The 56,696-nt window shown below is 68.9% G+C and carries 53 protein-coding genes (2 of these 53 only partly in view); 35 read left to right on the top strand and 18 right to left on the bottom strand.

Annotated elements, in window-relative coordinates; translation table 11 throughout:
- A protein-coding gene (locus tag ACFWUU_RS16635; protein WP_380176495.1) for an ABC transporter ATP-binding protein crosses the window boundary here: on the bottom strand, positions 1-535 show its 5' portion. The gene continues 185 nt to the left of window position 1, outside the view; the window shows 535 of its 720 coding nt (coding positions 1-535); it begins with the start codon at positions 533-535; its stop codon lies off the left edge, out of view.
- 128 nt (positions 536-663) lie between these two features.
- Here ACFWUU_RS16635 and ACFWUU_RS16630 point away from each other — a divergent pair, with 128 nt between their 5' ends.
- Genes ACFWUU_RS16630 through ACFWUU_RS16590 form a run of 9 tightly spaced genes read left to right on the top strand, consistent with a single transcriptional unit; the run spans position 664 to position 7,832 of the window.
- Positions 664-1,395, top strand: a complete 732-nt coding sequence (locus ACFWUU_RS16630) for a metalloregulator ArsR/SmtB family transcription factor (RefSeq protein ID WP_137254931.1) — start codon at positions 664-666, stop codon at positions 1,393-1,395.
- Positions 1,392-2,804 (top strand): Fe-S cluster assembly protein SufB, encoded by a 1,413-nt coding sequence (sufB, locus tag ACFWUU_RS16625; RefSeq protein WP_363874746.1) that lies wholly within the window; start codon positions 1,392-1,394, stop codon positions 2,802-2,804. Before ACFWUU_RS16630 ends, sufB begins: the two co-directional genes overlap by 4 nt.
- Entirely contained in the window at positions 2,804-4,006 is a 1,203-nt protein-coding gene (gene sufD / locus ACFWUU_RS16620; RefSeq protein ID WP_137254933.1) for a Fe-S cluster assembly protein SufD, read from the top strand. The genes sufB and sufD overlap by 1 nt, the downstream gene beginning before the upstream one ends.
- The gene (locus tag ACFWUU_RS16615; protein WP_130438612.1) at positions 4,003-4,341 is read left to right on the top strand and encodes a non-heme iron oxygenase ferredoxin subunit; all 339 of its coding nucleotides are present in this window, start codon (positions 4,003-4,005) and stop codon (positions 4,339-4,341) included. Before sufD ends, ACFWUU_RS16615 begins: the two co-directional genes overlap by 4 nt.
- A 23-nt stretch (positions 4,342-4,364) precedes the next feature.
- Entirely contained in the window at positions 4,365-5,126 is a 762-nt protein-coding gene (gene sufC, locus ACFWUU_RS16610; RefSeq protein ID WP_137254934.1) for a Fe-S cluster assembly ATPase SufC, read from the top strand.
- On the top strand, positions 5,123-6,379 hold the full coding sequence (locus ACFWUU_RS16605; protein WP_380176492.1) for a cysteine desulfurase: 1,257 nt from the start codon (positions 5,123-5,125) through the stop codon (positions 6,377-6,379). The genes sufC and ACFWUU_RS16605 overlap by 4 nt, the downstream gene beginning before the upstream one ends.
- A gap of 1 nt (position 6,380) precedes the next feature.
- Entirely contained in the window at positions 6,381-6,839 is a 459-nt protein-coding gene (gene sufU, locus ACFWUU_RS16600) for a Fe-S cluster assembly sulfur transfer protein SufU (RefSeq protein WP_137254936.1), read from the top strand.
- Entirely contained in the window at positions 6,832-7,218 is a 387-nt protein-coding gene (locus ACFWUU_RS16595) for a metal-sulfur cluster assembly factor (protein WP_137254937.1), read from the top strand. Before sufU ends, ACFWUU_RS16595 begins: the two co-directional genes overlap by 8 nt.
- Positions 7,215-7,832: an acVLRF1 family peptidyl-tRNA hydrolase gene (locus ACFWUU_RS16590; RefSeq protein ID WP_380176490.1), complete on the top strand. Its 618-nt coding sequence runs from the start codon at positions 7,215-7,217 to the stop codon at positions 7,830-7,832. The genes ACFWUU_RS16595 and ACFWUU_RS16590 overlap by 4 nt, the downstream gene beginning before the upstream one ends.
- Positions 7,833-7,839: 7 nt before the next feature.
- Here the strand turns inward: ACFWUU_RS16590 and ACFWUU_RS16585 are convergent, their stop codons facing one another.
- From ACFWUU_RS16585 to ACFWUU_RS16570, 4 genes are all read right to left on the bottom strand, one after another.
- Positions 7,840-14,334 carry a hypothetical protein gene (locus ACFWUU_RS16585; protein ID WP_380176488.1) on the bottom strand — a complete coding sequence of 2,165 codons (6,495 nt, stop codon included), beginning with the start codon at positions 14,332-14,334 and terminating at the stop codon, positions 7,840-7,842.
- A 129-nt stretch (positions 14,335-14,463) separates the two neighbouring features.
- Positions 14,464-15,021, bottom strand: coding sequence for a hypothetical protein (locus ACFWUU_RS16580; protein ID WP_380176486.1), 558 nt, complete (start codon positions 15,019-15,021; stop codon positions 14,464-14,466).
- 3 nt (positions 15,022-15,024) lie between these two features.
- Positions 15,025-15,555: a hypothetical protein gene (locus ACFWUU_RS16575; RefSeq protein WP_380176484.1), complete on the bottom strand. Its 531-nt coding sequence runs from the start codon at positions 15,553-15,555 to the stop codon at positions 15,025-15,027.
- Between the two features lie 33 nt (positions 15,556-15,588).
- Positions 15,589-22,716 carry a hypothetical protein gene (locus ACFWUU_RS16570; RefSeq protein WP_380176482.1) on the bottom strand — a complete coding sequence of 2,376 codons (7,128 nt, stop codon included), beginning with the start codon at positions 22,714-22,716 and terminating at the stop codon, positions 15,589-15,591.
- 148 nt (positions 22,717-22,864) lie between these two features.
- Here ACFWUU_RS16570 and ACFWUU_RS16565 point away from each other — a divergent pair, with 148 nt between their 5' ends.
- The 13 genes from ACFWUU_RS16565 (at position 22,865) to ACFWUU_RS16505 (ending at position 34,763) form a co-directional block, all read left to right on the top strand.
- On the top strand, positions 22,865-23,326 hold the full coding sequence (locus tag ACFWUU_RS16565; protein WP_137254942.1) for a hypothetical protein: 462 nt from the start codon (positions 22,865-22,867) through the stop codon (positions 23,324-23,326).
- Between the two features lie 52 nt (positions 23,327-23,378).
- Entirely contained in the window at positions 23,379-24,119 is a 741-nt protein-coding gene (locus ACFWUU_RS16560; protein WP_380176480.1) for a hypothetical protein, read from the top strand.
- Complete coding sequence (locus ACFWUU_RS16555; protein WP_380176478.1) at positions 24,119-24,919, top strand: hypothetical protein; 801 nt, start codon at positions 24,119-24,121, stop codon at positions 24,917-24,919. Before ACFWUU_RS16560 ends, ACFWUU_RS16555 begins: the two co-directional genes overlap by 1 nt.
- Positions 24,916-26,226: a CpaF family protein gene (locus tag ACFWUU_RS16550; protein ID WP_380176476.1), complete on the top strand. Its 1,311-nt coding sequence runs from the start codon at positions 24,916-24,918 to the stop codon at positions 26,224-26,226. The genes ACFWUU_RS16555 and ACFWUU_RS16550 overlap by 4 nt, the downstream gene beginning before the upstream one ends.
- A gap of 4 nt (positions 26,227-26,230) precedes the next feature.
- A complete protein-coding gene (locus tag ACFWUU_RS16545) occupies positions 26,231-27,136 on the top strand; it encodes a type II secretion system F family protein (protein ID WP_137254946.1) in 906 nt (301 codons plus the stop codon).
- Positions 27,133-28,053: a type II secretion system F family protein gene (locus tag ACFWUU_RS16540; RefSeq protein WP_137254947.1), complete on the top strand. Its 921-nt coding sequence runs from the start codon at positions 27,133-27,135 to the stop codon at positions 28,051-28,053. The genes ACFWUU_RS16545 and ACFWUU_RS16540 overlap by 4 nt, the downstream gene beginning before the upstream one ends.
- Positions 28,054-28,153: 100 nt before the next feature.
- On the top strand, positions 28,154-28,375 hold the full coding sequence (locus tag ACFWUU_RS16535; protein WP_137254948.1) for a hypothetical protein: 222 nt from the start codon (positions 28,154-28,156) through the stop codon (positions 28,373-28,375).
- Between the two features lie 25 nt (positions 28,376-28,400).
- Entirely contained in the window at positions 28,401-28,814 is a 414-nt protein-coding gene (locus ACFWUU_RS16530; RefSeq protein WP_137254949.1) for a TadE/TadG family type IV pilus assembly protein, read from the top strand.
- 8 nt (positions 28,815-28,822) lie between these two features.
- Complete coding sequence (locus ACFWUU_RS16525; protein WP_137254950.1) at positions 28,823-29,260, top strand: TadE/TadG family type IV pilus assembly protein; 438 nt, start codon at positions 28,823-28,825, stop codon at positions 29,258-29,260.
- Positions 29,247-30,014 (top strand): TadE/TadG family type IV pilus assembly protein, encoded by a 768-nt coding sequence (locus tag ACFWUU_RS16520; protein WP_202877700.1) that lies wholly within the window; start codon positions 29,247-29,249, stop codon positions 30,012-30,014. Before ACFWUU_RS16525 ends, ACFWUU_RS16520 begins: the two co-directional genes overlap by 14 nt.
- Before the next feature lie 20 nt (positions 30,015-30,034).
- Positions 30,035-30,679, top strand: coding sequence for a hypothetical protein (locus ACFWUU_RS16515; RefSeq protein ID WP_380176474.1), 645 nt, complete (start codon positions 30,035-30,037; stop codon positions 30,677-30,679).
- Positions 30,680-30,791: 112 nt separating this feature from the next.
- On the top strand, positions 30,792-31,742 hold the full coding sequence (locus ACFWUU_RS16510) for a hypothetical protein (RefSeq protein ID WP_380176472.1): 951 nt from the start codon (positions 30,792-30,794) through the stop codon (positions 31,740-31,742).
- Between the two features lie 21 nt (positions 31,743-31,763).
- Complete coding sequence (locus ACFWUU_RS16505) at positions 31,764-34,763, top strand: hypothetical protein (protein ID WP_380176470.1); 3,000 nt, start codon at positions 31,764-31,766, stop codon at positions 34,761-34,763.
- 57 nt (positions 34,764-34,820) lie between these two features.
- Here the strand turns inward: ACFWUU_RS16505 and ACFWUU_RS16500 are convergent, their stop codons facing one another.
- Complete coding sequence (locus ACFWUU_RS16500; protein ID WP_380176468.1) at positions 34,821-35,726, bottom strand: neutral zinc metallopeptidase; 906 nt, start codon at positions 35,724-35,726, stop codon at positions 34,821-34,823.
- Between the two features lie 63 nt (positions 35,727-35,789).
- Here ACFWUU_RS16500 and ACFWUU_RS16495 point away from each other — a divergent pair, with 63 nt between their 5' ends.
- Both ACFWUU_RS16495 and ACFWUU_RS16490 read left to right on the top strand, forming a co-directional pair.
- Positions 35,790-37,388 (top strand): ABC-F family ATP-binding cassette domain-containing protein, encoded by a 1,599-nt coding sequence (locus ACFWUU_RS16495; RefSeq protein ID WP_137254954.1) that lies wholly within the window; start codon positions 35,790-35,792, stop codon positions 37,386-37,388.
- A gap of 25 nt (positions 37,389-37,413) precedes the next feature.
- Positions 37,414-38,184 carry an enoyl-CoA hydratase/isomerase family protein gene (locus tag ACFWUU_RS16490; RefSeq protein WP_380176466.1) on the top strand — a complete coding sequence of 257 codons (771 nt, stop codon included), beginning with the start codon at positions 37,414-37,416 and terminating at the stop codon, positions 38,182-38,184.
- On the opposite strand, the gene ACFWUU_RS16485 is transcribed toward ACFWUU_RS16490, so the two are convergent.
- From ACFWUU_RS16485 to ACFWUU_RS16475, 3 genes are read right to left on the bottom strand one after another with little or no spacing between them, the layout of a single operon-like run.
- Positions 38,181-38,624, bottom strand: a complete 444-nt coding sequence (locus ACFWUU_RS16485; RefSeq protein ID WP_137254956.1) for an SRPBCC domain-containing protein — start codon at positions 38,622-38,624, stop codon at positions 38,181-38,183. The two genes, ACFWUU_RS16490 and ACFWUU_RS16485, sit on opposite strands and share 4 nt — an antisense overlap.
- Positions 38,625-38,629: 5 nt before the next feature.
- Positions 38,630-38,962 (bottom strand): ArsR/SmtB family transcription factor, encoded by a 333-nt coding sequence (locus ACFWUU_RS16480; RefSeq protein WP_380176464.1) that lies wholly within the window; start codon positions 38,960-38,962, stop codon positions 38,630-38,632.
- Entirely contained in the window at positions 38,959-39,399 is a 441-nt protein-coding gene (locus ACFWUU_RS16475; protein ID WP_380176462.1) for an SRPBCC domain-containing protein, read from the bottom strand. The genes ACFWUU_RS16480 and ACFWUU_RS16475 overlap by 4 nt, the downstream gene beginning before the upstream one ends.
- A gap of 133 nt (positions 39,400-39,532) precedes the next feature.
- On the opposite strand from ACFWUU_RS16475, the gene ACFWUU_RS16470 reads away from it, so the two are divergent.
- Complete coding sequence (locus tag ACFWUU_RS16470; protein WP_380176460.1) at positions 39,533-41,422, top strand: ABC transporter ATP-binding protein; 1,890 nt, start codon at positions 39,533-39,535, stop codon at positions 41,420-41,422.
- The gene (locus ACFWUU_RS16465) at positions 41,422-41,598 is read left to right on the top strand and encodes a hypothetical protein (protein ID WP_380176458.1); all 177 of its coding nucleotides are present in this window, start codon (positions 41,422-41,424) and stop codon (positions 41,596-41,598) included. Before ACFWUU_RS16470 ends, ACFWUU_RS16465 begins: the two co-directional genes overlap by 1 nt.
- Here the strand turns inward: ACFWUU_RS16465 and ACFWUU_RS16460 are convergent.
- From ACFWUU_RS16460 to ACFWUU_RS16450, 3 genes are all read right to left on the bottom strand, one after another.
- Positions 41,542-42,093, bottom strand: a complete 552-nt coding sequence (locus tag ACFWUU_RS16460; protein ID WP_137254959.1) for a hypothetical protein — start codon at positions 42,091-42,093, stop codon at positions 41,542-41,544. The genes ACFWUU_RS16465 and ACFWUU_RS16460 overlap by 57 nt on opposite strands.
- A 66-nt stretch (positions 42,094-42,159) precedes the next feature.
- A complete protein-coding gene (gene uppS / locus ACFWUU_RS16455) occupies positions 42,160-42,921 on the bottom strand; it encodes a polyprenyl diphosphate synthase (protein ID WP_380176456.1) in 762 nt (253 codons plus the stop codon).
- Positions 42,918-43,994 (bottom strand): ATP-dependent DNA ligase, encoded by a 1,077-nt coding sequence (locus tag ACFWUU_RS16450; RefSeq protein ID WP_380176454.1) that lies wholly within the window; start codon positions 43,992-43,994, stop codon positions 42,918-42,920. The genes uppS and ACFWUU_RS16450 overlap by 4 nt, the downstream gene beginning before the upstream one ends.
- Positions 43,995-44,079: 85 nt before the next feature.
- Between ACFWUU_RS16450 and ACFWUU_RS16445 the strand changes: the two genes are divergently transcribed.
- The 7 genes from ACFWUU_RS16445 to ACFWUU_RS16415 all read left to right on the top strand — a co-directional run bounded on the left by ACFWUU_RS16445 (position 44,080) and on the right by ACFWUU_RS16415 (position 47,577).
- Positions 44,080-44,844 carry an FHA domain-containing protein gene (locus ACFWUU_RS16445; protein WP_380176452.1) on the top strand — a complete coding sequence of 255 codons (765 nt, stop codon included), beginning with the start codon at positions 44,080-44,082 and terminating at the stop codon, positions 44,842-44,844.
- A 43-nt stretch (positions 44,845-44,887) separates the two neighbouring features.
- Complete coding sequence (locus ACFWUU_RS16440; protein ID WP_380176450.1) at positions 44,888-45,175, top strand: hypothetical protein; 288 nt, start codon at positions 44,888-44,890, stop codon at positions 45,173-45,175.
- A complete protein-coding gene (locus ACFWUU_RS16435) occupies positions 45,172-45,609 on the top strand; it encodes a MerR family transcriptional regulator (protein ID WP_380176448.1) in 438 nt (145 codons plus the stop codon). The genes ACFWUU_RS16440 and ACFWUU_RS16435 overlap by 4 nt, the downstream gene beginning before the upstream one ends.
- Positions 45,606-45,941, top strand: coding sequence for a YnfA family protein (locus ACFWUU_RS16430; RefSeq protein WP_380176446.1), 336 nt, complete (start codon positions 45,606-45,608; stop codon positions 45,939-45,941). Before ACFWUU_RS16435 ends, ACFWUU_RS16430 begins: the two co-directional genes overlap by 4 nt.
- A gap of 252 nt (positions 45,942-46,193) precedes the next feature.
- Positions 46,194-46,442 carry a hypothetical protein gene (locus ACFWUU_RS16425; protein WP_380176444.1) on the top strand — a complete coding sequence of 83 codons (249 nt, stop codon included), beginning with the start codon at positions 46,194-46,196 and terminating at the stop codon, positions 46,440-46,442.
- The gene (locus ACFWUU_RS16420) at positions 46,435-47,187 is read left to right on the top strand and encodes a hypothetical protein (protein WP_380176442.1); all 753 of its coding nucleotides are present in this window, start codon (positions 46,435-46,437) and stop codon (positions 47,185-47,187) included. The genes ACFWUU_RS16425 and ACFWUU_RS16420 overlap by 8 nt, the downstream gene beginning before the upstream one ends.
- Before the next feature lie 141 nt (positions 47,188-47,328).
- Positions 47,329-47,577, top strand: coding sequence for a hypothetical protein (locus ACFWUU_RS16415; protein ID WP_137254967.1), 249 nt, complete (start codon positions 47,329-47,331; stop codon positions 47,575-47,577).
- Between the two features lie 2 nt (positions 47,578-47,579).
- Here ACFWUU_RS16415 and ACFWUU_RS16410 read toward each other — a convergent pair whose 3' ends face one another.
- Positions 47,580-48,332 (bottom strand): phytanoyl-CoA dioxygenase family protein, encoded by a 753-nt coding sequence (locus ACFWUU_RS16410; protein WP_380176440.1) that lies wholly within the window; start codon positions 48,330-48,332, stop codon positions 47,580-47,582.
- Between the two features lie 108 nt (positions 48,333-48,440).
- Between ACFWUU_RS16410 and ACFWUU_RS16405 the strand changes: the two genes are divergently transcribed.
- Positions 48,441-49,232: an AraC family transcriptional regulator gene (locus ACFWUU_RS16405; RefSeq protein ID WP_380176438.1), complete on the top strand. Its 792-nt coding sequence runs from the start codon at positions 48,441-48,443 to the stop codon at positions 49,230-49,232.
- On the opposite strand, the gene ACFWUU_RS16400 is transcribed toward ACFWUU_RS16405, so the two are convergent.
- The 5 genes from ACFWUU_RS16400 to ACFWUU_RS16380 all read right to left on the bottom strand — a co-directional run bounded on the left by ACFWUU_RS16400 (position 49,176) and on the right by ACFWUU_RS16380 (position 55,611).
- The gene (locus tag ACFWUU_RS16400; protein WP_380176436.1) at positions 49,176-51,050 is read right to left on the bottom strand and encodes an ABC transporter ATP-binding protein; all 1,875 of its coding nucleotides are present in this window, start codon (positions 51,048-51,050) and stop codon (positions 49,176-49,178) included. The genes ACFWUU_RS16405 and ACFWUU_RS16400 overlap by 57 nt on opposite strands.
- A 1-nt stretch (position 51,051) precedes the next feature.
- Entirely contained in the window at positions 51,052-51,879 is an 828-nt protein-coding gene (locus ACFWUU_RS16395; RefSeq protein ID WP_137254971.1) for an ABC transporter permease, read from the bottom strand.
- Entirely contained in the window at positions 51,876-52,871 is a 996-nt protein-coding gene (locus tag ACFWUU_RS16390) for an ABC transporter permease (protein ID WP_380176434.1), read from the bottom strand. The genes ACFWUU_RS16395 and ACFWUU_RS16390 overlap by 4 nt, the downstream gene beginning before the upstream one ends.
- Positions 52,872-52,874: 3 nt before the next feature.
- Positions 52,875-54,545: an ABC transporter substrate-binding protein gene (locus ACFWUU_RS16385; protein ID WP_380176432.1), complete on the bottom strand. Its 1,671-nt coding sequence runs from the start codon at positions 54,543-54,545 to the stop codon at positions 52,875-52,877.
- A gap of 70 nt (positions 54,546-54,615) precedes the next feature.
- Positions 54,616-55,611, bottom strand: coding sequence for a LacI family DNA-binding transcriptional regulator (locus tag ACFWUU_RS16380; protein WP_380176430.1), 996 nt, complete (start codon positions 55,609-55,611; stop codon positions 54,616-54,618).
- A 124-nt stretch (positions 55,612-55,735) separates the two neighbouring features.
- Between ACFWUU_RS16380 and ACFWUU_RS16375 the strand changes: the two genes are divergently transcribed.
- Positions 55,736-56,696: the start of a beta-galactosidase gene (locus tag ACFWUU_RS16375; protein ID WP_380176428.1), read on the top strand. Its footprint extends 1,541 nt past the window's final position; the window shows 961 of its 2,502 coding nt (coding positions 1-961); it begins with the start codon at positions 55,736-55,738; its stop codon lies off the right edge, out of view.

Raw genomic sequence — 56,696 nt, 5'->3', positions numbered from 1 at the left:
CGGCGCGCAGGTCGCGGATCACCTGCCAGATCTCGCGCCGGCCGTGCGGGTCCAGCCCGGTCGTCGGCTCGTCGAGGAACGCGATCTCCGGCCGCCCCACGATCGCCAGCGCGAACGACAGCCGCTGCTTCTGACCACCCGACAGCCGGCGGTACGGCGTACGTCCGCAGCTGCCCAGGTCGAGACGTTCCACCAGGGCCGGGATGTCGAGCGGGTGGGTGTGTAGCGTCGCGACGTACTTGAGCATCTCGACCGCCCGTACGCCGGACCAGGCGCCGCCCTCCTGGAGCATCACGCCGATCCGCGGCATCAGCTCGTCGTGGTCGGCGATCGGGTCCAGCCCGAGCACCCGGACCTGGCCGGAGTCAGGCCGGCGGAATCCCTCACAGCTCTCCACGGTCGTGGTCTTGCCGGCGCCGTTCGGGCCGAGCACGGCCGTCACCGTGCCGGCGGCTACGGTGAGACTGAGACCGTCGACCGCGGTCTTCTCGCCGTACCGCACGACGAGGTTGTCGATCTCTACCGCGACTGGCACAAACGGCAGCATAGAGAACGTCCCGGAGTGACCTCGCTCACGGTCCCGGTCGAAGCCCCGCGTGACGGCGTGAACCGGTTAGGGGAGCCTTATTTGAAGGGCCCCGGGAATTACGCGACACTGATGTTGTGAAAACTCCTGCGACGAACGGATCGGCGCCCACCGGCGCTGCCGCGCGGGACGAGTCCACCCGGGACCGGGTAGCCCGCTCGATCCTGACCAACGGTCCGTCCAGCGCCGCGGTGCTGGCGGAGCGGCTCGAGCTGACCCCGGCGGCGGTCCGGCGGCATCTCGACCACCTGCTCGAGGAGGGCCTGGTCGAGTCCCGCGAGGAGCGCGTCTACGGCCCGCGCGGCCGCGGCCGCCCCGCGAAGGTCTTCGTGCTGACCGACACCGGCCGGCACGCCTTCCACCAGGCGTACGACGACCTGGCGGCGACCGCGATGCGGTTCATCGCCGAGGCCGGCGGTGACGACGCCGTGGCGGAGTTCGCCCGGCGCCGTGTCGCCGAGGTGGAGGAGCGGTACCGGGAGCAGCTCGCGCTGGCTCCCGAGAGCAAGAAGGCGCAAGCGCTCGCCCAGGCCCTGACGGCGGACGGGTACGCAGCCTCGACGGCGGAGGCGGGCCACGGCGCCCAGCTCTGCCAGCACCACTGCCCGGTCGCGCACGTGGCCGAGCAGTTCCCCCAGCTGTGCGAGGCCGAGACCGAGGTGTTCTCGAGACTCCTCGGCAAGCACGTGCAGCGCCTGGCCACCATCGCCCACGGCGACGGTGTCTGTACGACGCACATCCCGGGCCCGGTCGTGACCGAGCCCGTTGCCCCTGTATCCGACGGCGAATCTGCGAGGACTGCACGATGACGCAAACCGCTCACCCCGAACTGGAAGGCCTCGGCAACTACCAGTACGGCTGGGCCGACTCCGACGCCGCCGGCGCGGTCGCCCAGCGCGGCCTGTCCGCCGATGTGGTGCGGGGCATCTCCACCCTCAAGAACGAGCCGGAGTGGATGCTCGACCTGCGGCTGAAGGGCCTGAAGCTCTTCGACCGCAAGCCGATGCCGTCGTGGGGTGCCGACCTGTCCGGGATCGACTTCGACAACATCAAGTACTTCGTCCGGTCGACCGAGAAGCAGGCGTCGAGCTGGGAAGAGCTGCCCGAGGACATCAAGAACACCTACGACAAGCTCGGCATCCCGGAGGCGGAGAAGCAGCGCCTCGTCGCCGGTGTCGCCGCGCAGTACGAGTCCGAGGTCGTCTACCACCAGATCCGTGAAGACCTGGAGGCCCAGGGCGTCATCTTCCTGGACACCGACACCGGTCTCAAGGAGCACCCGGAGATCTTCAAGGAGTACTTCGGCTCGGTCATCCCGGTCGGCGACAACAAGTTCGCCTCGCTGAACACCGCGGTCTGGTCCGGCGGCTCGTTCATCTACGTGCCCAAGGGCGTCAAGGTGGACATCCCGCTGCAGGCCTACTTCCGGATCAACACCGAGAACATGGGCCAGTTCGAGCGGACCCTGATCATCGTCGACGAGGACGCCTACGTGCACTACGTCGAGGGCTGTACGGCGCCGATCTACAAGTCGGACTCGCTGCACTCCGCGGTGGTCGAGATCATCGTGAAGAAGGGCGCCCGCTGCCGCTACACGACGATCCAGAACTGGTCGAACAACGTCTACAACCTGGTCACCAAGCGCGCCACCTGCGAAGAGGGCGCGACGATGGAGTGGATCGACGGCAACATCGGCTCCAAGGTGACGATGAAGTACCCGGCCGTCTACCTGATGGGTGAGCACGCCAAGGGCGAGACGCTGTCGGTCGCGTTCGCGGGCGAGGGCCAGCACCAGGACGCCGGTTCGAAGATGGTGCACAACGCGCCGTACACGTCGAGCTCGATCGTGTCGAAGTCGGTGGCCCGCGGCGGCGGCCGGACGTCGTACCGCGGTCTGGTCGAGGTGGCGCCGGGTTCGCACCACAGCAAGTCCACGGTGCGCTGTGACGCGCTGCTGGTCGACACCATCAGCCGTTCGGACACCTACCCGTACGTCGACGTCCGCGAGGACGACGTGGCGATGGGGCACGAGGCGACCGTGTCCAAGGTCAGCGACGACCAGCTCTTCTACCTGATGAGCCGGGGCATGGCCGAGGACGAGGCGATGGCGATGATCGTCCGCGGCTTCATCGAGCCGATCGCCCGCGAGCTCCCGATGGAGTACGCGCTGGAACTCAACCGGCTCATCGAGCTGCAGATGGAAGGGGCCGTCGGCTGATGTCGTCGTCTGACACCCTTGTTGCTACCGGCAACAAGGCGCACTCCCACGGGCCGGGTTCGCCGGTCCCGCTCCAGGCGCGCAGCGAGCGGCCCACGTCGTACGACGTGGCCGACTTCGCGGTGCCGACCGGGCGCGAGGAGGAGTGGCGCTTCACGCCGGTCAAGCAGCTGAAGGCACTGTTCGAGGACGCGGCCGGCACCGAGACCCCGAAGGTCGACGCGTCCGGTCCGGAGGGCGTGGTCTTCGAGACCGTCGCCGCGGACTCGCTCAAGGTCGGCAAGCCGCAGGACCGCTCCGCGGCCGTCGCCTGGAACCACGCGGGCGACGCGTTCGCGGTCCGGATCCCGGTCGAGGCCGAGCTGACCGAGGCGGTGCACGTGAACGTCGCGAGCCTCGGCGCCCGCGGCTTCAGCCACCTGATCATCGAGTCCGGCCGGCACAGCAAGGCGATCGTGATCATCGATCACAGCGGCTCCGGTGAGCTCGGCAGCAACGTCGAGATCGTCGTCGGCGACGGCGCCGACCTGCGGGTCGTCTCGATCCAGCAGGGCGACCACGAGTCGATCCACCTCGGCCAGCACGACGCGGTCGTCGGCCGGGACGCGAAGCTCCACCACGTCGCGGTCACCCTCGGCGGCAAGATCGTCCGGATCGGCACCAACGTCCGGTACGCCGGTCCCGGTGGCGACGCCGAACTGCTCGGGGTGTACTTCGCCGAGTCCGGTCAGCACCACGAGAACCGGCTCTTCGTCGACCACGAGGCGACCAACTGCAAGAGCAACGTGCTCTACAAGGGCGCGCTGGCCGGTGACAAGGCCCGCTCGGTGTGGATCGGCGACGTGCTGATCCGGGCCGCGGCCGAGGGCACCGACACCTTCGAGCTGAACCGGAACCTGGTCCTGACCGACGGCGCCCGCGCCGACTCGGTGCCGAACCTGGAGATCGAGACCGGCGAGATCGAGGGCGCCGGCCACGCGTCGGCGACCGGCCGGTTCGACGACGAGCAGCTGTTCTACCTGCAGGCCCGCGGCATCCCCGAGGACGCGGCGCGGCGGCTGGTCGTGTCCGGCTTCTTCAACGACATCATCGGCAAGATCGGTGTCCCCGAGGTCACCGAGCACCTGCACGAGGTGATCGAAGAGAAGCTGGCCCGCACCGCGGAGCTGAGCGAGTCCGCCAAGGCGGTCGTCGGCCAGTGAGCGACAGCTTCGAGCGCGCCTGCGCCGCCGCCGACGTACCCGACGAGGGAGTGATCCCGGTCGAGGTCGGCGGCGTGGAGGTCGCGGTCGTGAAGAGCGAGGGACAGTACTTCGCGGTGCGGGACGAGTGCTCGCACGCGCAGATCCAGCTGTCCGAGGGTGACGTCGGCGAGTGCGAGATCGAGTGCTGGTTGCACGGGTCCCGCTTCGACCTGCGCACCGGCGAGCCGACCAGCCTGCCGGCGTACGACCCGGTGCCGATCTACCCCGTGCGCCTCGACGGCGACGACGTACTCGTCGACGTGAAGAACCCCCTGAACCAAGCAGCCCTGTAAACGACGGAGATAGAAGAAACCTCATGGCGACACTCGAGATCCGCGACCTGCACGTGTCGGTCGACACCGAGAACGGCCCGAAGCAGATCCTGCGCGGCGTCGACCTGACCATCGCCGGCGGTCAGACGCACGCGATCATGGGCCCGAACGGCTCCGGCAAGTCGACGCTGGCGTACTCGATCGCCGGGCACCCGAAGTACAACGTCACCAGCGGCACGGTGACGCTGGACGGCGAGGACGTGCTGGACATGTCCGTCGACGAGCGCGCCCGGGCCGGCCTGTTCCTGGCCATGCAGTACCCGGTCGAGGTGCCCGGAGTCTCGGTGGCGAACTTCCTCCGGACCGCGAAGACCGCGATCGACGGCGAGGCGCCGAAGCTGCGGACCTGGATCAAGGACGTCAACAAGGCGCTCGCCGATCTGGACATGGACTCCGACTTCGGCACCCGGAACGTCAACGAGGGCTTCTCCGGCGGTGAGAAGAAGCGGCACGAGATTGTCCAGCTCGAGCTGCTGAACCCGAAGGTCGCGATCCTCGACGAGACCGACTCCGGCCTCGACATCGACGCGCTGCGGATCGTCTCCGAGGGCGTCAACCGGTTCGCCGCCCAGGGCGACAAGGGCGTGCTGCTGATCACCCACTACACGCGGATCCTGCGCTACATCAAGCCGGACTTCGTGCACGTGTTCGTCGACGGTCGCGTCGCCGAAGAGGGTGGCCCGGAGCTGGCCGAAGAGCTCGAGGCGAACGGCTACGAGCGGTTCCTCAAGGCAGGCGCGAAGTGACCGACGCCCGGACGTTCAGCAGTCCCCTGGACCTGCAATCGGTCCGGGCGGACTTCCCCATCCTGTCGCGCGAGTTGGCCGGCGGGTTCCCGCTGGTCTACCTCGACTCGGCGAACTCCTCGCAGAAGCCGCTCCAGGTCGTGCAGGCGATCGAGGACCACTACCTCAAGCACAACGCGAACGTGGCCCGGGCCATGCACCAGCTCGGTGCCGAGGCGACCGCGGCGTACGAAGGCGGCCGGGACAAGGTCGCGGCCTTCATCGGGGCGCCGTCGCGGGACGAGATCGTCTTCACCAAGAACGCCTCCGAGGCGCTCAACCTCGCCGCGCACACGCTCGGCGCGTCGCTGAAGCCGGGCGATGTCGTGGTGGTCTCCGAGATGGAGCACCACAGCAACATCGTCCCGTGGCAGCTCGCCTGCGAGCGGACCGGTGCGACGCTGAAGTGGTTCGGCGTGACCGAGGACGGCCGGCTCGACCTGTCGAACATCGACGAATTGCTCACCGAGCAGACCAAGGTCGTCGCGCTGACCTGGGTCTCGAACGCGCTCGGCACGATCAACCCGATCACCGAGATCGCCGCGAAGGCGCACGCGGTCGGCGCGACCGTGGTCGTCGACGCGTCGCAGGCCGTCCCGCAGTTCCCGGTCGACGTCTCGACGCTGGGCGCGGACCTGCTGGCCTTCACCGGTCACAAGGTCGTCGGCCCGACCGGCATCGGCGTGCTCTGGGGACGGTACGACCTGCTCGCCTCGCTCCCGCCGTTCCTCGGTGGCGGCGAGATGATCGAGATCGTCCGGATGACCGGTTCGACGTACGCCGCTCCGCCGGCCCGGTTCGAGGCGGGTACGCCGCCGATCGCGCAGGCCGTCGGGCTCGGTGCGGCCGTCGACTACCTGTCCGGGATCGGGATGGACAAGATCGCCGCGCACGAGCACGCGATCGTCGAGTACGCGCTCGAGGGGCTGAAGACCGTTCCCGGTCTGAAGATCCTCGGGCCGCAGGACGCGGCCGATCACGGCGGTGCGATCAGCTTCGCGCTGGACGGCGTCCACCCGCACGACGTGTCGACCGTGCTGGACACCCGCGGCATCGCCGTCCGGGCCGGGCACCACTGCGCGCGTCCGGTGCACGAGCGGTTCGGAATGCAATCGTCGACCAGAGCGTCTTTCTATCTGTACACGACGCCGGAGGAGATCGAGGCGCTCGTGGACGGCCTGGGATTCGTGCGCAAGTACTTCAAGGTGGATTGATATGCAGCTCGACAGCCTCTACCAGGAGATCATCCTGGATCACTACCGCAGCCCGCACCACGCGGGGTTGTCGGACCCGTACGACGTGGAGGTGCACCACGTGAACCCGTCCTGCGGCGACGAGGTCACGCTCCGGGTCGAGCTCGACGGCGACACCGTCAAGGGCGTCACCCACAACAGCGTCGGCTGCTCGATCAGCCAGGCGGCGACGTCGGTGATGTCGGACCTGGTGATCGGCAAGCCGGTGTCCGAGGGCATGGCGACGTACGAGAAGTTCCTCGAGCTGATGCAGGGCCGGGGGAATGTCGAGCCGGACGAAGAGGTTCTCGAGGACGGTGTGGCGTTCGCGGGCGTCGCGCAGTTCCCGGCCCGGGTGAAGTGTGCACTGCTGGGCTGGTCGGCGTGGCGGGATGCCACCGCCCAGGCCCTCGCAGCCAACGAAGGAGTCAAGAATGCCTGACCAGACCGACGAGAAGATCGAACTGCCCGAGGTCGACCTCGACGCGGCCGCCGCGCCGGTCGGCACGACCCCGGCCAAGGTCGAGGACGTCACCGAGGCACTCAAGGATGTCGTCGACCCGGAGCTCGGCATCAACGTGGTCGACCTGGGCCTGATCTACGGCATCACCGTCGACGACACCAGTACGGCGATCATCGACATGACGCTGACGTCCGCGGCCTGCCCGCTGACCGACGTGATCGAGGACCAGACCCGGATGGCGCTGGACGGTCTCGTCAACGACTTCCGGATCAACTGGGTCTGGATGCCGCCGTGGGGCCCGGAGAAGATCACCGACGACGGCCGCGACCAGCTGCGGGCGCTCGGCTTCAACGTGTGAGCAAGATTGTTCACGTAGCGCCGGAGCGGTTGGACAGGTGGCTGACCGGCTTCGGCGAACGGCACGGTGACGTCGAGTACGACGTGACGCCGACGCGCGTCACGCTGTCCGCCGAGGACGGTTCCTCGGCCGTCGTCACTGTGCCGTTCGAGCCTCTCGCGGACTTGTCCCGCGAGGGGCTCGTTGCACATGTACTGACCCCACGGCGGCTCGGGATCCTGCTCGTCCGTCGCGGCGGGTACGGCGCCGGGGTGTTTGCCGATGGCAAGCTTCTCGACTCGAAGGTCGGGTCCCGGCACGTGCAGGGGACGACGAAGGCGGGCGGCTGGTCGCAGCAGCGGTACGCGCGCCGCCGGGACAACCAGGCCCGCGAGGCGTTCGCGGCGGCGACGGAGGTCGCCGTACGGATCCTCGCGCCGGCGAAGCTCGACGTCCTGGTGTGCGGGGGAGACCGGCGGGCGGTCGACACGGTGCTGGAGGATCCTCGCTTGAAGGAGCTGCCCGGGCTGGTGCGGCCGCCGTTCCTCGGCGTACCGGATCCGAAGCAGAAGGTCTTGGAGCAGGCCGGCGTCGACGCGCGGGCGATCCGGATCGAGCTGGAGCAACCGGCGTAGCCGTCAGTCATTCGATCGTCATGCCCGTCCCGGGGTTCGATGCGTGCATCCGCCGGGCGGACGGGCTGTCGTGAGCTGCCGGCGTACGGCGCATACGCGAGTCCGTCTCGACCAGCGCTGACGCGGGGATGCCGTGCTGCTGCAACGCGTCGACGACCGCTCCGGTGAACCGGCCAGAGGTCGACGCGTGGAGCTCGCGGAGATCGACCAGCCCCTCTGCAAGCAGTGCGAGTCGCGGGTGCAGCGTGGCGAACGCCTGGGCGAACTCGCCGTCGGTCCGGCTCGTCAGCGTGCCGTCCGCCCCGGCGACGTACACCTGTCGCTTGCCGCCCGCCTCGCGGATCGTGAGCCGGACGTTCACGCCGTCGCGGCGGGCTCGGCCGAGTGCGTCGACCAGCGGCTGGTACGGGTGCTGCTCGTCGGCGTCGACCCTCATCGCGACGGTCCGGACCCGTGCGGGTTTGGGCTGGTCCGCCGGATCCCAGCCGGCGAGTGCGGGTTCGCCGGCCTCCATCCGCGCGCGCATCGCGTCGTACTCGTGGCGGAACATCGTCAGGTACGCCTCGCCGGACGCGGCCCGGTGCACCGAGTCGGCACGCTCGACCTTCGGGCGGTGGTTGCGGTCGATCCGGCGGCGCTCGAAGTCGAGGTGGTAGTCGACGCTCACCTTGACGGTGACGACCTGGCCGGACTCGTAGACGCCGGTCTCGTGGCGTGCGCCGACCGTACCCGTGTCCTGCTCGCCTACGCGGCGGCCGGAGTTCAGGCCGACCGTGATCGCGCCGCCGGGCGTCGTACCTCCCATGGAACGGGAGCCGGGCAGCAGGCGGTTGCTGCGCGCGGTCAACTGGCTGATCCGCAGCTCGCGCGAGTTCTCGCCGAGCTGGGTGGTCGAGTCCTCGTCGGGATCCGAGATCAGCTCCAGGCCCGACACCTCCGCGCGGACCCGGACGACCACGACCCGCGAGGTCTGGCCGGGGATCGCCAGCGGCACGAGTTCGTGTCCGGACGGCCCGGCCATCTCCTGGAACGCGACCGCGCGGTTCGCGGCGCCGAGCAAGGACTCCAGCGTCGTCTGGTGCAACCGGACACCGGCGCTGCGCAACATGTCCGGGCGGCCGAGACGGGCGACGACGGCGTCGAACAGCGCATTCTCCGGCGGCGCGTCGGGCAAGTGGGGGAGTGTGCCGTCGACGAGGTAGTTGTCCGGCAGCCTGACGGCTCGGTGGTCGGCGACCTCCGGGCCGTCCTGGGGCGGGGCCGAGTGGAGTGCGGACGCCGGCACCGAGAGGCTGATCCGCCCGGAGGCCTCCCGCCGAGTCACCGCCGTCGCTTGGCCGCCGGGCTCCGCAGAGTCCTCGACCTCGATGACGACCTGGTAGTCCCGCTCGACCCGAGCCGTCGACAGCGAGAGCCCGGTACTGATGCGGGTGTTGAGCTCGCTGCTCGACGAGGTGGTGGACGTAGCGAGCTCGGCGCCGGCCCCGATGGTCGCGGACGCCCCCTCCGTCGCCGAGACGCCGACCTGACCGCTGTGCGACGTACCTTCCGTCACGCTCCTGGTCCGATCCTGCAGGCTCCACAGCTGCTGCAGGCCGTAGCCGTTGCCGCTCTGCCCTTCCGTCCCGCCCGCCTCGCTGGTCACCGGACCGACGAACCGCACCTTCACCCGGACCCGGAGGTTGCGAGTGCCCGTGCCGTCGCGGACCGGCAGCTCACGGACGAACCCGCGCGGGTCGAGCATCTCGTCCAGCTGGTTGCGCCATCGCGTGCCGCTCAGGTCACCGCGCAGTGCGCTGGTCAGCACGGCGTCGTCCAGCGCCTGCGGCGAGTGTTCCGCGACGGCGGCGCAGACCTCGCGGAACATGTCGCTCTCGTTGCCGTCCAGGTCCTGCAGCGACGACCGGTCGACCTGGGCGCCACCCAGCATCTGGTCGTAGTTCCGCGGCATCGGCACCTCGACCCGCATCCGCGCCAGCACCTCGGCTTCGACGAGGGTGGCATCCAGACCGGTATCGCCCGGCATCGCGAGCCCTGTTGCCTCGCGCAACTTCTTCGCCAGCCGCTCGTCGGTGTGCGTCGCGGCCAGCCCGTCGGCGCCGGCCTTCTCGATCCGGTAGCGCCGCAGCAGCGAGGTCGTCGTACGGCGGGGGAGATCGAGGTTGTCGTCCAGCAGCCGCTCGACGGCATCCGACACCTGGTGCAGCGGGAGGTCCAGCTCGTTCCGCCCGTACGCCCGCAGCGCATCGCCCTCGGGGAGCGTGAGTACGACGGCGCCCGTGTCGAGCGGGATCGTGCGAACCGCGGTGCTGCCGGACCGGAGCTTCGCTTCCAGGACGAGGTCTCCCCAGAACTGGTAGTGCTGCCCGTCCCGCATCAGCGTCCGCTCGACGCCGCTGGTGGACGTCTCCGAGCTGGCCGACGAGCGAGTCGTAGACCGGTTCAGCCCGACCGATCCGCTGTGTGCGTCCCCGTCGGCCGACACCGAGCCGGTGCCTGCACTCACGCCGGCCGTGGCGCCGGTGGAGACACCCGAGGTACTGCCGGTGCTCGCCAGCGTCACGTTGAGCTCGGCGAGGATCGGATGCCCGCTGCCGACGTACCTGAGGTTCTCCACGCGGGTGGTGACGCTGAGCGCGGTACGGCGTGGGCTGAGGCCACGGCGTCGTACTGCCTCAAGTGCGTCGGACGGCGCCGGGCTGACGGCCAGACCGGTGCGGTACTCGGTTGTCAGCAGCTCCGGCCGGGAGATGAGGTTCCGCGGCGCGAGGAACGCACTGAGGTGGTGCAGCGCGGAGCTGTCACCCCGCCCTAACTCCGGCGCGGCCTCGATCAGCTGCGCGATCGGGTCCCGCGCGTCGACATGCTGGACCGTGGCGGTCTGCAGCAGCCCCGGATCGACCTGCTCGCGTACGGCGGTTGCCGGCTGCTCGGGCCCGGCGCAGAACTCGCTGTCGAGACAGACCCGGGCGCTGCCCTCCGACGCGATGATCGGCACCTCGCGGCCGTCGTCGGTGATCTCGCTGATCGTGATCGTGTGTGGTACGTCGAACACCGCGACCTGCGCGCTCGACTCCGACACCGTCATCCGGTACGCACCCCGGCTCGTCGACGACGTGAGGGAGCGGCCCATCGAGGACCGGCCGACCGACGCCCGCGCTTGCGGCGTACTCCCGGACTGCCCTGGCGCCGGAGCGTTGCTGACCCCGAGGGACGCCGACCACGGCAGGCTTCGCGACTCGGTGCTGGAGCGACCCGACGTACTCACTCCGATGTCGACGTTGACGACCATGTCGTCGTCCGCGACACCGATCGGCGTCGCGCGGTCGAAGTGCTGCTCGATGGCGATGCGATAGGACCGGACCCGAGGCGGATGGCCGGTGCGGTGCTCGGTGAGCTGGAAGGTCAGCCGGTCCTGCGCGGCGTGGTCGTACCCGGTCTCCAGGCGATGCCTGGCGAGCTGCTGGCAGGCACGTTCCCAGTTCTCCGTCCGGCTGAGCAGGACAGCCGGATCCTCACCTGCGAGGCCGGTGGGCAGCGGATGGCCGTCCACCAGCGGCGGAACCATCGACTCCCGGGACAGATGTTCGAGGAAACCCTTCAGGGCCTGATCGGACCCGGTCAGCTCGCGGATCATCGCCGGACCGGCGCCGCGCAGCTGGCCCGGACCGTTGCCGAGCCACAGCGGCAGGCGGAGCGGGGTGTCGGTCGGGTGCGGGTCTCCGCGCAGCAACAGGCGACCGTCTGCGCCGCGGCGCAGCTGACCGTCTTCGCGGACGAGGGCCGCGGCCGGCACCGGCAGGCCGTACCGGAAGGCGTCGCGCTCCGCCATCCGCAGGTACGCATCCCCCTCGCCTTCGGTGCTGAACGACTCCTGGCGATCGAGGCGATGCACGGTGACCTTGTGCCGCAGCCGCAGCTTCACGCCGACCGTCGGCGCTACTCGTTGGGTGCTCCAACGACTGCCGAGGTCGGCGGTGGAGGCCGTGTCCTCCTGACCGGTGTTCCGGCCGGCGCGGACCCCCGGCGCGAGGTCGATCGTGGAGGAGCCGACATCGGTCAGCGCGGTGGTCGCCGTCGCGCTGATCGTTCGCGAGTCGCTGAATCCCTGGGCGCCGGACGTGCCGGAGTTGCCGACGCGCCAGATCTCGAGCCTGTGATCGGGGGAGCTGTCGCTGACCAGCTCTGCGGTCTCCATTTCGGCGACGGTCTCCAGTTGCGCCCAGGCGACTGGTCGGCCGCCGTTCGTGATCAGTCGCCAGACGCCGCCGGGCCGCGTCGTCTCGTCCAGCCGCGTCATCGCATCCTCGGCGACCAGACTGCGGATCCGGTCGTGGCCGACGCGGTCGAGCGAGCCGAGGCGTTGCCGCAGCTCTGCCACGGTCCGGTCGCACAGGTCGTTCAGCCCGTCGACCCGGGTCGCCATGTGCTCGGGCATCGTCGTACTGCGTTCCGCCGACAGGCCGAGCGTTTCGAGATCGGTCTGCTCGGCCGGCGGCGGCACGGTGTAGGTGTGGATGTAGCCGAGGTCGAGTGTGGCGGTGTCGTGCTCGGTGCCGGAGTCGACGACGTGGGCGGGGGACCAGTCGGCGGCCGCGGACTCGCGGATCCGCCAGCTCCAGCGCGGCTGCGCCGAGCGGAATCGGAGGATCTCGCCGCGGAGCGCCTCGACCGCACCGTTCTGCGCGAATTCGGTTGCTCCGCCGCTGACGAGGAGGCCGTGCCCGGTGGCGACCTCGACGCCCGGCGAGACGACCTTCGCGACGGCCTTCACCTTGCTGGTGTCCGGGAGCGCCTCGGTCAGGGCTCGTAGGTCGACGCCTACCGTGGCACCGGAAGTCTGCAACGCCGAGGTGGCGACGTTGTAGCCGCCCTGGACCACCTGCCCGACCTGGGCCTCGTCGATGGTGAGCGGACTGTCCAGGACCTCCTGCAGCTCACCGAGCTCGAGCTTCAGGTGGAACTGGATGAGACCGTCGACGTCGGCGCGCGGCTCGTTGCCGATCGACAGCATGAAGCCGTCCGGCGAGAGGATCCGGCGGCTCTCGCCACGCAGTGTCCGATGCAGGAGGTCCGGAGTGAACCGGTAGGGCGACTCGCGGTCCTCCAGAGCCTGGTTGAGCTCGCGGCACAGTCTGGTCAGATGCGGCAGGCGACCGGACGGAAGCCCGTTGTGCTGCACGTCCTCGGCGGGGAGGGTCGCCGCGGACGCCTTCTGGTAGGCCTGGACCTGCACAGCAGCCGCCTGCGTAGCGGTCTGTAGGTCGTCTGCCTCCAGCACGGCCCGGTACGCAGCAGCAGCTGCGCTCGCCTGGTCGGCGGCGGTGGTGCAGTACTGCGCGATCTGGGTGTGGCGCTCGGCGATGCGTAGGCGGCGTAGACCCTGGGCGCGGATCCGGCGGGCGCGCTCGTGGGCGGACGCGTCCTGGCCGGCGGCTTGCCGGTCGGCCTCCGCGAACAACGCCGTGGCCAGTTCGCCGGCGCTCGCGGCACTGCGGGTGCGTACGTCGGCGCGGTGGGTCTGGTCCGTCGCCGCGGACTCGAGGTCGGCGATCTGCCGTCGTACGTGCTCCCGGAAGCTGTCGTCCGGCACCTGATCTACGTTCGGGACGACGACGTGTACGCCAGCGGATGGAAGCTGCGGTGCGGGATGCCCGTCACGCCGGATCGCCTGCGAGAGGTTCGCCAGGTCGCGCTCGATGTCCTCCAGCGGCCGGCTGCCGGACCGCTCCTCCCACTCGCGGCTGAGCCGCCGGAACTCCTCGTACTGCGCCTCGGCCCGGCGAGCCCGCTCTTCGCGGTAGCCGTCGGCCGCAACACGACTCTCCCGTCCAATCCGCCGAAGCCACCCGAAAAGCCCTCCCGCACTGCTGGCGGCCGGGGTGGCGGCCGGGGTGGCGGGCGGGGTGACGGCTGGGCTGACGGCCGGTGTGGCGGCCGGTGTGGCGGCCTGGGTGTCGGCCGGGGAGGCGGATGGGGTTCTGGCTTGTTGGAGGCGGTCGGCGGCGCGGGTCAGGGCGTGGGACTCGGCGATCAGATCGGCGGCGAGGGGGCGGCCGGGGGACTGGCGGCGGGCGCGGACGTTGGTCAGTCGGCGTAGGTCGGCGTCAGTGGCGAGCTGGTTGCCGTCGAGGACGTCCTGGAGCAGTGCCTGCGTCTCGGCCCGCTGGGACTCGGGCAGACCGGGCAGGTCGAGCAGTGCGTCCAGCGCCCGCGTCGCACCGTCCGCCCGGGATCCGCCGCGCACGCGGTCGACCTCGGCGCCGACGAGCGCCACGGCCTCGGCGACGAGCCGGTCGTCGGTGATCTCGCCGGCGCGGCGGGCCAGCCTGCGTTCGAGCCGCCGCAGCAGCTTGCGGGCGAACCGTTCACGCGAGTGCCGCAACCGGAAGGTGCCGTCCCGGAGGGCGATCGCCTCCGGGGCCGCGATACCGAACGCCACACCGAGCGCCTGGCGCGCACGACCCTGCGGGTCGTCCTCGGTGATCGCGGCAGACGTCAACCCTGCACTCCCCGTTCAACGTGCCGGTACTTTCACCAGCTGTGAGCGGGGACATTAGCAACCTGTTGTTCAGGTTTTCGCCATGTTTCTCACCAGTAGAGTAACTTTCTGCCGGTGGCCTTCGTCACATCAGGATCGCTTGTACAGCGCGCGAAAATCCTCCAGCGTGCCGCGGTAGTACTCCAGGTCGTCAGTCAGCTTGGCGCGACTGACCAGATGCGGGTGCCGGGCCTTCGCCGCACGGCCGTACTCCGACCAGATGTCCGCGTCGGGGACCTCGTCCGCGTCGTCGGGCAGGAATTTGATCGCCTCGCTGACCGCGTCGGCGGCGAACTCCCAGTTCAGCTCGACAACATTCCGGTCCTGGTCCGGCGCACCGGTGTACGCCATGTCCGCGTCCAGCGCCCGGCGGGCGAACGACGCGGAGACGATCGCCCACTGCGCCGCGTCGATCAGCTGCGACTTGCCCAGCCCGAACCGCGCGCCGATCGTCGTGGCGGCGCGCTCGGAGGCGTACGGGATCGTGATCTCGCCGGCCGGCGACGCGAACACCCACGCGTCCGGGCCGTCGGTCACGTTGACTCCCGGCTCGGGCCGCGCCGGCACGACCGCGGGGGCCTCCGGGTCGGCCGCGGTCACCAGGCTCACGTAGATCTGGGCCTCGATCAGGGTCCTCGCGGTCAGCATCGGTTATCTCGCTCCTAGCTCTCGGCCAAGCTCGTCGTACGTGTCCCGCGCGATCAGCAACCGCTCCAGCCGGAACCGCCCCGGCTCCGCATCCCGGACCTCACGACCTACGCGGGTCCAGAAACAATCCTGCGGTACGGCGTCCGCACCGGCCGGCACGAACTTGATCACCTCGTCCACGGCTGCCCGCGCGACGGCCAGCACCTTACCGGCCCCGGCCGCGTCCGCGGGGACTTCCGACGCGGCCGAATCGGCGACGGCCAGCCACTGGCCCGCATCCAGCACCTCCGACGGCTCCGGTCCGCCGAACGTGGGCCAGCCGCGCACCGGCGTCTCCCGGACCGGTAAACCGAACAGGTACTCGCGGTGCGCGTTGCAGCCCGGACAGATCGCGGCGTAGCTGGACGTCAGCTCACCGTCGACCTCGATCAGCGCCTGTTCCCACGGCGCGTCGATCGACCCGCAGTCCGGGCAGGGGTGCAGCTCCAGGTAGAGCTGCGCCTCGTCCCGGGTCCGCGCCACCGCGAATGCCATACCGCCCCTCTCGATCTCCGGTCTTCATCGCCTTCAAGGCCCGCTCATCGTCTGTCCGTGACCGGTTGGTGCAATGGTTCGTCCACTCGACGGATGGCGGGCGGTCGGGGCGGCCGCCGGCGTCATCGTGCGCGCCGCGGTGGTGTAGTCGAGCGCCTTCAGCACATCCCGCGGTACGCCGGCCTTCTCCAGCTCGGCGGCGACCTTGCCGTTGAAGCTGCCGTCCGGTGACGACGTGTTGTAGAGCTCGCGCAGGTCGACCCGGCCCTCGGCCATTCGGACCAGCTGGGGATTCAGCGTGGCGAACGCGGAGGCGAAACCACCGTCGTTCACCCCGAGCAGGGTCGGCGGCCGGTTGCGGGTCGGATCGCCGGGCAGCGCCTGGTACTTCCGCTCCGTGCCGTCGGCCTCCTTGACCAGCAGCACAACGGGTTTCCGCGTCGCCTGCGCCCGGTCGATCGCCGCCAGCAGCGGCAGGTACGGCTGGTGCACGGATCCGTCCTTGCCCTCGCCGTACTCGGTCGCGACGATGTCCGGCCGTCCCAGCTTCTCCGGCACGGCCTGCAGCCGGGAGTTCGCGAGCACGGAGTCCAGCGCCGCGCCCTGCTCCAGCTGCCGGAGGCCCTCGAGGTACCGGTGGGCGAGCATCCGGACGAACATCTGACCGTGCGCGAGGTCCGGCACGTGGGTGGTGCTCCTCGTGACCTGCTCGCCGCGCCCGTTGTCGGTGCTGGTGCGGATCGTGGCGTCGTACACGACCGGGATCCTGACCGTGACCATCTGCCCTTCGAGGAAGCGGCTGAGCTCGAACCGGCTGCCGGTCCCCTCTCCGGTCTGCTCCTTGACCTGCTCACCCATCGAGCCGCTGACCGACACCACTCCGCCGTTCAGCCCGCCGGTCGCGGTCAGCGGCGTACGCCGGTTCCGGACCCTGCTGGAGCGTGCCACCCGCTGACTACGCCAGACGTGGCCCTCCTGGCCCGGCGAGGAGTCACCGTCGAGCTCCCAGCCGACCGCGGTGGCGTTGACCGTGACGTTGATCATCGACTTCCCGTTGCCAGGCTTCGCCATCGGCACCAGGTCGATCCCGCCGTCGAGCAGCCGACCGATCTTCGCCTTCAGCGCACTCGGCTTGACCGTCGCCCGGATCAGGTGCCGGAACTCGGCCACACCACGCCGACCGAGGAACTGAGGCTGCCGGAGGACGGCGTTCAGGTTGTCGAACAGCTGGTCCTGCTTCCTCTCGCCCCGCCCGAACGGCACCGACCGGAGCGGCATCGCGCCTTCGGGGAGCCGGACCCTGCGGTGGTCGGGTCGCGGCTCGGCCACCTCGGCGGTCTGTGGCTCCGGGCCGTCCTGCAACTCGCCTTCCGGCATCATCGTGTACAGCGTCGCGGTCAGCTCGCGCGTCCCGGACCTGGTGACGACGTCCGGGTCGAGCCGGCGCAGCTTCGCGCCGGTGCTGGTCATGGCAGCCGCGCCCGCGTTGTGGCGACGGATCACCTCGGTGGTGAAGACCAGCTTCCGCTCGGCCAGGTTGCGGACGAAGTTGCCGTGCCGGCGCAGGTTCGTGTTCTGGTGCCCGTCGCCGAGGGTGTCGGTCGTGGTCAGGTCGGTCGAGACACCGCCGGTGGGATTGACCCCCGCCGCCCCCGGTACGCCGCCGTCGACGCCCACAGAGATCGACTGGGTCCGGCTCACGGACCGGTCGCGCTGCTGGTAGTCGTACGCCTGCTCGGCTCCGCCGGCCTGCTCCGGCGCGAGCTTCGGCCGGCCGTGCTCGTCGGTGAGGAGCTTCCCGTCCTTGTCCGTCTGTACGGCGCGCACGGTCACGTCACCGTCGAAGTGCGCCCGCACCAGCACCACGAACAGGTCGGGATGCTCCCGGCCGTCCAGCGGCGCCTCGAGCGGGATCTCGACCCCGTCCGGGCCGAGCATGTCGTCCAGCTGGCCGCTGAGGTTCTCCGGTTGGAGCGCGATCTCCAGCCCGGCCTGTAGCACCGGACTCGCGTTCCGCAGGCCGGGTGCGATCTCGTCGACCTGGGCCGCGACCTGTGGCTCGAGGTCCACCGGCTGGGTCACCTTGCCGGCGACCACCACCAGCTTTTCCGTCTCGGCCCCGCCCAGGCTGTCCTTGTACGCCCCGGTGGCGTGCATGGTCCGGCCGGTGTTCGCCAGCTCGTCGGACTGATCGATGCTCGCGGTGAGCTTCTCGTCCTCGGTCTGGTACTGGTCTGCCGCGTTGAGACCATCCGCGCGGAGCTTGGCGGCGAGCCGCTCGGTCGTGTGCGTCGCCGCAAGACCAGTCGTAACGCCCTGCTTCTCGAGCTTGTAGCGGCGGACGAAGCCACCGCGGACGCGCGGACTGAGCGGGAGCTTGTCGTTCAGGTACCGCTCGGCTGCATCGCTGACCACGCTCAGCGGCAGGTCGAGCTTGCCGGACGCGTAGAGCTCCAGCGCCCGCCGCTCGGCCATCAGCTTCTGCACGGTCGCATCCGGCAGCGTGATCGTCTTGACGACCTGTCCGTTGTGCACGATGTCCGCGAACATCCGGTACTGCTCGAGGAACTGATGGTGCGTACCGGCGTTGATCAGCAGCCGCTCTTCGCCCGAGGTCTCGCTGATCGTGGTCGACTGCGCCCGACCGCCGGTATAACCGAGCGATCCGCCTCCGGAGTACGCCGAACCATCCGCCTCGACCGGGCCGCCGCCGGCCGTGCCGGTGACCCCGCCGGAGGTGGACGTCCCCGAGGTGTAGCCGACATCGCTCATCGTGAAGTTGATGTCGACGCTGTTCTGCTGGGTCATCGCGACATGGGTGAGGCTGACGGCCTCGCCGCGGATCTGCACCTGGTACTGCTGCGGCAGGATCGTCCCGTCCCGGAACGCGTGGACCGGGTTGCCGGGCGCCTGCACCACCATGAACGTCGGCTTGTACGTCCCGTTCATCCACTCGCGGTTCGCGACCAGACTGGTCGGGGCCAGCGCCGCGTGCAGCGTCGGCAGCGCGGTGGAGTCGGCCCGGATCGCCGGGATCGCGTCCGCGACCGCGTCGGCCACGTTGCCCGCGTCGACGGCGACCGGCATGGCCTGCTGAACGGCTTCCGAGGTCGGCGCCTGCGCAGTCTGGGCGAGCACCGGCGTCTCGGCGCGGGCCAGCGGGCTGTCGTAGGCGATCTCCATGCTGCCGCCCACATCGGCCAGCGGTGTGGCATCCCCGTTGTCGGTGATCTCCGCGAACTTGATCCGGATCTTCTGCTTGACCCGGTCCAGCGGCTCGGTGCTCTCACTCAGCGTGACCCGGTTGATCCGGAGTCCCGCCGTCCAGCTCATGTTCCGCATGAACGCGGACCGGCTGGCCTTCACACCGAGCTTGGCGGCCCAGCCGCGGATGCCCGTAGCCGGCTTGATGGAGCCCTCGATACCGGCGGAGACCGGCACTGAACTGCTCCGCCCGATCGTTCGGCTGGAGGCCACCGAGCTGATGCCGAGCGGCACCTGGTTCTCGTTGGTGCTCGTGCCACGGCCTTCGGACACGAAGGTGCCGGTGTTCTCGTCGTACTCCTGGTCGACGGTCAACCGGTACGGACGCCAGCGCGGCGTGCCGGCGAAGCCGTGATCCTCCAGTACGACGATCAGGCCGCCCTGGCAGGCCTCGTTCATCCCGGCCGCGAGCCGCGCCGCGCTGATCGCCTGGACGACGCGCTCGTAGTTGGCGAGCTGAGCCCTGGTCGCGTCACCGCGCGGACGGTCGTACTTGTCGAGATCGGGCACCAGCCCCTGGGCCTTCAGCTCCATCAGCGCGTCGTGACGGGCCGCGTCCGCGCCGACGATGTTCTGGACCAGGCCCTGGCCGACGCCGCGGATCTGGCCCGGCCCGCGGCCCATCCACGGCGGCGCGGTCTGCGGGCCGGTCGGCGGCTCCGGGTCGTCGCGCAGCAACACCCGGCCGTCCTGGTCCGTCCGGATCGCACCGTGCTCGTCCCGCTGGATCGCCTTCGCGTCCGCCCGGCCACCGGCCCGGAGCAGGTCGTTCTCGGCGACCCGCATGTGCGCCGTACACGGGCTGTCCACGACGATCGGCGGCTTCCGGTCGCCGATCCGGCGCAGTGTCGCCGTCGTCTTCAGCGGGACCTTGACGCCCTGGGTCCCCATGAACCGGTGGACGACGGGCGAGATCGTGGTGTTGCTGATGTTCTGGCCGCCCTGCCGGGACACGTTCCGCCCAGCCGACACGCTCGGCGAGAGGTTCACCCCGGAGCCGGCGACGTTGTTCAGCGCCGTCGCCGCGCCCAGCGGGTGGGCCGCGTCCCGTACGCCGGGGAACGACAGCGAACCGGTGCCGGTGAGCGACGCGCCGTACGTCTGGCTGGCGTTGCCGCCGAGGAAGCCGACCGGAACCTTCTCCATCCCGATCTCGGAGCTGAACTCGCCGACCAGCTCGGCCGCGCTCCAGTCCGGCGTGGTCTCCCAGGTGAGCTCGTACTCGTTGTTGTCGGCGGTCCGGAAGCTCCGGGTGACACCACCCGGCCGGCTCATGTCATGGATCAGCCGTGGCGTGTCCGTCACGATCAGGCCGGTGATGTGGCTCGCGGTGACCTCGTCCAGGTCGCCGTACCGGTCCTGTGCCTGCCTGATGACGTCCGTCGCGACGCCGCGCAGGCCGTCGACGCTGTCCATGGTGAAGCGCGGGAACTCACCCGTGACGTCCTGGGCGTGGCCGAGCTCTGCCAGCGTGACCGTCTCGGACGCCGCCTTCACGGTGTACGGACTGGCCACCCAGGTCTGCTGCGGACCGACGTCGATGCTCCGGACCGGCGACCAGGGCTGAGTGGGGGAGTTGCGTACCTCCACCTCGAGGACGCCGTCCCACTCGACCAGGAGCGACTCACCACGGTGGAGGCCGACCCAGCCGAGCATGTGGTACCCGCTCTCGCCGGCGTTCTCGGCGAGGGTGTGGCCGTGGGTCGCCTCGAGCTTCGGCGTGGTGAGCTGGGCGGCCGCGTGCAGCGGCGTACCCGGAGCGGCCAGCGCGATGATCGGCTGCAGGTTCAGTCCGACGGTGGTGCTGCCGGAGTGCGTGTTCGTCGTACCGGCGCTGATGCCGCCTTCACCGAGCGTGCCGGACATCTGCTCGGCCATCTCGAAGTCGCGGCGGGTGATCTCCCGGATGTTGGTGGCCAGCATCCGGACCCGGACCTCGGGCATCTCCGAGATGCTGCCGTCCCCGTCGCCGGGGACGGGGAACACCATGCCGTCCTGCGAGAGCAGCAGCCGGTACTCCGCACTCTCCAGCGGCAGCGGCCCGGTCTGCGGCAGCTGACGAGAGGCGCCGTTCGCCTCCAGCTCCTCGTTGATCACGTCGACCGGCAGTACGACGGGCTCGCCCTCCGGCGTACCGGTCATCAGCACATCGGCGACCGGCATCGCGGCGCTGCAGCTCTGCTCGTACTTGCTGACCTGACTGCGTGCAGCGTCGGCCAACGTCTTCAGTTGGCCTTGCGATCCGCCTGAGTCGATCCCGTCGAGCAGCGTCCGGTACGCCGTCAGCGCGCGCTGCGCCTCGGTCGCGGCGACGCCGTACGCGCCGCTGATCTCGGTGTGCCGGGCGGCCTTGTTCTCAGCGGCCGTGGCCGTGATCCGGAGCATCCGCGCGCGTTCGGCGGCGCCGAGGTCGAGGCCCTGCGCCTCCACATCGGCCTGGCGCTTGGTCTCCTCCGCCAGCTCTGTCGCGGTGTGTGCGGTCTCGGCCTTGGTCGCCGACCGCGACTCGAGGTCGGTGACCGCGGACTCGAGTGACTGGATCTGGGTGAGGACCTCTTCGCGGAGGTGCGCGACCGAGTTCGGCGCGGGCCGCGGGTCGGGCCTGCCGAAGGCGGCTGCATCCGGTCCGGCGTTCGCCTCGGCGGACCAGGGGAGAACGGGCTCGGCGCCGCCGTGGCGGCGGATGGTCCGGGCCAGGCCGTTGAGGTCGCGCTCCAGCTCCGACAGACTGCGCGGCCCGCTCGGAGCCCCGTTGGCCAGCGTCTCGGCGCGCGCCTGCTGCCAGTCCCGCACCATGACCTGGTACGCCGCATGGTCGGCCTGGAGCCGGCGGTCGCGCCGCTCGTGGCTGAAGACCGACTTCAACCGGCCGAGCACACCGCGCGGCCGGGCCGCCTGTGCGGCCGCGATCTCCTGTGTCATCAAGGAGAGCTGGTGGGTCCACACGTGCCGCAGCTGCTCGTCGGCGAGCCGTGGCGAGATCTGCAGGACGTGCGGGTCCTCCGCCGTACCGGACCGGATGATGCCCTTGGCCATCGCGCCGAGAGTGGTCTTCCCGATCTCGACCCGGACGTGCTGCGGTACGTCGCTGACCGTCGTCTGCAGGATCGCCTGCTGGGCCTGCAGGTCGATGGCCGGCCGGTCGGTCACCGAGGCAGCCAGATCCACCTGGTTCATCGCGGCAAGCGCCGTCAGCGCGCCGGACCCGGTCAGGTCGGTCTGGCTACTCGGTCGTCCACCGGCACCGGTCACCAGGCCCGTGCCGTGAACTTGCGAGGTCCAGACCCGCCGACCTTCGGCACGTCTGTGGTTGCTGCCGACCGGAGCGCGATGTCGCCGGCCGGCCGAGCCGGGCGGCGGCCCGTTCACCGGTCCGTTCACACCGACGACGAGGGCGTCCCGGCTGATCGTCGCCGAGGCCGACACGATCGTCGACACCGGGACAGGCCGGTTCGACCCGGGCAGGCGGTCCAGCCGAGCGGCGGCCTCCGCGTCATCGGGAGCAGCACTGCTGAGCGCGTATCTGAGCAACGCCTCAGCCTCGGTACGGCGGGACTGGTCCAGCCCCGGACTGCGCAAGTACTGGTCGAGCGCCCCGACCGCGCCGCGCGCCGGCAGCTGACCGCGAGCCCGGGCCACCTCGGCCCCGAGCACGCAGACGGCCTCGGCCAGCAGACGGTCGTCGGCGGCACGGTCCGCGGCCCGGCGCGCGAGTTGAGCCTCCAGGGCCCGCATCACGTACGCCGGCACCATGTCGTCGCGACCGGTCAGCCAGACCCTGCCGTTACGCAGCGGAACGGCGGACGGATGCAGGATCCCGAGCGCGGTTCGTACTGCCCACCGGGCGCGAGTCGTCGGATCGGCGGCGGACGAAATGGGTGTGGTCAGCCGACTCACCCCCTCCCGTTGGGTGTCCAAGTGCTCACCAGTTGTCACTAGGACGTCCTAGTTCCGGAATCTAGCAAACAATCGGTTACTCGCCAGCAACTCGATTCACCCGAACTGTTAACGATTTACGCCGAGTGACCATCCTAGGATCACCTTCATGGTCGAGCGGCTCGGTACATCGCAATGGAGTGTCTCCGAGGCGCGGAGCATGGTCGCCCAGTTGCGGCACGTGGCCGGCGACGGCCCGGAGTACGACGGGATCGAGCTGTTCACCTCGCTGTGCGCGTACCTCGACCAGCTGCACGGGAAGGCCGGATTCGACTACGTCTACACCGGGGCGCGGCGGCAGGCGCTGGCCGACGCGGTCCGGGAGGTCCGCGGGCCCAGCGGCGTAGGAGATCCGGAGAGCGACCGGCTGGTCCAGCCGGTGAATGCGGCGGTCACGCTCGTCGAGGGACGCGAGCTGGTGACCTGGCTGGAGGGGCAGAGCGGGTGGCAGCAGGACCTCGGCAGAGCGCTGCGTGCGCTGTACACCTATCTAGACCAATTGTACGGCGGACCTGGCGCCTTCAACGAGCTGCTGACCACGTTCGAACGCAGGCGGGTCGCAGCGCGGTAACGGCGCCGGCCTGCCGGCGCGAGTGGTACCTCGCTGCCATTACGGTAGGCGCGTGAGTCTCTCGTCCTCCACGCGAACCCCTTCCCAAGGCGCCCGGGCCGCGGGCCGACCCTCGGGTGGTGGTCCGAACCGCCTCCCGAGCAGCCGCGAGCGACGACCGGCCCTGGCCGCCCTCGCCGTCATCCTGATTCTGCTCGGTGCTGCCGGGTCCGCACTGATTGCCCTGAACAGCGGCAACCGGTCCGACTTCGTGGCGATCTCCGCCGACAGCCTCCCGCCCGGGCACAAGCTCGAGGCCAAGGACCTGTCCCGCGGCGACCTGGCCGGCGCGACCGGTGGTCTGATCCCGTGGTCCGAGGCGAGCAAGTACCTCGGCCGCTACACCACCACCTGGCTGTACAAGGACCAGTTCGTCACGCCCGAGAACTTCACCAAGGACGGCGAGCAGCCGATCCCGGCCGGCGCCGCCCTGGTCGGTATCAGCCTGGAAGCCGGCCGCGCGCCGTCGGACGGGCTCAGCGTCGGTGACATCGTCTCGATCACCCGGGTCCCCACGGCCAACCAGGACGGCGCCACGCCGATCACGCTGGTCAAGGCTGCGACGGTGACCTCCAGCGCGGGCGCCATCACGGACTCGAAGACCAACGCGAACAGCTCGCTGAACGTGACCGTGCTGGTCCCGGCCGACCAGATCACCACGGTCGGCGCGGCCGCGGCCTCCAAGTCGCTGATGCTGGCGAAGCTGGCGCCCGGGACCAAGACCGACGTGGAGCGCAACGGCGGGGCGAACTGATGGCATTGGTGGCATTCGCGAGCGCGAAGGGTTCACCCGGCGTCACAACCGCGAGTCTGGTCATCGGTGCGCTCTGGCCGCGGCAGGTGCTGCTGGCCGAGTGCGACCCGGCCGGCAGCGACGTGGCGATCCGGATGACCGGACCGGGCGGTTCGGCGCTCAACTCCGACCGCGGCCTGGTCAGCCTGGCCGCTGCGAGCCGGAAGGGCCTGGGTGACGAGGTGATCCTCGCGCACAGCCAGCAGCTCGACGGCGGTCTCGACGTACTGCTCGGTGTGCGTTCGCCGGAGCAGGTCGGTGGCATGGGCGGTCTGTGGCATCCGCTGGGCATCTCGTTCAACCAGATGCAGAGCAGCGACGTACTGGCGGACTGTGGGCGCATCGGTGCGTCGTCGCCGCAGCTGCCGGTCATCCAGTCCGCACGGCTCGTCGTGCTGGTGTGTACGGCGACCGGCTCGTCGGTCGCGCACCTGCGCGAGCGGCTGTCCACTCTGGTGCACCACGTCGACGCACAGCTCGGCGTGGTCGTGGTCGCCGACCCGAAGCGGCGTGACGGCGTGAAGCAGGTCTGGACCGTGCTGGACGCGATGTCCGTACCGGTGCGGCACCGCTGGCACCTGGCGTACGACCCGGCCGGTGCGGCGTTCTTCGACGGGCGCGGCCACGGGCGGCTCGACAAGACCCCGCTGATCAGGTCGGCGACCGACATCACCGCGGAGATGGCGTCGCTGGTCTCCGCGCCTCCGCCGCAGGACTTCGACATGGCCAACGCGGCGTTCCCGCCGGGTGACTATCGATGAGCGCTGACCAGGAGCTGGTCCGCAAGCTGCGCGTGCAGGTTGCGGAGCGGCTGAACGAGCAGCGTCGCCGCGACCAGGTGAACGGCGTACCTCCGATGAGTGCGGAGGACGAGCGGGAGTACGCGCGGTCGCTGATCGTGCAGGTGCTCGAGGACCACGCGCGGTACGAGCTGGCCGAGGGCCGGACGCCGCCGACCCCGGACGACGACGCGCAGATCGCCGGTGCGATCCACTCCGCGCTGTTCGGTGTCGGCCGGCTGCAGCCGCTGATCGACGACCCTGAGGTCGAGAACATCGACATCAACGGCTGCGACCAGGTCTTCGTGCAGTACGGCGACGGCCGCGAGGAGACGCCCGGCCCGGTGGCCGAGAGCGACGACGAACTGGTCGAGCTGATCCAGGTGCTGGCCGCGCACGCGGGTCTGACCAGCCGCCCGTTCGACTCGGCCAACCCGCAGCTGGACCTTCGGCTGCCGGACGGCTCCCGGTTGTCCGCGGTGATGGGCGTGACGTCGCGGCCGGCGGTGTCGATCCGGCGGGCCCGGCTGGGCAAGGTGTTCCTGCGTGACCTGGTGCAGAACGGCACGATGACCGACGACATCGGCTCGTTCCTGCGGGCCGCGGTCGCCGCGCGGAAGAACATCATGATCGCGGGCGCGACGAACTCCGGTAAGACCACGCTGCTGCGCGCGCTGGCCAACGAGATCCAGCCGCACGAGCGCCTCATCACGGTCGAGCGCTCGCTCGAGCTCGGCCTGGGGGAGTTCAAGGACCTGCACCCGAACGTGGTCGCGTTCGAGGAACGGCTGCCGAACTCCGAGGGCGTCGGCGAGGTCACGATGGCGGATCTGGTCCGCCGATCGCTCCGGATGAACCCTTCGCGGGTCATCGTGGGTGAGGTGCTGGGCGACGAGATCGTGACGATGCTGAACGCGATGAGCCAGGGTAACGACGGCTCACTGTCGACGATCCACTCGAACAGCTCGATGGAGGTGTTCAACCGGATCAGCACCTACGCGATCCAGGCGATGGAGCGGCTGCCGATGGACGCCACCCAGATGCTGATCGCCGGCGCGCTCGACTTCGTCGTGTTCGTCCGCAAGCACAACGACTACACCCGCGGCGGCGGCCTGAGCCGGTACGTCGAGAGCATCCGCGAGGTCACCGGCTGGGACGGCCGGGTGCTGTCCGGCGAGGTGTTCGCCCCGGGTCCGGACGGCCGCGCGGCAGCGCACGCGCCGATCGCCTGCATGGACGAGCTCGAACACTTCGGGTACCAGCCCCTCGTCCACGGAACGTGGGCGTGACGCGATGAACGACCGGACTCTGGGCGCGCTGCTGTGCGGGGCGGTGGTCGGCGGCGCCGTACTGCTGCTGATCGTCGCGATCCGCGGCACCGAGCCGAAGGACGAGACGCCGTCGCTGTTCCGCAACCGCGGCGCCGACCACCGCAGGAACCTGATCCGCCTGGGCGCCGGCATCGCCGTCGGCCTGGTGGTGCTGGTGGTGACCCGCTGGCTTGTGCTCGCCATCGCGCTCGGTCTGCTGGCCGGTATGGCGGACCGCTTCTTCGGCGGCACCGGTGAGGAACGCCGCGCGATCGACCGGCTGGACGCACTGGCCACCTGGACCGAGGCACTGCGCGACACGATCGCCGGCGCGGTCGGTCTGGAGCAGGCGATCCCGGCGACCGCGGTCAACGCCGCACCTGCGATCAAGCCCAGCTTGAACCTGCTCGTCGACCGGCTGCGGATCCGCGAACCGTTGCCTTCGGCCCTCATGCGGTTCGCCGACGACCTGAACGACCCGTCGGCCGACCTCATCGTCGCGGCCCTGGTACTGAACGCCCGGCTCCGTGGACCCGGTCTGCGCGAGGTGCTGAGCGCGCTGGCGGACTCCGCGCGCGAGGAGCTCGACGTACGGCGGAAGGTCGCGGCGGAACGGCGGTCCACCCGGCGCAGCGTGCAGGTGGTCGTCGCGATCACGCTGATCATGGCGGCCGGGCTGATCCTGTTCAACCCGACGTACATGGCGCCGTACCGGAGCTTCATCGGGCAGGTCGTGCTGACGCTGGTGATCGGGCTGTACGCGCTCGGTCTGCTGTGGCTGCGGCGACTGGCGAAGATCGAAGTGCCGGAGCGGTTCCTGATCGGCATGAACACCGACGGCAGGCTCAGCCGGCCGGGTGACGACCGGATGGAAACGGTGAGCGGATGACCTGGGCCTTCATCACCGGCGCCCTGGCGGGCCTGGGTGTGTACGTCGCGATCCGGATCTTCATCAAGCCGCGGACCAACGTGCTGTCGACGATCGCGCGGATCGACGCCGGGCGCGGCGGGTACACGAGCGGGGCAACGACCAGCGCGGCCGGCGAGCGCGTGCTCGGCGGCGTCGACCGGGCCCGGGAGACGCTGGGCCGGCGGCTCGAGGCCGAGGCGAACGCGCGCGGCTGGGCGTTCGGCAAGCTCCGCCGCGACCTCGCGGTGATGAACCAGCCGTTCGCCGCGATGCTTGCCACCAAGGTGTTCTTCGCGCTCGGCGCGTTGATCCTGATCCCGATCGTGCTGTTCCTGTTCTCCGCGATCGGGTTCGCCGCACCGGGCGCGGCGCCGGCGATCGTGACGCTCGCGTTCATGGTGCTGGCGTTCTTCCTGCCGGACCTGGCGTTGCGGCAGGAGGCGGAGAAGCGGCGGCGCGACTTCCGGCACGTGGTCGGCAGCTTCCTCGACCTGGTCGCGATGAACCTGGCCGGCGGCCGCGGTCTGCCCGAGGCGCTGATGACCGCGTCCACGATCGGCGAGCACTGGGCGATGGCCCGGATCCGGCAGGCGCTCGCGAACGCGCGACTGATCGGGATCACGCCGTGGGACGCGATGGCGCTGCTCGGCGAGGACCTCGGCGTCGAGGAACTGCGCGACCTCGCGTCGGCGCTCGCACTGGCCGGCGACGAGGGCGCGAAGATCCGCTCGTCGCTGCTCGCACGGGCGGCATCGCTGCGGCGCAAGGAGCTGGCAGACGTGGAAGGCAAGGCGGGTGAGCGCTCTCAGTCGATGCTGGTTGCGCAGCTGGTCATGATCTCGGCATTCTTCCTTTTTCTGGCGTTCCCGGCCGGTGTGGCCATCCTCGGAAGTTAGGGAAAACAGTGACCAGGGCACGGGATCCACGGCGCGGCTTCGCCCGTCGTACAGGGCATACTGAGGCCTCCTTCGGCCTCACGATCTGGAAGGCAATCGGATGACCTCGGAGTTGATGTTCTGGCGGACCATGGCCCGCTACGCGCTCGCACGGGCGCAGGCCCAGCGGGCCCGGGCGCGGCAGGGGCACACCGAGTTGGGCGCCTCCGCACTCGAGTGGGCGATCATCTCGGGGATCCTGGTCGTCGCCGCGTTGGCGATCGGCGTGGTGGTGAAGCGCGTGATCAGCAAGCACACGGCCGATATCGACACGGGCAGCTGACGGTCGCCCTATGTGGTTGGGGTGGATGAAGCGACGCAGACGGTCGGAGCGAGGGGTCAGCACGCTCGAGCTGGCCATCCTCGCGCCGGCGATCCTGACGCTGATCTTCCTGTCCATCCAGACGGCGTTGTGGCTGTACGGGCGTTCCGTCGCGCTGAACGCTGCGGAGGAAGGCGTGTCCCGGCTCCGGCTGGTGCAGCCGACCGTCTACACCACCGCGGTGGGGGAGAAGGTCCGGTCGGACATCCAGTCGTACGCGACACAGCTCGGCGGTACGACGTTGCAGCACGCCGATGTGCCGTTCCCGGCGTACAACAGCCCGGAGGGCACGGTCTCGTTCACCGTCACCGGTGACACCGTCTCGCTGGTGCCGGGCCTGACGCTGAAGGTGAGCCGGACCGCCACCGGCCAGATCGAACAGTTCGAAGCCGACAAGTGAGTGTGAGGATGAAGCGGAGACTGGGGATCCGTCGCGAGCGCGGGACGATGGCGCTGGAGATGGTGATCCTTGCGCCGGTGCTGCTCCTGCTGTTCATGTTCCTGCTCGCCTGCGGGCGGTACTTCCAGACGTCGTCGCTGCTGGAGAGCGCGGCCCGGGACGGCGCCCGCAGCGCGAGTCAGGCGCGGTCGTTGCCGGATGCCCAGAGCCGCGTCGACACGGCGGTCAGTACGACGATGAGCCAGGCGATCAAGTCCTGCAAGACGACCGCCTCGGGCTCGATCACCACCGGGTTCGTTGCCGGGTCGCCGTTGTCGGTCGAGGTCACCTGCACGATCAACTACCGTGACCTGGGGCTGCTCGGCCTCGGCGGCGACACCACGATCACCAAGCGCTTCACCTCGTCCCTCGACCCGTACCGGGGGGTGCGCGGTGACGGCTCCTGAGCGGCACCGGTCGCGGCTCGTCGAGTTCTTCCGAATCGATGCCCCCGGCAACCATCGGCGCTTCTCCCGCGGTGCGCTGAGTCCCGCGGTCGCGATCCTCGCGGTGATGATCTTCACCCTGGCCGGCCTGGTCATCGACGGCGGCCGGCAGTTGGGTGCGCGGTCGCGTGCGGTCGGGTACGCCCAGGAGGCCGCCCGCGTCGGGGCGGCCGCGATCCAGCTGAACGTCGCCGAGGCCAAGATCGACACCACCAAGGCGGCCACGGCAATCTCCGGGTTCTGCGCGCAGGTGCGTAACAACGACCCGGCCGTCACCTCCTGCGGTCCGACCACGCTGACCGACAAAGAGGTCGACATCCAGGTCGACATCGCCAACAAGACCACGTTCCTCGGCCTGATCGGCAAGACCTCGCTGAAGGCCAGCGGCACCGGCCAGGCGCACGCCGAGCAAGGCATAGAGAAGGCCGACGACAGCCCGACGATCCCGCCGATCGTGGTCAACCCGACCACTGACGGCCCGGGTGCGCCGACGTCGGTCGCCCACCCGCCGACGATCGACCTGCCCTGCCCGACCTGGACCGTCGGCTCGCCGACCCCGACCTGGACCCTGTCGCCGTTCCCGTTCCCCGCGACCTGTTCCCCGAACGTGACGCCGCCGCCGGACACCAACTCCTCGCCGCCGCCGTCCGGCGATCCGTCCGGCCCGCCGTCCAGCTCGGAGCCGCCGTCGACGACGAAGCCGCCCGGCGGCTAGAGATCAAAGGATTGCCTCCCATGCGTAGGTCTGCCCTCCTGCCTGTCGTTGTGACCGGCGTCCTGTTGTTGAGTGCCTGCGGCAAAAACTCGAACGACGGCACGCTTCCGGTCCCCGCCGGTGGCTCGGATGCGACGACGTCCTCGGACACCCCGTCCGCGGAGCCGACCGAACCTTCGAGCGCGCCGACCCAACCCGCGGCTACCACGAAGCCGACCACGGCGGCGAAAGCGCAAATCATCATCAAAGCCGGGAACTTCGCCTCGAACCCCGCCGTCCAAGGCCTCGTGACCAGCTATCCCTTGTACTTCCAGGCGCTGGTGTCGAAGGACGACACGGTCCTGAAGAAGAAGTTCCCGTCGTTCTTCTACTCCGACGTGTCCGAAGGCATCTTCGACGCCCAGCGCAACGGCTGGATCATGAAGCCGCCCGGCAGCGTAGTCATCGTCGGCGCGAAGAGCACGCCCGACGGCACGGTGGCGGTGCAGACGTGCCGCTCGCAGACCACGCAGTACTGGGACCCGAAGGCGAAGAAGTGGACGGTCGTCACGCCGAACGGTTCGCCCGAGGTGATCGAGATGATCAAGACCGGCATCGGCTGGCTGCCGTACCGCCTGGCGACGTCGACCGGGGTGAAGTGCAGCGGAGTCCACTATCCGGCCTAGATCAGAACCCCGGAATTCACATTCCGAATAGGTGACGGGGCACTGGGCAACGGGCATGATGCCCCTGGTCGAAGATAATCTGCCGAAGAGCCGTCAAGTCTGGGGAGTGAGGATGCACAACCGAGTAGGCCGCGGACTGGTGATCCTGGGCGCCGTGCTCGCACTACTCATGGCCGGCCCGGTCTCCGCAGCCTCCGCCAACGACACCATCCAGACCGGTACGTCGGTCTGCAGCATGTACGTCAACTCGATCGGTTTCGGCGCGTACTGCAGCAACGGTGCAGCGTACATCCCGAACGGCTCCAACAAGCCACCGCCGACTTGGCGGGAGCGCCTGGCCGGCAGGCCGTTCATTCCGTGCCGCGACTTCGACATCCCGGACGGCATCCGCCTCCCGAAGGCTCCGGACGGCAAGAAGTGGGTGATGCGGATCACGATCACCGACTACAACCTCGACACGTACGACGGCGGCGACAACGCGCACCTCGAGCGTGCTTATGTCCCGGTAGGACCGGTGGAAGAGGCGCAATGCCCGTTCCCCAACTACATGGAGCCGTTCTGGCACCCGTTCAAGAGCAACTATCCGCCGCCGGCGCTGGTTGTCATGCCGACCTTCACACCCCGGGTGAACGTGCCTGCCTTCTTCTCCCTGACTGCGCAAAGCTCGAAGGCGGGGGCTGACGAGGAGAATCCGGGAGCGCTGAGCGGCTACATCGACCCGAAGCACAACCTGACGATGCGAGGCCAGGTCGCCGCGATGACGGTCGATCCCGGCGACGGGACCAAGCCGTTCAAGTGCCTGATGGGTGTCACGACGGAGGACGACCCGGACGGATACGACGAGACCCAGGATCCGTTCCATCAGATCAACACGTGCAAGCACATCTACGAGCGCTCGAGTGCGACGCAACCGGACGGCATGTACACGGTGAAGCTGACCATCACCTGGGAGGTCTTCTACTGGGTCGGCAAGGACCAGGGTGGCTGGCACTCGATCGGCAAGGCGAACGTAACCGCAGTACAGCGGCTTCCTGTGCAGGAAGTTCAGGCCATTGGTGGCTGATGGTGGGGGTATGGAGGAGCGATGGTAAGGACGAATGAGCCGGTGCGTGCGGCGCGGTTGCCGCAGCGGCGGGCGGGGAGTCCGGGCGCGGACCGGTTGAAGGGGTTCGTCGCGCTGCTCGCGATCCTCGCGATCGTCGGCGGCGTGCCGTACGTCTTGCTGCGATTCTTCGGGACCCCGTGGCCGGACAAGATGCCGACCAGCAGCATGTTGTTCGACGAGCTGAGCATCCGGACCGTCCTCGGCATCATCGCGTTCGTCATCTGGATCGCCTGGCTGCACTTCGTCATCTGCCTGATCGCGGAGGCGGTCGCCGAGATCCGCGGGCACGGTTTGTCGCCACGGATCCCGTTCGGCGGCGGTTCGCAGACGATCGCTCGCCGGCTGATCGGCACCGTCGTACTGATCGCTGCCGGCGCGGGCGTCAGCCTGCCGGTCGCGAGCGCGGTCACCACCGCCGGTCCGGCCGCCCCGACCTCGGTCTCCGCGCGGCACGAGAGCTCGACCTCCCAGTTCCGTCAGACCGAGGCAGCCAGCAAGATCCTCGCGGGCAACCAGAAGACGACGACCGGCGTACGGACGAACCACGACCACCAAGGTCAGGTCATCAAGTACACCGAGGTCCGTCCGCCCCAGGGGCGCAACTACGACTGCCTGTGGGACATCGCCGAGCGGTACCTGGGCGAAGGCCGCCGGTACAAAGAGATCTACGACCTCAACAAGAACAAGCTCCAGCCCGACGGACGCCGGCTGACCAACCCGGATCTGATCCTGCCGGGCTGGCAGGTGCGGCTGCCGGGCGACGCCAAGGGCCCGGGTGTGCACACGGTGCGCGTCAGCATCGACGACCGCACCGGCAAGACCACGGTCAGCACGAAGACCACCACCGAGACCCGGACCGCCGTCAAGCCGACCACGAAGGCGACGACGAAGACCGAGACGAAGACTGGCGGCAAGACCGAGACCAGCAACCCGTCGAGGTACTCCGAGCAGGGCATCGAGCCGGGCTCGTCGATCGTCATCGGCACCACCCAGAGCGACCCGGGCGCGAAGAACGTCAAGCCGGGGGAGCCGGGTGTCTCCGTCGAGCCGCACGTTCCTGGCACCGGTCAGTCCGAGCACGGCGAGCCGGCCGGTGGCGGTATCCAGGTTCCGGAGGCGACTCCGGTCGCGACGGACGACGGCGGGATCGACCTGCAGCAGGCCGGTATCTACGGCTTCGGTGCGGCGCTGCTCGCCGCCGGTCTGGCGCTGGCGCTGAAGCGGCGTCGCGGCTGGGCGCAGGGTCCGGGCCCGAAGGCGGCCGGTCACCGGCAGACCGAGGTCGGCCTGCGGCTCGCGTCGGACGTCCCGACCGCGCAGTTCGTCGACAACGCGCTGCGCAAGCTCGGCGCCGACATGACGCAGCTGCAGCGGTCGATGCCGAAGGTGGTCGCCGCGCTGGTGACCGACCGGGCGCTGACGCTGGTGCTCGACCCGTACGAGGCTCAGCCCGAGCCGCCGGGTCCGTGGCAGGCGATTGCCGAAGGCACCCGTTGGACGCTGCGCCGCGCGTACGGACCGACCAGCGAGGTCAGCGCGCCCGCGCCGTACCCGACGCTCGTCACGGTCGGCCAGAACGCCGACGGCGCGACGGTGCTGATCGATCTCGACACCGCGAACGGGATCGTCTCGTTCGGCGGCGTGACCAACGCGTCCCGCGACGTCGTCGGCTCGCTGGCCGTCGAGCTGGCGACGAACCTGTGGTCCGAGGGCGCGCACATCAGCATGGTCGGATTCGGCGACGACCTGTCGTCGCTGGCGCCGACCCGGCTGAGCTACTGGATCCGGCTCGACGACGCGATGGGCGAGGTTGCCCGGCGTACCGAGGCGCAGGTTCAGGCGTGCCAGCGGCGGAACGTCGACTCGGTCGCGGATGCCCGGATGACGCATCCGGACGCGGCGCTGTGGGGCTCGGAGATCATCTTCGTGTCCGCGCCGCCGTCGCCGGAGGAGCAGGACCAGCTGAACCGGCTGGCCGCGGACGCCAAGCGCAGCATCGCGGTCGTCGTGGTCGGCGACGTACTCGACTCGCCGTGGCGGTTCGTCGTGGACGAGAAGAACCAGGCCGTCTGCCGGCTGCTCGGCCTCGAGGTCGACGCGCACAGCGTCAACCCGGAGCAGTTCGCCGACCTGGTCGCGCTGTTCGACGCGGCCGAGTTCGACGCGCTGGACAAGCGCCGTGCGGAGCAGGACATGCCGGCGTACGAGTTCTCGACCACCGACCTGAGCCAGCCGGCTCCGGTCGAGGTCGACCTGCTCGGCCCGGTCGAGGTGGACGCTCGCGGTGTCATCGACGAGGGCCGGGTCTCGCTGTCGACGGAGATCATCGCGTTCCTCGCCAGCCAGGACTACGGCGTACACCCGAACGTGCTCGCCGGTGCGATCTGGCCGCGCGGCATCAGCGAGGAGCTGCGCGACGCCGCGCTGGAGCACACCCGCCGCTGGGTCGGTGTGGACGCCATGTACGCCGATGAGTCGGGCCGCTGGATGCTGAACCGCAGCGTCGTCCGGGTCGACTGGGACGTCTTCCGGACCCTGGCCAAGCAGGCGACGATGGTCGACGACCCGCGTGGTCCGCTGTCGACGGCGCTCAGCCTGGTCCACGGCCCCGCCTGGTCGAACCTGCCCGGCGGCCGCTACTCGTGGCTCGCCGCGTCCGGCATCGAACGCCGGATGGCCGAGGCCGTCGTCGACGCGTCCCTGCGGCTCGCCGAGGCGTCCCTCAGCCACAACGACGGCAACCTGGCCCGCACCGCCCTCCAGACCGGCCTCAGCTTCTCGCCGGCCTCGGAGGAACTGTGGCGAGCCACGCTCCGCCTGGCATCCCACTTCGGTACGACGGCCGACGTCACCAACGTCGCCGGCCAGCTGTACGCCGCCCTCACCAAACACGGCGCCCCCCGCGGCCCGGAAGCCGAAACCGACGCCCTCGTCGACGAACTCCTCCCCGGCTACCACCGCCCCGCCCAGGTCGCCTGACACCTACACAACAAGAACCGCCCGGCAGCGCTTGCCGGGCGGTTCTTCGTTGGTGTGTCAGAGCGGGTTGGCGGACCAGGTGTCGCAGGCGGTCATGTCGCCGGTGTCCATGCCTTTCTGGAACCACTTCATACGTTGGGCGGCGGTGCCGTGGCTGAAGGACTCCGGGGTTACCTGGCCCTGGGTCTTCTGCTGGATGCGGTCGTCGCCGACGGAGGCGGCGGCGTCGAGGCCGCGGGCGATGTCGTCCTCGGAGAGTTCGGTGATGAGCGGCTGGCCGCTCTTGTTCGGGACCGTGGTGGCGTGGTTGGTCCAGATGCCTGCCAGGCAGTCGGCCTGCAGCTCGGAACGGACCGAGTCCGACGTCGGGCCGTTGCGGGTCTTGATCCGGTCGAGGATGCCGTACAGGTTCTGGATGTGGTGCCCGTACTCGTGCGCCACGACGTACGCCTCGGCGAACTCACCGCCGCGGGCGCCGAGGTCGCTCTGCAGCGTCTGGAAGAACCCGAGGTCGAGGTACACCCGCATGTCCGGCGGGCAGTAGAACGGGCCGACCGCGCTGGTGGCCGGGCCGCAGCCGGTGTTCACCGAGCCGTCGAAGACCCGCATCGGCGCCCGGGTGTACTTCTTCCCGCGCCGGGGGAGCTCTGCGGCCCAGAAGCTCTCGATCGAGTTCTGGTAGAAGACGAACCGGCAGTTCGAGTTCGCCTGCAGGTCGGTGCCCTTCTTGCAGGAGCTCAGATTGCCGGGTGCCGTGTTCTGCGTGACCGGCTGGTCGGCGCTGCCACCTCCGCCTGGCAGGCCGCCGGTCAGCAGCAGGATCACCACGAGCAGGATGATGCCGCCGATGCCGCCGCCGACCGGGATCATCCCGCCCGGCAGCCCACCGCCGCGCCCGCCGCCACTCCCACGGGTGTCCTCGACACCGCTGGTGTCGAGATCCGCGTCCGGATTGAATTTCATGCCACATACACTAGATCAGCAAACTCGGCTGAAGCTCTAGCGTAAGGACGCCTCCGAACCCCGATGATCACTGTTTCCAATCTCGAGGTTCGCGTCGGTGCCCGGCAACTGCTCGCGCCCGCGTCGTTCCGGGTCGGCCCCGGCGACAAGGTCGGGCTGGTCGGCCGCAACGGCGCCGGCAAGACGACCCTGACCAAGATCCTGGCCGGTGAAGGCCTGCCCGCCAGCGGTTCGGTGACCAAATCGGGCGAGATCGGCTACCTCCCGCAGGACCCGCGCACCGGCGACCTCGAAGTACTGGCCCGGGACCGGATCCTGTCCGCGCGCGGCCTCGACGACGTCGTACGACGTCTGCGCAGCGCCGAGAAGTCGATGGCCAGCGCCGACGAGAAGACCCGCGCCAAGGGCATGCGCCGGTACGAGCGCGCCGAGGCCGACCTGCACGCCGCCGGCGGGTACGCCGCGGAGTCCGAAGCCGCCCGGATCGCCGCCAACCTCGGCCTCCCGGACCGTGTCCTCGGCCAGCCGCTGGCGACCCTGTCCGGTGGTCAGCGCCGCCGCGTCGAGCTGGCCCGGATCCTGTTCGCGCAGGCCGAGACGCTGCTGCTCGACGAGCCGACCAACCACCTCGACGCCGACTCGATCATCTGGCTGCGCGACTTCCTGAAGACGTACCCCGGTGGCGTGATCATGATCAGCCACGACGTGAACCTGCTCGAGGAGACCGTCACCCGGGTCTTCCACCTGGACGCGAACCGGGCCGAGATCGACATCTACAACGTCGGCTGGAAGGCGTACCTGAGCCAGCGCGAGACCGACGAGCGCCGCCGCAAGCGCGAGCGGGCGAACGCGGAGAAGAAGGCCACCCAGCTCGTCGACCAGGCGAACAAGATGCGCGCCAAGGCGACCAAGGCCGCCGCCGCGCAGCAGATGCTCCGCCGTGCCGAGCGGTTGATGTCGTCGCTCGAGGACGAGCGCCAGGCCGACCGCGTCGCGAAGATCTCGTTCCCGACGCCGGCCCCGTGTGGCAAGACGCCGCTGATGGCGCGCGAGCTGTCGAAGTCGTACGGCTCGCTGGAGATCTTCACCGACGTCGACCTCGCGATCGACAAGGGCTCGCGCGTCGTCGTCCTCGGGCTGAACGGCGCCGGCAAGACGACCCTGCTGCGGATCCTCGGCGGGATCGAGAAGGCCGACACCGGTGAGGTCATCGACGGCCACGGCCTCAAGCTCGGGTACTACGCCCAGGAGCACGAGACCCTCGACGTCAACCGGACCGTGCTGGAGAACATGAAGTCCGCCGCCCCGGAGCTGAACGAGACCCAGGCCCGCAGCGTCCTCGGCTCGTTCCTGTTCACCGGCGACGACTCCGACAAGCCCGCCAGCGTGCTCTCCGGCGGTGAGAAGACGCGACTCGCGCTCGCGACCCTGGTCGTCTCCGCGGCGAACGTCCTGCTCCTCGACGAGCCGACCAACAACCTGGACCCGGCCTCCCGGGCCGAGGTGCTGAACGCGATCCGCTCGTACACCGGCGCGATCGTCCTGGTCACCCACGACGAGGGCGCGGTCGAGGCGCTCGAGCCGGAGCGCGTCGTACTGCTCCCGGACGGCGTCGAGGACCTCTGGTCGAACGACTACGCCGACCTGGTCTCGCTCGCCTGATTACTTCCGAGTAATATCCGGTGCCATGACGGATCTCGGACTGCGGTTCTCTGTGGACGGCCCGGTTGCGCGCGTGGTGCTGGACCGGCCGGAGGTGCGCAACGCGCAGACCCCGGGGATGTGGAGCGCCCTGGCCGACTTCGGTACGTCGTTGCCGCCCGAGGTCCGCGTGGTCGTCGTGTCGGGGGAGGGGCCGTCGTTCTCGGCCGGTCTCGACCGTCGGCTGATGGTCGGCGCTCCCGTCGACGGTCAGGAGCCGTTGCTGACGCTGGGCGCGAAGCCGGAGCCTGAGCTGCTGGAGCTGATCGCCGCGTTTCAGTCCGGGTTCTCCTGGCTGCGGAGTCCGGAGATCATCAGCATCGCCGCGGTCCAGGGACACGCTGTCGGCGCGGGGTTCCAGCTCGCGCTGGCCTGCGACCTGCGGGTCGTGACCCCGGACGCGCGGTTCAGCATGCGCGAACCGGCCCTCGGCCTGGTGCCCGACCTCGGCGGCACCCAGCCGCTGGTCCAGTTGGTCGGCTACTCGCGGGCGCTCGAGCTGTGTACGACGACCCGCTGGGTGGAGGCGGCCGAGGCGCGGGACATCGGCCTCGCCAACATCGTCGTACCGGCCGAGGAGCTGGCGGCGACGGTGAAGGACCTGACCGACGCCGTGCTCGGCCCGCTGCCGGGTGCGATCCGCGAGACGAAGGCATTGCTGCTCGGCGCCGCGGACCGCACCTACGAGGATCAGCTGAAGGCCGAGCGCGAGGCTCAGTCCCGGCGGCTGAAGGAACTCATCGCCGCGCTGGGTTAGTGCCAGTTGCTGACGAGTACGTCGTGCGGCGCGGGCTCGCCCTTGCCGGTCTCGACGTACTGCTTGAGGCTCATCAGGAACGTGGCCCACTTCGTGCTGCAGTGGTACATGAACTCGACCGGCTCGCGCCAGCCCGCCTGCTTGAAGAGGATGATCGTGTACTCGTCGGTCTGCGAGAGCTCGAAGGTGACGTGGGTGCCGATCCATTCGTCGGGTCCACCAACGACCTCCCAGTGGACCAGCTCGCCGGGCTTGGTCTCCACGACCTTCATGTCGAAGCCGTCCCCGCCGGCGGTGGCGAAGCGGAACTCGATGACGCCGTCGACGTCGCCCTTGGTGTCCTCGGTCCACCAGCCGGCCAGACCGTCGATCGTGGTGAGTGCGGTGAAAACGTCCTTCGGGGACGCGATGATGCCTACGCGGTGCAGGATGTCGGACATGAGATTTACCCTTCGGATTGTTGACGTTGGATCGTCTCGGCGATCCGCTTGATGCGCTGCAGCCGCCGGTCCCAGGCCTCGGTGACGTCGGTCAGCTGGTTGATCGCGCGGGCGAGCTGCGACTCGTCCACGGTGTAGCGACGTTCGCGTCCGGACGGTGCGGAATGCACGAGTCCGGCCCGGTCGAGTACGGCGAGGTGCTTGGCGACCGCCTGGCGGGTGACGGGCAGCTGGTCGCTGAGGCTGGTCGACGTACCACCGCCGTCGGCGAGCAGCAGGTCGAGCATCCGACGCCGGGTGGGGTCACCGATCGCCGACCAGAGCTCGTCGTCGATCACGGCCGGTTCGCCAGCCCTTCGGCGTACGGCGTGAGACGGGGCAGGAAGCAGTTCCAGCCGTTGGTGTGGTCCTCGAGCTGGGCGTCGGACTTGGCGGCCTCGTCCCACCCGGTCTCGGCGAACCGCAGGAGCGTGCCGCCGTCGACCGAAACGAGCTCGAAGGTCACGAGCAGCGAGTTCTCCGGGGTTGCGGTCTCGTCGTCGTAGTCCCAGCGGAAGACGAACCGGTGCGGGGGCTCGGCCTCGACCACCGTGACCGGCACGACCTTCGTGCCTTCGGCCTGCCGGAAGCCGACCGTCCCGGTGGCTCCGGCGACCGGCTTGAGGTCGACCTCGTCCGGCCACCACTCGCGTAGGTGCTCCGGCGAGCTGACCACCTCGTAGACCACCTCCGGGGTAGCCTCCACCCGAATCTCCCGCTCGATGCTCCTGGCCATCTCACCGCTCCCTTTCGCAACCTTTTGTTGCACATGACTCTAGCGGTGATCGGTCTGATGTGCAACCAAGAGTTGCGGGAAGCGTCGAGCGGCGCGAAACGTTGAGAAGATCTATCCAATGAGAGGGGACTGAATGTCGTCACCGATGATGCGGCCCGGCATGGGCGCGATGGGCTGGCGCCGACAGGACGCGTCGGTGGCCGGGCAGAAGCTGGCGAAGGGCACGCTGCCGCGGATCGCGCGGTTCGCGAGGCCGTTCCGCTGGCACATCGCGGCGTTCCTGCTGCTGGTGATCGTGTCCGCGGTGCTGGTGATCGCGTCGCCGCTGCTGTTCAAGAAGATCGTCGACGACGGGATCTCGAAGGGCAATGCCGGCCTGGTGACCGCGCTGGCCCTGGTGGTCGCCGTACTCGCGGTCTTCGAGGCGCTGCTCGGCCTGATCCAGCGCTGGTTCTCGGCGCGGATCGGGGAGGGGCTGATCTTCGACCTGCGGACCAGGGTGTTCTCACACGTCCAGCGGATGCCGATCGCGTTCTTCACCCGCACCCAGACCGGCGCGCTCGTGTCCCGCCTGAACAACGACGTGATCGGCGCCCAGCAGGCCTTCACCTCGACGCTGTCCGGCGTGGTCTCGAACGTGATCAGCCTGATCCTCGTCGTCGGCGCGATGCTCGCGCTGAGCTGGCAGCTGACCGTCGTCGCGATCCTGATGCTGCCGATCTTCCTGATCCCGGCGCGGGTCCTCGGCCGTCGGTTGGCGGCGATGACGCGCGAACAGATGAACCTGAACGCCGAGATGTCGACCGCCATGACCGAGCGGTTCAGCGTCGGCGGCGCGCTGCTCGTCACGCTGTTCGGCAAGCCGCAACTGGAGACCGCCGACTTCGGCGAGCGCGCCGGCCGCGTCCGCGACCTGGGCATCCGGATCGCGATGCTCGGTCGCGTCTTCTTCACGGCGCTGACGTTGGTCGCTGCGTTGGCGACGGCCCTGGTGTACGGCGTGGGCGGCAATCTCGCCGTACGGCAGACATTGACCATCGGGACGCTGCTCGCACTCGTCGCGCTGCTCGGCCGGCTGTACGGTCCGCTGACTGCACTCTCCAACATCCGCGTCGATGTGATGACCGCGTTGATCTCGTTCGAGCGCGTCTTCGAGGTGCTGGACCTCGAGCCGATGATCAAGGACTCGGCGGACGCCGTCGATCTGGCAGACGATGCGGCCAGCGTGGAGTTCGAGCATGTGGCGTTTTCCTACCCGACCGCCGAGCAGGTTTCGTTGGCCAGCCTCGAAGCCGTCGCCGTGTTGGACAAGCGCGTCTCGGCGCAGGTCCTGGAGGACGTCAGCTTCGCCATCCGGCCCGGCCAGATGGTCGCACTGGTTGGTCCGTCGGGCGCAGGTAAGACGACGATCACCAACCTCGTGGCCCGCTTGTACGACGTGACCGGGGGAGCGGTGCGGGTCGGCGGCAAGGATGTTCGCGACGTGACCCTGCAGTCCCTGCACGACACCATCGGGTACGTCACGCAGGACGCCCACATGTTCCACGACACGATCCGCGCCAACCTGGTGTACGCCAAGCCGGATGCGACCGAGGACGAGATGGTCGGCGCGTTGCGGGCGGCCCAGATCTGGGATCTCGTCTCCGGCCTGCCGGACGGGCTCGACACGGTCGTCGGCGATCGCGGTCACCGGCTGTCCGGTGGCGAGCGGCAACGACTCGCGATCGCCCGGTTGTTGCTGAAGGCCCCGAGGATCGTCGTACTCGACGAAGCGACCGCGCACCTGGACTCCGAGTCCGAGGTCGCCGTTCAGCGCGCGCTGGACACGGCGCTCGAGGGGCGTACCTCGCTGGTCATCGCGCACCGGCTGTCGACCGTACGGAACGCCGACCTGATCCTGGTCGTTGACCACGGCAACATCGTCGAGCGCGGCACGCACGAGCAGTTGCTCGCGGCGGGTGGCGAGTACGCTGATCTGTACCACACGCAGTTCACGGAATCAGGTTCGGCGGCAGGTGTTTGATGATCAAGCTGGCGATCGTCCTCGCAGCGGGGTACGCAGGCTTCAAGCTCGCGTACCACTCCGAGGACGGCCGCCACTACGGCCGCACCGGTGAGCATGCGGTCAGGACGACGCTGTCACTATTGATCGCGAGTCTCGCCGGCGGCGTCGCTTACGCGGCCCTGCTGTCGCACTGAGCCGGCCTTCTGCGCGTCGTGTTCGAGCAGATGCAGGACGGGTACGCCGAGATGCCGGCGCGCCGAGGTGGTCCAGTCGAGGTGGAAGAACTCCGCCACGATGTGCGGGCGGGTCAGGATGATGACCTCCTGCCCCTGCGTTGCCTGCACGGTCGCGACGAGCGCGTCGATCGGCCGGTCGTGCGAGATCCCGCCTTCGGCGTGCTGTCCGAGGTCGCGTAGCCGCTGCACGCTGCGACCGCTGCAGCCCTTGGCCTCGGTGTCGATCGCCTTCTGCGCCTCGGCGAGATCCTCACGCTGACCGGCGAGCCCAGGCCCGTACAGGTCCGCCGTACCGAGTGCGCTGATCGAGGCCTCGACGCCCGCTTCGGCGTTGTGGCATGGCACGAGCACGTGGTACGTGACCGGCTCCGGCATATCGTTATGTAGTTCGACGACGCGTTTCGCGTCGGGCTCGGACAGTTCCTGTTCGACGAGCAGTACGACGTCGTACATCGCGTAACCTCCGATGCTTACCAGTCGGTATAAACCCCATAGTGCCCCCAACCGGTGCCGAAGTATTCAACTGGATCGTTGCAGTTTTCTGCGTCCGTAGGTGCGCAGCGCGCGGAGCAGATCCACCTCGCGGAACGCGGGCCAGTACAGGTCGCAGAACTCGATCTCGGACCGAGTTGCCTGCCACAGCAGGAAGTCCGACATCCGCAACTCACCACTGGTCCGGATCACCAGGTCCGGGTCCGGCAGGCCGGGCACATAGAGATGCCGACTGATCTCGTCCTCGCTCAGCGCTTCCGCGACGTCGTCGAGCGATCGGCCGGCTGCCGCGGCTTCGTCGAGCATCGACCGGACGGCGTCCACCAGCTCGAGCCGGCCGCTGTAGCCGATCGCGATCGTCAGGTCTCCCGCCTCACGATCCCGGCTGAGCGTGACCGCTTCCTTCAGTGCGCGAGCCGTTGAATCGGGCAACAAATCCAGTTGGCCCGCGAGGTGCAGCCGCCAGCGGTGGTCGCGACGGACGTGATCTGCCAGAACGGTCTCGGTCAGCTCCATCAGGTAGTCGACCTCGCCCGACTCCCGCTTACGCAGGTTGTCGGCCGACGCGACCCAGGCGGTCACGCACCGGACCCCTGCGTCCGCACTCCACTGCAGGAACTGCTCGAGATGCTTGGCGCCGAAGCGGTGACCGATCCGCACGTCGTCGTACCCGGCGCCGCGAGCCCATCGGCGGTTGCCGTCCATGACGATCGCGACGTGCTGCGGCATCGGCAGGCCCTTGAGCTGGCGCCGGAGCAGGCTTGTGTAGAGGCGGTAGACGGGCTTCATCGTTGCGCGCTGGAGAGTACGTCGGCCAGGTCGAACTTGATCGGCTCCTCCAACTGCTCGTAGGTACAGGATTCCGGCGTACGGTCCGGGCGCCAGCGGACGAACTGGGCGGTGTGGCGGAAGCGGATGCCTTCCATGTGGTCGTACCGGACCTCGACGACGAGCTCGGGCCGCAGCGGGACGAAGGACAGGTCCTTGCCCGCCTGCCAGCGGCTGCCTTCGGCGTTGCGCGGCGTGCGGACGCCTTCCTCCTGCTTCGCCCACGCCCACGGGTGCTCGTCGAAGGTCGTGACGAGCGGCTGCATCTCCTGGAACAGCTCCTTGCGTCGCTCCAGCGGGAACGCGCCGATCACGCCGACGCTCGCCAGCGTGCCGTCCTCGTTGTACAGCCCGAGCAGCAGCGAGCCGATCCGGTCCTCGCCGCTCTTGTGGATGCGGTAGCCGGCGACGACGCAGTCCGCCGTACGCTCCGGCTTGATCTTGAACATCGTGCGCTTGTCCGGGACGTAGAGACCGTCCAGCGGCTTCGCGATCAGGCCGTCCAGGCCGGCGCCCTCGAACTGCTCGAACCACTGCGCGGCGGTGTCGTGGTCGGCGGTCGCTGGGGTGACATGGATCGGGGCCTTGACGTTCGCCAGGGCGTCGATTAGCGCCGTACGGCGTTCGCTGAACGGGCGCTCCGTGTAGTCGTCGTCACCGAGCGCGAGCAGGTCGAACGCGACGAAGCGGGCCGGGGTCTTCTCCGACAGCATGTTCACGCGGCTCGCGGCAGGGTGGATGCGCTGTTGCAGCACCTCGAAATCGAGCCGGTCGCCGGACTCGCCGATGACGATGATCTCGCCGTCGATCGCGCAACGCTCGGGGAGATTCGCCTTCACCGCCTCGACCAGCTCGGGGAAGTACCGCGTCATCGGCTTCTCGTTCCGGCTGCCGATCTCCACCTCGTCGCCGTCGCGGAAGATGATGGAGCGGAACCCGTCCCACTTGGGCTCGTAGCTCAACTCGCCGCGCGGGATCTCCTTCACCGGTTTGGCGAGCATCGGTTTCACCGGCGGCATGACAGGCAGTCGCATTCCTGCATTCTGTCCCACCGCACCGACACTCACCAGCAACGCCTGCGGTGGACAGTGAACCGGCGCGCCACGGACAATGCGTTTCATGACCTCGGTTCCGCTCGAGCAGAAGCGTCCGTCGGACGCCGAACGGGACCGCGCGCTCGCCGTACTGCGGGACGGCGCCGGCTCGGGCCGTCTGTCCCACGACACCTTCATCCGCCGGATGAACTTCGTCCTCCGCGCCCAGAGCCGCGCCGAACTGGCCGACGCCATCCGCGACCTCCCACCCACCGAACCCCGCTCCCGCACCTGGACCCGAGCCCTCCGCTCGCGACTGCCGCGGCTGAAGGTGGAGCGCCCGGCAACCCCGAACACACGAACGGCAGCACGCCCGCACGACCCGGCCGCCTACAATGACCCCGCCTCGGCTCACGGGCCGGCCGCCTACGACGCCTCCGGGCCGGCCGGGACTGCCTATCCCGAGCGGGTTGCGCCTCCCGCCTCGCCCCGTCGTTCGCGGTTCGATCCGGTTGGTGTGCTTGCCTCGTGGCTCGACGGGCTTCCGAGGTTGAGCCTGGTGCGGCCCGCGATCGCCGTACCGCTTCCTGGGCTGGCCCTCCCCGCTCCCGGCTCGCCGACCGTGCGGATCGGGCGTGGGCCGGGTGCGACGCTGCGGATGGCCGACGTCTCCGTCTCGCGGTACCACGCCGAGCTCCGGCACGTCGACGACGGCTGGATGCTCCGCGACCTCGGCTCGATGAACGGCACCACCGTCAACGACCTCCGCATCACCACCACCGTCCGCGTACGCCCGGGGGACCGGGTCAGCTTCGGCGCGGTCGCGTACGTCCTGACCTGGACCGACTGAGAACTTGCATCCGGTACTCCGGTACAGGTTTACCGTCGATCTCATGGAAGCCCCGGATGCCTGCACCTTGCCGACCGCGGAACGCCCGTTCCGCGTCGCCGAGTTCGACCAACTCTTTGCCGACCACCTCCGCGACTCGAACCGCGTCGACCCTCAAACCCTCGACCTCACCCTCGCCCCCGAGTCCCGCGCGACGGTCGAAGACCTCACGGCCCGCGAGCTCGAGTGCTGCTCGTTCTTCACCTTCACCCTGACCGCGAGCGCCGACCACCTACGGCTGCGGATCACAGTCCCACCAACGCAAACCGCCGTACTAGACGGACTCCAATGAGATCCAGCGAGCTAGCCGCCGCAGCCGGCGTCAACCCCCAAACCCTCCGGTACTACGAACGCCGCGGCCTCCTCGCCGAACCCGCGCGAAGCCTCGGCGGCCATCGCAGGTACCCAACGGAAGCCGTCACGACGCTGCGCGTGATCAAGGCGGCCCAGCGCCTCGGATTCACCCTCACCGAGGTCTCCGAGCTACTCGACACCGCCCGCCACCGACACGCCCGCGGCGACGGAGCCGGTCTCCAGACCCGCGCCCGCGAGAAACTCAACGATGTGGAAGCCAAGATCGCGGACCTGACGGTCATCGCCGAAACCCTCCACGCCGCCCTCACCGCCGGCTGCGACGACCTGGCAACCTGCGCCGGCAACCCAGCCTGCCCCCTCCCGTTCGCGGAGCTCGGCGACACCCGCGACACCAGGACCGACCTCGCGTGACGACCCTCAGGTCGGTCCTGCTGTTCCTCCTGGCCGCCGTGGCGGAGATCGGCGGCGCCTGGCTCATCTGGCAAGGCTGGCGCGAACACCGCGGCCTCCTCTGGATAGCCGGCGGAATAGTTGCCCTAGGCGCCTACGGCTTCGTAGCCACCTTCCAACCCGACCCCAACTTCGGCCGAATCCTCGCAGCCTACGGCGGCATCTTCGTAGCCGGCTCCCTAACCTGGGCCATCCTCCTCGACCACTTCAAACCCGACCGCTACGACCTCCTCGGCGCCACAATCTGCCTCCTAGGAGTCGCAGTAATCATGTACGCCCCTCGCAACTCCTGACCCAATCGTTCGAATCTTCTGGGGGTCATGTCATGCAGGTTCAAGCCAAGAACAGGCTTCTCATGTCCAGAAGACTTGGACGCGCCATGGAAATGCGACTTCCCGCTGTGAGTACCGAGGACCAGGAAGAGTTGCAACGGCAGGCTGGCAGCTCGGCGTGAGGAGTGCTTGGTGGGGGTTGATGTGGTGCTGAACGCGGTGAGTCAGCAGGGGACCAGTTCGAGGCGTCGTCGGTTGACTCAGATTGATGTCGTGCCTGATTCGGACGAGGTGTTCGTGCGGGTTTGTGCGCGGAGTTCGTTGCGCATGTTGGGACGGGTGGATCCGTACGGCGACCTGGTGCTGACTGCGGTCGAGATGCCACAGCTCGTCGCCGAGCTGGATCAGGAGCTCGCCGCCACGGTCACGACGGAGGAGCGCGAGGTGCTGTCCGCCGTACGACGCCTTGCCGAACGCTGCTCCATGGACCCATCCACCCAACTCCACCTCCAAGGTGACTGACCTCTACCCGTCGCCGCCGCACCTGACGATTGCGGTGTGGGCGGGTTCCGGCGACGAGCTGGCCTTCGGGCGGGCGTGTGATACCGCGGTCGAGTTCGGCTGTGCGCCGTCGGGTGCGGTCGAGGTCGGTCCGCGTGGCGAGCCGTTCGCGATGCTGCAGGATCTGGAAGACCGCTCAACTGAGCACCTCAACGGCGCGGACTTCGACTCGATGGTGCACGGCGGGCATCCGGTGTCGCGCCCGCTGAAGGCCGGGTTTCGTCGCAAAGGAACTGGCACGGTGATCGTCGAGCATCTGTTGGGCACGGCAACAGAACCGCATCCGGTAGCCATCTCGCTCTCCGCCGGCGCACTGGGCTGGCCCAAGGAGCTGTCGACCGCGAAGGACCGCAAGGCGGCGGACAGGCTGGCCGCCTGGGCAACCGACGTACTGCGTGACCTCACCGCCCGCACCGAGGCCCTCTACGGCTCCATCGCAGTGGAGGAAACCCTCCCAACCCCCACCGCCCTCCGCACAGGCACTCCGCTCAGCACCCAGCCCTTCCTCTCCACCAACCTCCCACCCGCCGTCCTCCGCGCCTTCCACACAGCCTTCCCCCAATCCCACCCAACCCCCTGGCCCCACGGCACCTTCTTCCCCACCTGGAAACCCTTCGCCAACCCCTCAACAGTCAACCGATCCGCCCTAACAACAGCCTCAACCACCCTCGGCCACGCACTCCAACGGAGAACCCATGAGCTCTGACTTCGCCTTCTGGAAGGCAATCCCGGGAGATCTCGAGCAGATCTACGACAAGGTCTGCGAAGGCATCACCGACGGCGGACTACCAGCTGGATCAGACTCCGGAAGACGCCGAGAAGTACGTCCGCGAGGCGATCTTCTTCGATGAGTGACATCGAGGAGTTGTGGACGCGGTTGGCGGCCGGTGGGGTTTCCGCGATGGTGAAGATCGATCACGAGCGGTTTGCGGAGGGTGGGCGGCCGTGGACCTTGCTGTTGTCGGGGCCTCCGCTTGGTGATGGGTTTGTTCGCGCGGAGGAGGCCTCGCTCAGGAGGTGCTTGGAGGTCGGCCTCACCCGACTGGCTGACAAGGCGGAGGGGGAGTGGGGGTGGGTCTCGGAGTACCTGGGGTGATCTCAGCGGTCGGCGATGTTTTGGCCTGCCTTGAGGAAGGGGTCGAAGGAGCCGTGGGTGGTGGTGCCGTCTTTGGAGGGGATTATTTCTTTGGAGTATTGGGCCAGGTAGACGCGGCGGTGTTTGTCGGTTTGGTTGGGGCCGCTGCGGTGGATGACGACGCTGGAGAAGACGACGACGGAGCCGGCGGCCGCGGTCATCGGGATGCCGGGGTCGGAGCCGAAGTAGCAGACCATGTCGTTGAGTTCGGGGTCTTGGATGTGCTTGATGTAGGACCTGATGCCGGACCGCGAGTAGGGGAGTAGGTAGACGGAGCCGTTCTCCTCGGTGACGTCGTCCAGTGGGATCCAGCAGGTGAGGTACGGCGCGTGGTCCTCGTGCACATAGCCGGAGTCCTGGTGCCACGCGAAGGCCGTGTTCGGGTCGCCGGCCTTGATCACGTACTGCTCCCAGAACAGCCACGCGTCGTCGCCCAGCGTCGCGCGGCAGATCTCCGCCATCGTGTCGCTGAACAGGAACTGCCGCAGCTCCGGCCGGTCCTGGTAGATCATGCTGCTGAAGTACCGCTTGCCCCGGTGGTTGATCCCGAGCGAGTCGGTGCCGGCCTCGTCCATCGCGGCGTCGAGTTTGTCGATCGAGTACTGCGCTCCGCCGCGCAGCAGCTCGAGCTGTTCGTCGGTGAGCACGCGGTCCAGCACGAAGTACCCCTCGTCGCGGAACTGCGCAAGATGGTCCGGGGTAACCAGGTCGTTCATGGAAGTCCTCTCGATCGGCTTACCAGAAACGCTAGGACGCCAACGAGGGTCAAAGAATGTCTCGCCGCGACCCGGACATGAACATTTTGGCGCGCTACCGTACCTGACATGACCGAGCGCACGATCGTCACGATCGCCGAAGGTCCGGTGACGAGACTCGGTCAGCTGGTGCTGGCCGGCGAGGTGGTCGACTCCGAACCGATCATGTCGGCCGAGCTCCGGGTGATGGACGGCTACGTGCTCTCGGTACTGATCGATGGCGAGGGCAACTATCGCGACGCCGACGGCCGCGCCGAACGGATCACCGGCGGCGCGCACACGCTGGTCCCACCAGGCTTCCCGCACACGTATCACACCGATCCGGGGGAGCGCTGGACCGAGCTGTTCGTCGTCTTCACCGGCCCGCTCTTCGACGCGCTCCCGCACCTGACCGGCGCCGGCCCGCGCTACCCGGTCCCGCAACCCCCGATCGAAGCGCTCCGCACCGTACTCCGGGCACGCCCCAAGTCCCGCCGCGCTGCCGAACACCAACTCATGGCCCTGGCCGACTGGCTCGTCGACGTCGAGGACACGCCTGAGGACGACGTGAGCATGGAGATCGTGGACGCGATGGGCCGCCTGGCCGACGACCTCACCGCGAGCACGGCCCTCACCACGATCGCGGCCGAGTCGGGCCTGAGCTACGACACCTTCCGCCGGAGATTCGCCAAGCAGGTCGGTCAGACGCCGGCCGCCTTCCGCAACGTACGCCGGTTGCAGGCGGCCGCCACGCTGCTACGTCTGACCGACCTCACCCACCGCGAGATCGCCCGTACCCTCGGATTCGCGGACGAGTTCCACCTGTCACGCCGATTCCGCTCGCATTTCGGTGTCGCCCCGCGCGACTACCGGCGTACCTGAGGCACCGGGACGCGGGATCGCCGCGAGTAGCTTGCGGGTGTACGGATCCTTGGCCTCACCAATGACCTGCAGCGTCGGACCGCGTTCCACCATCACGCCCTCGTTGAGCACCATCACCTCGTCGGCCAGCAACCGCGCGCTGAGCAGGTCGTGGGTGATGTACAACATGGCGATCCCGCGGTCGCGAACCAGCTGATCGAGCAACGCGATGATCTCCGCACGGATCGACACGTCCAGCATCGAGATCGGCTCGTCCGCGATCACCACCTCGGGCTCGGGAGCCAACGCCCGGGCGATCACCACCCGCTGACGCTGCCCACCGGACAGCTGATGCGGCAACTTGTCCAGGTACTGCGCTGCCGGCGACAGCCCGACCGTCTCCAGCAGCTCACCCGCCCGCGCCCGCGCCTCAGCCCCGCTCAACCCGAGGTGATTCCGCAACGGCCGGGACAGCGCGTACGCCACCGTCCGCGTCGGGTTGAGCGCCGAGAACGGATCCTGGAACACCAGCTGCACATGCCGCCGGTACCTCCGTAGCGCCCGCCGTCGCAACCGATCCACCGGCGTATCCCCGAACCAGATCGAGCCGGCGGTAGGACGCTCCACCCCGGTCAGCATCCGCGCGATCGTCGTCTTACCCGAACCACTCTGCCCGACCAGCGCCGTCACCTGTCCCGGCCGCAGCCCGAACGACACATCATCGACAGCCGTCGTCACAGTCGTGTTCAGCCCCCGCCTGGTCCGATAGACCTTGCTCACGCCGTCCACGACGAGCACCGGCTCGACATCGGCCAGCTCGGACGGGCCGGCCGCGAACACCTGGTCCCGTAGCGCGGCCAGGTTGTCGAGCGCTGCCCGGCCGCCTGAGGACTCCTCGACGAGGATGCACCGGACCTGACCACGCCCCGCGGGCAGCAGATCGGGATGCACGGTCCGGCACTTGTCCACGGCGACCGGGCAACGCGGCTGGAAGAGGCAGCCGGCGTGCGACTGCGACAGGTCCGGCGGCCGGCCCGGGATGAACTCGACCTCGACGATCTCGTCGCGCGGATCGGCGTACGAGCCGAGCAGGCCGGCGCTGTACGGATGCAGGTGCCGCGACACCATTTCCGCGGCCGGCTGGTCTTCGACGATCTCGCCGGCGTACATCACCATCACCCGGTCGGCCAGCTCCATCACCGTGCCGAGGTCGTGGCTGATGAACAGTACGGCGAACCCGAGCCGCGCCTGCAGCACCCGCAACCGGTCCAGGATGTCCCGCTGTACGACGACATCCAGCCCCGTCGTCGGCTCGTCGAGCAGCACGAACCGCGGCTCGAGCGCCAATGCCAACGCGAGCGCGACCCGCTGCTTCATCCCGCCCGACAGCTCGTGCGGGAATCGCCCCAGCACCGACCGGTCGAGTGACACCATCTCGAGCAGCTCGCCCGCGCGCGCATCCACGTCCACCTCGTTGCCATGGGCGTCGAACGTGTCGGCGAACTGCCGCCGGATGGTGATCACCGGGTTCAGCGAGTTCATGCTCGACTGGAACACCGTGGACAGATCGACCCAGCGCATCGACCGGAGATCGTCCTCGCTCGTCGCCGTGATGTCCCGCCCGTCGAACGTGATCGTCCCGCCGGTGATCGCGGCCGGCTTGTCCAGCAACCGCAGTACGGCGTTGCCGAGCGTCGACTTGCCGCACCCGGACTCGCCGAGCAGCCCGACGAACTCGCCGTCGTGCACCTCGAAGCTGACCCCGTCGACGGCCCGTACGGCGGCCGAGTCGCGCGGGCTGTAGGTGACGCTCAGGTCCCGAACCTCGAGCAACGCCATGTCAGTCCTCCCTCAGATGTGGGTTGCTCAAGGCATCGATCCCGAAGTTCATCAACGTGAACGACGTGATCAGCAGCGCCAGTACCAGGCCGGGCGCGACCAGCCAGGCCCACTGCCCGGTGGTCAACGCGCCGCCGAGGCTGGCCTGGTTGAGCATCGTTCCCCAGCTGACCGTCTGCGGATCGCCGAGCCCGAGGAACGCCAGCCCGGCCTCCGCGCCGATCGCGCCGAGCGCCGCGCCCATGAAGCCGACCACGATCAGCGAGATCATGTTCGGCACGATCTCGAACGCGATGATGCGCGCCGTACTGTCGCCGGCGAACTTGGCCGCCGTGATGTAGTCCCGCGTTCGCAGCGTGATGATCTGCGCGCGCTTGATCCGGGCGCCGTACGCCCAGCCGGTCACGGTGATGACGACGATGATCAGGCCGAGGCCCTTCACCGGCGCGTACCCGGCCAGCACCACCATCAACGGCAGCACCGGCACCACGAGTCCGAGGTTGATGAAGAACGACAGCACCTCGTCCACCACACCCCGCAGGTACCCGGCGGTGAGTCCGACGGCCATCGCGATCAACGTGCTCAGTACGCCGGCCACCAGCCCGACGATGAGCGACGTACGAGCGCCGTACACGAGCTGCGAGAACACGTCCTCGCCGCGCGCAGTCGTACCCAACCAGTGCGCGCCGGACGGACCTGCCGATGCCGCGAAGTCCGACACCCGCGGGCCGTACGGCGCGATCACCGGAGCGAACACCGCGATCAGGATGAACGCGGCCAGCATGATCATGCCCGCGCGACACTTGCTGTTCCGCCACAGGATCGTCATGGCGCCTCCGCCCGCCGGACCCGCGGATCGAGGAACCCGTACGTCACGTCGGCGAGGAAATTCGCGATCAGTACGCCGATCGTAGTGAACAGGAACAGCGCCTGCATCAGCGGATAGTCCTTGTTCGACACGGCTTCCAGCAGCAAGCGGCCGAGCCCGGGATAGTTGAAGATCGTCTCGACCAGCACGGTCCCGCCCAGCAGCCCGCCGAGCGCGATCGCGAACCCGGTGACATTGGGCAGGATCGCGATCCGCGCGCCGTACGTCAGCGCGATCCGCCGCCGCGGCAGACCCTTCGCCCGGGCCAGCCGGGCGTAGTCCTCGCCCAGCGTCTGCACCATGTTGTTGCGCATGCCGATGATCCAGCCGACCGGCCCGGTGATCAGCAACGCCAACGCCGGCAGCACGCTGTGCTGGAATGCGTCCGAGAAGAACAACCAGGTCCAGCTCGGGCTGCTGCCCCCGCCGTACCCGCCGCCGTCCGGGAACCAGTTCAGCGTGATCGCGAAGACGAAGATCAGCACCAGCGCGATCCAGAAGAACGGCAGCGTGCCGACGAACGTCGAGCCGAGCGTGATCACCGAGTCGACCCGCGAATTACGCCGGTACGCCGCCCACGCACCGAGCAGCGTGCCGATCGCGAACGACGCGATCTGGGTGACGCCGACCAGGATCAACGTCCACGGCAACGCGGTCGCGATCATCGCGGTCACGGAGTACGGGTAGTACGAGTACGAGACGCCGAACTGCCCGTGAACCACGGCACCGAGATAGTCCCAGTACTGCGACAGCAGGTTCCCGTCCTGGGTGCCGAGCATCTTGCGGATCGCGGCAAGCTGCACCGGGTTGTCCGCCTGGGTGTTGCCCTGGAGGCGCGACAGCAGCGCCTGGGCGGGATCCCCCGGCTGCAGCCGGGGGATCAGGAAGTTCAGCGTCACCGCGGCCCACAACGTGGCCACGAAGAAGCCGGTCCGCCGGAGGAAGTACAGCATCTGTCAGCTCCCGGCCGGGACCAGGTGGGTCAGCACGACCTGTCCGTTACCGCCGTCGGCGTACGGGTCGTCCGCGTTCGGCCAGCCCTCCGCCTTGGTCGTGTCGTACTGGAACCACTTCGCGCCGTACCAGATCGGGATCGTCGGCACCTGGTTCATCATGATGTCGACGAGTCCGGCGACGGCCTCCTTCTGCGCCTTCTCGTCCGGCGAGACCTGCAGCGTGTGCAGCAGCTCGTCGGTCTTCGGGTCCTGCCAGCGGATCTCGTTGCTGGCCGCCTTCTTGCCGATCGGTGCGGTCCGCGCGCTGTTGAGCGGATCGGCGAAGTTCGCGTACATGTTGCACCCGCCACCGAAGACGCCGAACGTCATGTCGTAGTTGCCGGTCGCCCGGTCCTGGTTGTTCGCGTCCGGCGTCGGCGTGTCCTTCCGTACGTCGATGCCGAGCGCCTCGAGGTTCTTGATCAGGATGTCCGCGGCGGCGACCCAGTCGACGTACGAGCCGGGCACCTTGAAGCTGAACGCGATCGGCTTGCCGTCCTTGCCGAGCCGGCGGCCCTTGCTGTCCTTGGTGTAGCCGGCCTCGGTCAGCGCCTTGTCGGCCGCGGCGGCGTCGTACCCGATCCGGCCGTCGTCCGCGAGACCTTGCGGCAGCCAGTCCTTCTGACCCGGTACGACGAGGCCGCTCTGGCTGGCCTGTGTCACGTACCCGAGCTGTGCCTTATCGATGACCTGCTTGTCGTCGAACGCCGTCGTCAGCGCCTTGCGGAACGCGACGTCGTTGAACGGGGCCTTGGTCAGGTTCATGTACACACTGATGACGCCACCAGGCGCGTACCAGTAGTGGTGGTGCTTCGGGTCGCGGTCGACGTACGCCTTCTTGATGTCCTGCACGAACATCGCGTTGGTGTCGTACTCGCCGCGGCTCAGCTTCAGCTGCTCGACCTGCCCGCCGGCGTCGGCCTTGTTGAACCGGAGCTCGTTGACCTTGATCTTGTCGGCCTGCCAGTAGTCCGGGTTGCGCTCGACCACGAGCTGGCGCGGGTTGAACGACTTCAACTTCATCGGCCCTGTGCCTACCGGGGCGGTCGCGTTCACGAACGTGGTCGGATCGGCGACCTTCGACCAGACGTGCTCCGGCACGATCTTCACGCCGCTCACCTGCGTGAACGCCGACGCGCCGGGCTGCTTGAAGGTGAACGTCACCTTGTCGTCCCCGGTCGCCTTGACCGACGAGAGGAACGTCCACACACCCTGCGTGTCGAGTACGTCGAACTTCTTCAGCATGTTGAACGTGAACTCGACGTCCTTCGCCGTGAAGGGCTGCCCGTCGTTCCACTTCACCCCGCTGCGGATCGTGTAGACCAGCGTCTTCGGATCGGACCACTGGTACGACGTCGCGAGCCAGGGGATCGCCTTGCAGCTATAGGTTTCGACGTACATCAGGCTCTCGTAGATGTAGTCGGCCGCGCTGAGCTTGGTGGCGTCGAGGTAGGGGTTGTAGTTGGCCTTCGGTGTGGTGCCGCCGCCGAAGTCGCCGTAGTTCAGGAAGTCGATCATGCCGGTGTCGGTGGATGACTTCTGCTGTCCTTCGGTGCCGGTACATCCGGTCAGCAGTAGTGCGGTGCTGGCTGCCAATGCGACGAGTGTCTTGCCCCATGGTCGTACGGTCATCCGGGATCCTCCATAAAGGGTGTGTGGCGGTCCCCCCTTTCGATCCCCGTACCCCCTCGGTGCGGCAGGGTCAGCGTTCACCCCCGCAGCCGCACGACGCGCGCAGTACCAGTTCGGTCGGCAGGATGATGTCGCCGGCCGGCTGGTCGAGTGGATCGGCCAGCAACCGGGCGGTGGTCGCGGCCAGTTCGCGGATCGGCTGCCGGACCGTTGTCAGCGCGGGCCTGGCGAGGGCAGCCATCGGCATGTCGTCGAAGCCGGTGATCGCGATGTCCTGCGGGACCCGCAGCCCGCGGCCGAGGGCGCTCAGCAGCAGGCCGAGCGCGGTCTCGTCGTTCGCGCAGACCACGGCGTCCGGCCGGTCTGTTGCATCAAGCAACTGTTCCGCGGCGATCGCGCCGTCGGACTGCTGCAGGCCGACGCGGATCGGCTCGGACGGCGGTTTGCGGCGCGCGGACTTGTGTGCCGCGAGGAACGCCTGCCAGCGTGCTGTGACGTCGGGCGAGCCGTCCGGCGTACCGACGAAGGCGAGGCGGCGGTAGCCGTGGTCGATCAGGAGGTGCCGGGTCAGCGCCTTCATGTTGTCGTTGGCAACACTGACCGATGCTTGCGCCGGCCCGGCCTCGCTGGCCATCACCACCACCGGGATCTGGGCTGCGACCTTGGCGATCGTCTCGGCCGAGACGGTTCCGCCGTGGATGGCCATACCGTCGACGCGGTCGGCGAGGTCGAGCACTGTCGCGTCGGTGTCGGCGCGTGAGTGCGACGCGAGCACCAGCACGCTATCGCCCGTCTCGAGTGCTTCGGCTTCGAAACCCTGGATCAGCTCGGAGAAGTACGGACCGGAGAGTCCTGGAAACACCAAGCCCAGCGCGCCGTGGCGACGCTCGGCGAGGGCGCGGCCGAAGTGGCTGGGCTTGTAGCCGTGCTCCTCGATCACCCGCAGCACGCGGTCGCGGAGCTCGGGGGAGACCGGCACCGTGCCCCGCGACACCCGCGACACGGTCGCGGGTGAGACGCCGGCCATCTCGGCGACCCGGCGGAGGGTGACACGGCTGTTGCCCATCGGCTGAACTCCCGTTACGGTTGAAACCGGTTTCATGAGACCGGTTTCACGACCATAACCACGACCGTGCCGCAGAGGCAACAGCTCGCGGCGCGGCGACCGACCCCCTGGTGAGGACGTGCCTGTGAGGAAGCCCAGATCAATACGGCTGCAACGACGCCGGCTCCTGGTGGACGGCGTACCGAGGATCCTGATGGCCGGCGAAGTGCACTACTTCCGCCTGCATCGCGAGGACTGGGCCGACCGGCTGGACAAGCTCGTCGCCGCTGGGTGTGACGCGGTGGCGAGCTACATGCCGTGGCTCGTGCACGAGACGGCCGACGGCTTCGATCTGACTGGCGAGTCGAGTGAGTATCGCGATTTGGTCGGCTTTCTGGAGCTCGCCGCGGAGCGGGATCTGCTGGTGATCGCGCGGCCTGGTCCGTTCGTGATGGCCGAGTTGAAGAACGAGGGGCTGCCGTTCCGGATCTATCGAGAGCATCCGGACGCGGTGCCGCTGGGGTGGGACGGGAAGCCGGCCCCGTCGGCGACCCTGGACTACTTGTCGCCCGGATATCTGGGTGAGGCTGAGCGTTGGTACGGCGCGATCATGCCGGTGCTGGCGGAACGCCTTGTTTCCAAGCGCGGACCGGTGGCCGCGGTGCAGCTGGACAACGAGGTCGGGATGCTCTCGTGGGTCACGAACACGCCGGAGCTGACCGATCGTACGCTGGCCGATCTGGCTGTGTGGGCGTTCCAGACCTGGGGCCGTGAGGGCAGCATTTCGCGGTACGGCGCCGACCCGGACGATCCAGCCGGCTGGGCGTCGCAATGGCGCGCTGGCGGGACCCTCGACGGGACTGCGGCGCAGCAGCTTGCGTTGCATCATGATCTCGGGGCGCATCACCGTGACCGGTATGCGCGGTATCTGCTGCGGTTGCGGGACGTCGCGATCGCGCACGGGGTTGACGACGTACCGTTCCTGGTCAACCTGCATGGGACGTATGCCGGGCGCGGGCGGCATTTCCCGATCGGGATCAGTCAGTTGTCGAAGTCGTATGCCGGGGTGCCGCAGATGACCTCGGGCTCCGATCACTACATCGGCG

Origin of the sequence: Kribbella sp. NPDC058693 (assembly GCF_042715335.1) — a bacterium.
Taxonomy (GTDB): Bacteria; Actinomycetota; Actinomycetes; order Propionibacteriales; family Kribbellaceae; genus Kribbella; species Kribbella jiaozuonensis.
Note: the sequence above shows the minus strand (reverse complement) of the source record. Positions and strands in the feature narration are given on the sequence as shown.

Coding starts and splice junctions, on each gene's coding strand:
- ACFWUU_RS16450 (WP_380176454.1), bottom strand. CDS start 43,994: ATGCGACTGCCTGTCATGCCGCCGGTGAAACCGATGCTCGCCAAACCG.
- ACFWUU_RS16385 (WP_380176432.1), bottom strand. CDS start 54,545: ATGACCGTACGACCATGGGGCAAGACACTCGTCGCATTGGCAGCCAGC.
- ACFWUU_RS16410 (WP_380176440.1), bottom strand. CDS start 48,332: ATGAACGACCTGGTTACCCCGGACCATCTTGCGCAGTTCCGCGACGAG.
- ACFWUU_RS16395 (WP_137254971.1), bottom strand. CDS start 51,879: ATGACGATCCTGTGGCGGAACAGCAAGTGTCGCGCGGGCATGATCATG.
- ACFWUU_RS16535 (WP_137254948.1), top strand. CDS start 28,154: ATGACCTCGGAGTTGATGTTCTGGCGGACCATGGCCCGCTACGCGCTC.
- ACFWUU_RS16390 (WP_380176434.1), bottom strand. CDS start 52,871: ATGCTGTACTTCCTCCGGCGGACCGGCTTCTTCGTGGCCACGTTGTGG.
- sufC (WP_137254934.1), top strand. CDS start 4,365: ATGGCGACACTCGAGATCCGCGACCTGCACGTGTCGGTCGACACCGAG.
- ACFWUU_RS16470 (WP_380176460.1), top strand. CDS start 39,533: ATGTCGTCACCGATGATGCGGCCCGGCATGGGCGCGATGGGCTGGCGC.
- ACFWUU_RS16530 (WP_137254949.1), top strand. CDS start 28,401: ATGAAGCGACGCAGACGGTCGGAGCGAGGGGTCAGCACGCTCGAGCTG.
- ACFWUU_RS16435 (WP_380176448.1), top strand. CDS start 45,172: ATGAGATCCAGCGAGCTAGCCGCCGCAGCCGGCGTCAACCCCCAAACC.
- ACFWUU_RS16510 (WP_380176472.1), top strand. CDS start 30,792: ATGCACAACCGAGTAGGCCGCGGACTGGTGATCCTGGGCGCCGTGCTC.
- ACFWUU_RS16505 (WP_380176470.1), top strand. CDS start 31,764: ATGGTAAGGACGAATGAGCCGGTGCGTGCGGCGCGGTTGCCGCAGCGG.
- ACFWUU_RS16575 (WP_380176484.1), bottom strand. CDS start 15,555: ATGGCATTCGCGGTGGCGCGGACCCGGGACGAGGCGCAGCTCTACCTG.
- uppS (WP_380176456.1), bottom strand. CDS start 42,921: ATGAAGCCCGTCTACCGCCTCTACACAAGCCTGCTCCGGCGCCAGCTC.
- ACFWUU_RS16485 (WP_137254956.1), bottom strand. CDS start 38,624: ATGTCCGACATCCTGCACCGCGTAGGCATCATCGCGTCCCCGAAGGAC.
- ACFWUU_RS16550 (WP_380176476.1), top strand. CDS start 24,916: ATGAGCGCTGACCAGGAGCTGGTCCGCAAGCTGCGCGTGCAGGTTGCG.
- ACFWUU_RS16490 (WP_380176466.1), top strand. CDS start 37,414: ATGACGGATCTCGGACTGCGGTTCTCTGTGGACGGCCCGGTTGCGCGC.
- ACFWUU_RS16500 (WP_380176468.1), bottom strand. CDS start 35,726: ATGAAATTCAATCCGGACGCGGATCTCGACACCAGCGGTGTCGAGGAC.
- sufB (WP_363874746.1), top strand. CDS start 1,392: ATGACGCAAACCGCTCACCCCGAACTGGAAGGCCTCGGCAACTACCAG.
- ACFWUU_RS16445 (WP_380176452.1), top strand. CDS start 44,080: ATGACCTCGGTTCCGCTCGAGCAGAAGCGTCCGTCGGACGCCGAACGG.
- ACFWUU_RS16540 (WP_137254947.1), top strand. CDS start 27,133: ATGACCTGGGCCTTCATCACCGGCGCCCTGGCGGGCCTGGGTGTGTAC.
- ACFWUU_RS16515 (WP_380176474.1), top strand. CDS start 30,035: ATGCGTAGGTCTGCCCTCCTGCCTGTCGTTGTGACCGGCGTCCTGTTG.
- ACFWUU_RS16440 (WP_380176450.1), top strand. CDS start 44,888: ATGGAAGCCCCGGATGCCTGCACCTTGCCGACCGCGGAACGCCCGTTC.
- ACFWUU_RS16595 (WP_137254937.1), top strand. CDS start 6,832: ATGCCTGACCAGACCGACGAGAAGATCGAACTGCCCGAGGTCGACCTC.
- ACFWUU_RS16475 (WP_380176462.1), bottom strand. CDS start 39,399: ATGGCCAGGAGCATCGAGCGGGAGATTCGGGTGGAGGCTACCCCGGAG.
- ACFWUU_RS16580 (WP_380176486.1), bottom strand. CDS start 15,021: ATGCTGACCGCGAGGACCCTGATCGAGGCCCAGATCTACGTGAGCCTG.
- ACFWUU_RS16495 (WP_137254954.1), top strand. CDS start 35,790: ATGATCACTGTTTCCAATCTCGAGGTTCGCGTCGGTGCCCGGCAACTG.
- ACFWUU_RS16460 (WP_137254959.1), bottom strand. CDS start 42,093: ATGTACGACGTCGTACTGCTCGTCGAACAGGAACTGTCCGAGCCCGAC.
- ACFWUU_RS16555 (WP_380176478.1), top strand. CDS start 24,119: ATGGCATTGGTGGCATTCGCGAGCGCGAAGGGTTCACCCGGCGTCACA.
- ACFWUU_RS16465 (WP_380176458.1), top strand. CDS start 41,422: ATGATCAAGCTGGCGATCGTCCTCGCAGCGGGGTACGCAGGCTTCAAG.
- ACFWUU_RS16380 (WP_380176430.1), bottom strand. CDS start 55,611: ATGGGCAACAGCCGTGTCACCCTCCGCCGGGTCGCCGAGATGGCCGGC.
- sufU (WP_137254936.1), top strand. CDS start 6,381: ATGCAGCTCGACAGCCTCTACCAGGAGATCATCCTGGATCACTACCGC.
- ACFWUU_RS16405 (WP_380176438.1), top strand. CDS start 48,441: ATGACCGAGCGCACGATCGTCACGATCGCCGAAGGTCCGGTGACGAGA.
- ACFWUU_RS16400 (WP_380176436.1), bottom strand. CDS start 51,050: ATGGCGTTGCTCGAGGTTCGGGACCTGAGCGTCACCTACAGCCCGCGC.
- ACFWUU_RS16415 (WP_137254967.1), top strand. CDS start 47,329: ATGAGTGACATCGAGGAGTTGTGGACGCGGTTGGCGGCCGGTGGGGTT.
- sufD (WP_137254933.1), top strand. CDS start 2,804: ATGTCGTCGTCTGACACCCTTGTTGCTACCGGCAACAAGGCGCACTCC.
- ACFWUU_RS16565 (WP_137254942.1), top strand. CDS start 22,865: ATGGTCGAGCGGCTCGGTACATCGCAATGGAGTGTCTCCGAGGCGCGG.
- ACFWUU_RS16525 (WP_137254950.1), top strand. CDS start 28,823: ATGAAGCGGAGACTGGGGATCCGTCGCGAGCGCGGGACGATGGCGCTG.
- ACFWUU_RS16545 (WP_137254946.1), top strand. CDS start 26,231: ATGAACGACCGGACTCTGGGCGCGCTGCTGTGCGGGGCGGTGGTCGGC.